The following is a 55,863-nucleotide window of genomic DNA, read 5'->3' as shown; positions in this document are numbered from 1 at the left end:
GGGCTGGAAGTACATCGGCGGCACCCCGTTCGTGCGGGGCCTGGTGCTCGGCATCTTCGGCGCGTTCGCCGGCGCCGGCATCGTCATCGGCACCGCCCGCTTCTTCACCGCCTCGCTCGGCGCCGGCGACGCCGCCTTCTTCCTGCTCTTCGCGACGCTCTTCATCGGCCTCGCGGCCGGCATCGGGCTGGGCCCGATGGTCGTCAAGGAGCTGTCCCGGCGCCGCTGGTTCGGCATGAGCATCGTGCTCGCCAGCGGCGCGGTCGGCTTCCTGTCCGTCGCGTTCCACCTGTCAATGGCGCTCTTCGGCGCGCTCTTCGTCGGCGCCGGCGCCGGCATGGCGTTCCTGGCCGGCGTCACCCTGCTCGGCGGCCAGGTCAACGACGAGGTGCGCGGCCGGGTCTTCTCCGTGGTGCAGATCGGCGCCCGGCTCGTCCTGCTGCTGGCCATCTCGCTCGCCGGCCTCCTGGTCGGCCTCGGCAGCTCCCGCACCATCTCGGCGGGCAGCGTCTCCGTCGACATCTCGTCGACGCGCATCCTGCTGCTGGTCGCCGGCGTGATCGGCGTCTGGACCGGGATCAGCGCGTTCCGGCAGATGGACGACAAGCACGGCGTGCCGGTCCTGGCCGACCTGTGGAGCTCGATCCGGGGCCGCCCGCTCTCCGCGGCCGAGGAGTTCACCCGGCAGGGCATCTTCGTGGTCTTCGAGGGCGGCGAGGGCGCCGGCAAGTCCACGCAGGTCAACCGGCTCTCGGAGGCGCTGGCAAAGGCGGGCCACGATGTCGTCGTCACCCGCGAACCGGGCGCGACCGACGTGGGCTCCCGCATCCGCAGCCTGGTGCTCTCCAACGGCGACGGCACGGACGCGCCGTCGCCGCGCGCCGAGGCGCTGCTCTACGCCGCCGACCGCGCACACCACGTGGCCACCGTCGTGCGCCCGGCGCTGGGGCGGGGCGCGGTCGTGGTCAGCGACCGGTACGTGGACTCGTCGCTGGCGTACCAGGGTGCGGGCCGGACGCTGCCGGTCCAGGAGATCTCCTGGCTGTCCTCGTGGGCGACCGGCGGTCTCAAGCCCGACCTGGTCGTGCTGCTCGACGTTGATCCGGCCGTGGGGCTTGGCCGGGTCGATACCCGTGGCCTGGGCCCGGACCGGCTGGAGAGCGAGTCCCGCTCGTTCCACGAGCGGGTGCGGTACGCGTTCCTCGACCTGGCGTCGGCGGACCCGAAACGCTATCTGGTGCTGGACGCGGCGCGGCCGGCGGACGAGATCGCCGACGTGGTGGCGACGCGGATCAACGGGCTGCTGAGCTCGGGGGACGACAGCCACCCGGCGCCGGCGTCCACGGCGGTTCCGCCGGGGCCGGACCTGAACGCGCCGGACCTGGTGGATACCGCGGTGGTCGCCCCGCACGCCGACCCCGCCGAGACGATGGTGATCGGCATCGGCACCCCGGGAAAGCCGGACGAGACGCTGGTGATGGGGTTCGGCGCCGCGGGCGCCCCGGACGAGACGATGGTGGTGACGCCCGGCGCCGGGCCGGACGAGACGATGATCGTGCGTCCCGCCTCCGCCGCTCCCGGGCCGGACGAGACGGTCGTGATGCGCCCGGCCGCCGGCTCTCCGCTGCCGGACGAGACGATGGTGATCCTGGCGGGCACCACGCCGGACGAGACGATGATCGTGCCGCTCGGCTCGCCCGCCGCGGCCGACAACGACGCCGACCCCGCTCCGGCCGCCGCCTCCCCGCGCGCCGCCGCTTCCCCGCGCGCCGGCGAAGACGCCGACCCGGCGCCGGCCGCTGCCTCCCTGGCCGTCGCCGATGAGGGCGACGAGGGCGACGCTGCCGGTGACGACGAGCCGCCGCGGGTGGGCGACCGGCCGTGAGCGAGCGAGAATCGACGCCATGAGTGTGTTCGCGGACCTGGTCGGGCAGGACGAGGCCGTCGAGACGATGCGCCGGGCCGCGGCGGCCGCCGCCCGGATCGTCGCCGGTGACACCGTCGCGCCGAACGGCGCCATGACCCACGCCTGGATCTTCACCGGCCCGCCGGGCTCGGGCCGCTCCGTCGCCGCCCGCGCGCTGGCCGCGGCGCTGGAATGCGAGCGCGAGGGCACCGGCTGCGGCGAGTGCCACGGCTGCCACACCGTGCTCGGCGGCACCCACGCCGACGTGCGCTTCGTGGTTCCGGAGGGCCTCTCGATCGGCGTGAACGAGATGCGGGCGCTCGTGCTCCGCGCCGGCACCGCCCCCTCGGGCGGTCGGTGGCAGGCGGTGGTGATCGAGGACGCCGACCGGCTCACCGAGGCGGCCGGAAACGCGCTGCTCAAGGCCATCGAGGAGCCGCCGCCGCGTACGGTGTTCCTGCTCTGCACCCCGTCGACGCACCCGGACGACATCTCGGTGACCATCCGGTCGCGCTGCCGGGTAGTGCCGCTGCGGCAGCCGCCCGCCGAGGCCGTCGCCGAGGTTCTCGTACGCCGCGACGGCATCGCGCCCGACGTCGCCGCCTGGGCCGCGGCCGCCGCGCAGGGCCACGTGGGCCGCGCCAAGCGGCTCGCGAACGACCCGGAGGCGCGCGGCCGCCGCGAGGCGGTGCTGGCCGTTCCGCGCCGGCTGACCGGCGTCGGCGCGTGTTTCGACGCCGCGTCCGCGCTGATCGAGGCGGCGGAGGCGGAGTCGGCCACGGCGTTCGCGGAGAACAACACCGCGGAACGCGCGGCGCTGGAGCAGGCACTCGGCGCCGGCGGCACGGGCCGGGGCGCGGCCGGCGCGATGCGCGGCGCGGCCGGGCAGCTCAAGGAGCTGGAGAAGCGGCAGAAGTCCCGCGCGACCCGCTCGCAGCGCGACGCCCTGGACCGCGCCCTTGTCGACCTGGCCGGCTTCTACCGCGACGTGCTGGTGACCAACCTGCGCGCCCCGGTCGCGGTCGTGCACACCGACACCGCGGCGTCGTCCTCGGCCGCGGCCGGCAAGTGGACGCCGGAGAGCACCCTGCGCCGGCTTGAGGCGGTCCTGGCCTGCCGCGACGCCATCGAGCAGAACGTGAAGCCGAGAATCGCCGTCGAGGCGATGATGCTGAACCTCTGGCGCGGGTAATCCACAGGGGACGAACAAGGGCTGCGCGGGGGTCACCCGACCGGGTACGGTTCGGTGTCGCACCGCGACCGCGGCGACACGCCGGGTAAGGAGCCTGCGGATGCCCCGCGAGATCGACGAGGCATGGATCGACGAGGCGATCGAGCGCTACCGCCGCCTCGACGTGCTGCGGGGTGAGTTCGAGAAGGCGGTCGCCGTGCACGTGGTCTCGGTGCACTCGCCGGACGGCTCGATCGAGATCCTGGTGACCGCGGCCGGCGAGATCACCGGCGTGCACATCCGTGGCAGCCTCCAGCACCGCGGCGCGGCCGAGCTGTCCCGCGAGGTTCAGGCGGTGGTGACGGCCGCGAACGAGGCGGCCCGCTGGGCGCGGCGCAAGCTGCACGACGAGGTGTTCGGTGAGTTCCGATCTCTGGGGGAGCGCTGACATGGAGCGGCTCGCCGAGCGCCTGGAGTCCCTCGCCGACGCGCTGAGCACTGTGGACCGTTTGCTGCCCGCGCACGGCTCGTCGCCGGGCGCGTTCGGCGCCGACGACGCGGGGGAGCCCGGCCGCCTGGGCCTGCTGCTGCACGAACGCTGGACGGCCGTGCTGGCCGCCCGGTCCCGCGAGGCCGCCGACGCGGCGGCCCGGCTGACCGCCCTGGCGGCCGACGTCCGTGTGGTCGCCGCGAGCTACGCGGAGACCGACGACGAGGCCGCGCGCCGCATCCGGCGGGAGGCCTGATGGACCGGCTGGATCGCGTCCTGGCCGCGGCGGCGCCGCTGCTGCGCCGGGTCGACGAGCTCCTCGCCGCCGGCGGTGCCCCCGCGGACCATCGCGTCTGGGCGGAGCTGCGCCGGGTGCGCCTGCTGCCCGGCGACGCGGCCCGCGGCGTGGCGGCGCTGAGCCCCCGGGAGCTGCTCGACGCCGCCCCGGACCTGCGCGGGAACGTCCGGGCCTACGGCGCGCTCGCGGCGTCGCTGCCCGGGCCGGGAGAGTGGACCGGTGCGGCCGCGGAGGCCTACGACGCCGCCCGCCGCCGCGCCGCCGCGCACCTGAGCGGCGGTGGGGAGAGCCTGGGCGCGCGCCTGGAGGCGTCGGCCGACCTCGCCGACGGGCTCGTCGCCTGGATGCGGGGTGCGCGCGACGCGGTGGCGGACGCGCTGGCCCGGGCGCTGAGCTCGACCGCGGCGGTGGTTCTCGCGGAAGGCGGGACCGACCTTTCCACGTCCCGCGAGCTTGACGCGGCGGCGGAGGTGGCTGCGCTGGTGCTGCGGGCGGTGGCGGACGGCTGCCTCGCCGGCGAGGCCCTGCTACGTGACTCGGCCGGACTGGCCGAGGCGCACTGACCTATGAAGACGGCGACGGCGCCGCCCTCGAAGTCCGGTTCGAGAGCGGCGCCGTGACCTCCTGCACCCCCCGCAGGCTCACGTCACACTCAACGCCTCCGACCGGCCTTTGTCGCCGGGGTGGGCCGGGATTCGGCCGCTCGGTCGAAGTAGGACGGTACCTGCGGGGTAGCCGGGTCGAGCCTTAGGTCGGCACGTTCCGGCTCGACGGCCATATCGAAGTCGGTCAGCGTCGTGAACGACCCCGCATGCCGAACAGCAGGGCGCCGGTACCGGCGATCAGCAGGGCCAGCCCGGTCAGCGCGATCACGTCGACCCGCGGGCCGGTGATCGGCAGGCCGCCGCCGATGCCGTCGACCGTGCCGTGCGGGTTCCCCGGCCCGCCCTGCCCGCCGGGTCCGTCGGGGCCGTTGGGACCGTTGGGACCGTTGCCGTGGCCGGGACCGCCCGGCTCGGGGGAGACCGCGGCCGCCTCGAGCCGGCCCATCTCGAAGTCCAGGACGACGCCGCCCTTGCCCTGCCCGTACGCCGCGCGGTCCGAGCCCTGGGTGATCACGACGCGGATCGCGGTCGCCTTCGCGGCGATGGCGTGCCCGGACGTGGCCTGGCGGACGTCGCCCAGCGAGACCCGGACCCGGGTGCCGGGCGCGCCGGCCGGCGCGGTCTCGGTGGGCGGCTCACTGATCACCGGCAGGCCGGGCAGGCTCGGCACCCCCGGCACCCCCGGCACCGGAACCCCGGACGTGAGCTTGCCGATGTCCGGCAGCCCGCTGAGCAGCCCCGGCTTCTTCTTCTTGCCCTTGGGGTTGCGCCCGGCCGGGCCCGCCGCGTCGCCGCGCTCCGCACCGCTCGCGACACCCGACCTCTGGCTCACGACGTTGCCGCCGCCCTGGTCGGTGTCGTCGCCCTCGTCCAGCACCACCTCGACGTCGTCGCCGGCCGTGTCCAGCCGCGCGGTCTCGAAGCCTTCGCCGGAAACCTCCAGCACGGCCGGCAGGTAGCGAACCTCCCCGCCGCCGGTGGTGGACATCGCGGCCAGCAGCGAGGGCGCCTTGAGCACCTTGATCCGCACGGCGCCGCCGAGCACTTCGGCACTGCCCCCGGTGATCGAGGCCGAGGCGACCGTCCGCGCGGCCGACCCGCGCCGCTCGACCGCCGTCGTGCTCCGGCTCGAGATGCTCCCGGGTACGCGAACCAGCGCGCTGTCCCCGTCCTCGAGCAACCCGGCGCGGCTCAACCGGGCCTGCGACCGGGTCGCCTGGCCGGTGGCGGCACCGCAGGCCATGCCGGCGCTCCACTTGGCGTGCGCGGTCAGTTCGCCGCGGCCGAGGCCGAGCGGGCCGACGTCGGTGGCGTTGACGGCGCGCCGGTTCGGCTCCTGATGGCTCGGCGGCGCCGTCTGCTGCAAGATCTCGGTGAGGTTCTTGCGGTCGGCCGGTCCGCCGTTGAGCATCCGGCTCAGCGCCGCCGCGTTGACGGTCGACTGGGCCACCATGGCGGACTTGGCCTCGCCGACCCCGACGCCGGTGATCGGCTTGCCGGTCCGGCCGGCGGGGCCGAGGTCGAGTTTCCCGACCCGCAGGAGCTCGGCGCCGGACTGGGCGGCGTACCGTTCGGCCTGCTCACACGGCGCCGGCGCGGCGGCCGCCGGCAGGGGCACGAGCAGCGCCCCCACCAGCCCGAGTGCGGCGGCGGTGGTGCGTTTTCTGGTCGATTGCGAAGCGGCCCGGACGGGCTCGGCCGGTGTCACAAGATCAACCCGTGCTGGCACGGCGGGCATCATGAAAGTTCCTCCCCCAAGGATTGCCGCAAAGAGCGACGTCTACGGGATGGCCCAACGAGAGTCGATTCTGTGGGTTGCGCGGATCTATGCAGTTCTGCGCCACTTCGCACCACGGGTCCGTCGCCGTAGGGTGTGTTCATGGGCATGCTGTGCGCGGTCAGCTTCAATAGGTACGGCCGCCTCTACTACCTCGACCCGGGCGAGTTCTCGCCCAAGGTCGGCGACCGGGTGCTGGTCCCGACCGACGACGGGCCCGAGGTGGCGGAGTGCGTCTGGGCTGCGCAATGGGTCAGCGAGGACACCGAGGGGTTCCCCAAGGTCGCCGGCCTTGCCGCGGACGACGACCTGCGCCGCGACGAGCTGCTGCGCAAACGCAAGGCCGAGGCCAAGGTCGCGGCCAAGAAGCTGATCAAGGCGCACGAACTCCCGATGAAGGTCGTGGCCGTCGACCACGTCCTGGAACAGGGCGGCGCGGGCGGCGCCCGAACGACGATCTACTTCACGGCGCCGCACCGGGTCGACTTCCGCTCCCTGGTCCGGGACCTTGGTGCGACGCTGCGCTGCCGGGTGGAGCTGCGCCAGCTGTCGGCTCGCGACTCGGCCCGGGTGCAGGGCGGAATCGGCTCCTGCGGCCGGGACCTCTGCTGCGCGACCTTCCTGACGGACTTCGAACCGGTGACGATCCGCATGGCGAAGGACCAGGACCTGCCCCTGAACCCGCTACGCATCTCGGGCGCGTGCGGCCGCCTCATGTGCTGCCTCAAGTACGAACACCCGCTGTACCAGAAGTTCCAGGCCGCGGCGCCGGCGGTGGGCAGCCGCGTCTCGACCCCGGACGGCGACGGCCGGGTGGTGGCGCACAGCGTCCCGAAGGATGCGGTGGTGGTCCGGATGGACGCCGACGGCTCCCGCTGCTCGTGCAGCAGGGCGTCGGTCTGCGCACCCCGCCAGGCCCACGAGGAGCGCTACACCTGACCCGCACAGCCTTCGGGGCCGGGGCCGGGTCCGTCGGGCCCGCCGCCGTATGGCCGAAACGGGCGCCAGTGCCTTGGACGGGCGCCTTCCCGGCCGGATGGTCCGGGCGGCGTCATACCGTTCAGGCGGTGTGGCCGGCCTCCCTAGAGTCGTGGTCATGACGGATCATCGAGAGCGGCTGCCCCATCTTGAGCATCGGGGGTTCGACTGGCCGCCGGGGGGCGTGAACCCGTTTGATCGAAGCTTTCCCGAGGCCGGTCGGCTCTACTGGGCGCACGAGCGGCCCTCCTTGCTGTTCCCGGCGGACCAGCAGCCGGAGCTCACGGAGCTGGACCGGGCGATTCCCAAGGGCTACACCACGTTGCTCCTGATGGAAAGGGTCGCGGTGGTTACGCTCGGCGAGCGCAGCCGGCGTGAGTGGAAGCATCAGGCTCTGAACCGCAGTGTGGGCCCGTTCCAGGAGTATCAACTCATCGTGCCGCCGGACGGGCCCAAGGAAAAATACCTGATGGTCGGCGCGATTTGGCCCTTCAAATGGACGCACCGTGACGCGGTGCGGCTAGGCCAACTGACCGGCCGGGTGGTCCTGGTGTGCCGCGTCCTCAGCTACGACAACTGGCACTGAGCTTGATTACAGCGCTTGGGGCCTGTTCTGGAAAGGTGGCCGGGCTGCGGCGGGCCCGCGCGGCCTAGGTGCACACGCACGGCGCCCACGGCGCGGTCGGGATCATGGGTGGCGATGCGGAATCGCGCGGCGCGGTCGGGATCACGGGTGGCCATGCGGAACCGCGCGGCTCGGCCGCGTACCGGATGGCTCTGCTGCCGCCTGGTCGCACGCCGCGATCATCCGGTACCTGGAACCTCGCCTCGCCTCGACCCCCTTTCCAGAACAGGCTCTAGCTGTGATGTTCGGGGACGCCGGGCCGGGTCGCCGGGTTGTCCACCACGATGGGCGGCTCGATCAGGTGGGGAGTCAGCGGCTCCTGCGGCCGCAGCCATGAGGCGTCCGGGGCGGCGTCCGGGTCCGCCACCCACTGGCGGCAGATCTTGTCGACGCCGATCGCGTGCACGGTCAGCGCGCCGTTCGCGGCGATGTGCATCCTGAGGAAGCTCTTGGCGTCCTCGATGCCCTGCCCCGCGAACAGCTCGTTGACGTTCACGTCGAAGCGGCCCGCGACCAGCAGGTAGAGCGACAGCAACGCGGTCGCGAGGTAGGCGATCAGCGGCCCGTAAAGCACCGCCGCCACCACCGGTGGACCCGGCCACGTCCAGTCGTGGAAGGGCAATCGCAGCCAGACCCAGGTGCCGGCGGCCGCGAGCGCGAGTTGCGCGAACCCGTGCAGCAGCCCGAGGATCCAGTGCCGGGAATGCGCCGCGGCGTTGGCCTTCGGCGGCTGGGCGAACAGCACCGTGCCGGCCAGGACCAGGAACATCATGATCACAAGCGGGATGCTGAACAGCCGCTGGAGCGTCCCCGCCTGGCCGGCCGCGCCGGACATCGCGAGCATCGTCAGCGTCTGGATGATGCCGAGCATCGTGGCGAAGCCCGGGTTGCGCTTCGGCACCCGGGCGAACACGCCCCAGCTCATCCGCCGGGACTCCTCGGCACCCGGGAAGCGGGAGACCAGCGAATAGCGCCGGCTCCGGCTCGCGTTGCGGGTCAGCGTCTCCCGGGGCGGCACGGTGAGGGCCTCCGGCAGGTTGTGGGTCGCCGCGAGGTATGCCCCGCCGCCACCGCACGTGATCAGCTCGCGGTCCTCACCCGTGTAGCGCGCGTAGTGGTGCAGGTCGCCGGAGAGCAGCACCCGCACGTGCGCACCGGTCGGCGCGAGGATCGTGCGGATGAAGTAGTCGATCGCGTCGTACGCCTCGGGCTTCTTCGCGGCCTTGACCCAGGTCGGCGACGGCGTCATCAGGATGACCCGGTCCTCGGGGCCGAGATCGCGGGCCGCGTCCTCGAAGTAGACCAGCTGCGGATCGTCGATGTAGGCGCCGAACTGCTCGTCGATCGCGAACAACCACCAGTTGGCGGGCAGTTCCACCGCGAAGTAGGACCGGCTCTGCTGGGTGCGCCATCCGCCGATATGCCCGTCCTTGCGACGGGCGAAGAGGCGGAGGAATGCGGTCAGACCGTCATACCAGTCGTGGTTGCCGGGCAGCGCGAAGAGCGTGGGCTGCGGTCCCTTGGCCGGCGGTTCCGGCAGGGCGGCGCGGTAGGGGCCCTTGGTGCGGTTCTCGTAGCCGTCGCCGTTGGCGAGTGGGTAGACCTGATCGCCGCCCATGAGCAGCAGCTGACCGCGCGGCAGGACCCGCCCGTCGATCTCGAGCCGCGGCTGCGCCAGCAGGTACGCGACCGAGTAGGTCGCGTGGAAGCCGTCACCCAGGTCGGCGACGTAGTCGAACCACAGCTCACCGTCGATGCCGGGGTGCGCGAAGGAGTCGGCGGAGAGGGCGTTCTGCAACTCGCGTTTGTCCAGATAGGCGCCGAAGAGTATCGCCATCAGGGTCCGGAGACCGGTGCTGAGCAGCAGCAACGGGGCCAGCCAGCCCACGGGTCGCTGCGGCGTGAAGCCGAGTTGCTGCGGATCCATGCTCACCGGGCGCCGCGCGACGGAGGGCTCCGCCTCCGCCGACCGCCGACGCCGGGGAGGGTGTTGGTCGCTCACGGAAGGCAGACTAGTCCGGTGGTATGACGCTCGGCGTCCGGTTGCGACGCGCGATCGCCGGACCCGTTCGGGCGCACGCCCGCCGATGCCGTACACTCAGTGACCGTTGCCGCCTTAGCTCAGTCGGCTAGAGCGACGCACTCGTAATGCGTAGGTCGACGGTTCGATTCCGTCAGGCGGCTCGGTGAGAAAGCCCAGGTCAACGGCCTGGGCTTCTTCTTTTGAAGAGGTCGTCGGTGGGCCGCGCCGGCGTTGGAGCGGGCGGTGCAAGCCGCGAACAGCCAAGATCGAATAATCCGTAATCGGTTCGACTCCGTCAGGCGGTTCCAGAGCGTCCGGCCCTGACCAGCGGAAACTCTGGCCAGGGCCTGACGTTTATCTATGCGGTTTGAATCGCCCCCGAAAACCCCCCGATAACGTTCAAGATTTCGAGCCGCGGCGAGCAGTTCTCACCCCCGCAGGGCGGAGGCGAAGATGCCGGGCAGGGCCGTCCATCGGGGCCGCGCGGCGAACGCGGTCAGCCGCCGCCCGGTCGTCGCGGCCGTCCGGTTCGTCACGAACCACGGTGGCTTCGGGGTGATGCTGAACTCTCCGGTGAGCACCGACCGGGGCAGCGGCCGGAACGGTCCGTAGACGACGGTCCGTTCGGGCCGGTGCAGCAGCAGCGAGTTGTGCACCACGCCTCGGCCGCTGCCGATGTCGTCCAAGGGGTGGCCGGGGAAGGCTCCCCAGGTCGCGCGGGCGGTCAGGTAGCCGACGCCGGTCCACGCGTTGACGCCGACGGTGCCGTAGCGCAGCCGGGCGATGCTCTCCCTCAGATGCGGGCCGAGCTGCCGCCGGGTGCGGGGGTCGATCACCAGGTTGGCGCCCAGCGTGCCGTGCAGGCGCTCGTTGGCGAGGTCGACCGCGGCGTCGAGGAACTCCAGAGCGGAACCGGGCAGCTCGGCGACGCCGAGGACCGGGCCGAAGTATTCGGTGTCGAACGCGGACTCGGCCTCGTCGGCCAGGTCGAGCCCCCACAGCAGGGTGCGGCCGCCGAGCGCCTCGTGCTGCGGGTGCGCCTGCCGCGCGCCGGCCACGCGCACGTCGCAGCCCGGGTACCAGGCGGGGCGCTCGGGCGCGTCGGCGAACGCGGCGCGTAGTGCGCTGAGGAACTCCTGCTTCTGCGGCCAGTCCTTGCCGACGACGACGATCTGGGCGGCGATGCAGTTGAAGCCGCTGTTGTGCAGCCGCTGCGTGGCGATGTGTTCGGCCTGGAACCGGATGTCCGCCTTCGACCAGCGGCCGGGCACCACGATCGTCGGGGAGACTCCGCCAAGCTCACTGGTCATCGGCTTCCGCAGGCGCGGCGCATTCGCGGCCTTCGCCGCGACACCGGCCGCGCCGGCGCCCCAGACGATCGCGTCGTGGGTGGCCTCGCTGCCGGTGATGTGTACGGCGGCGACGCCCGCATGGGTCACGAGGTGGTCGCCGACGGCCGCGTCACCGGTGACGATGCGCAGATAGCCGCGTTCGATGAACGGAGCGAAGACCGCTTCGAACACCGGCAGCAGCGCGTCGGTGATCGGGTTGAGCTTCAGCAGCACCACCCGGTTGTACGCGTAGAGCTGGTAGAGCACGTCCAGCGGCGCGATGGAGGTGATGTTGCCGGCGCCCATCACCACGGCGACCCCGGCGGTCTGTTCCGGCGTGCGCAGGCCCAGCCCGGCATTCTCCCTGGTCTCACGCTCGGTCACGCCCGGCTCCATCCAGACCTCGGCAGTGAAGCCACTGAGCAGCAGCCGGTCGTAGACCTGGTGCGGCAACACGTCGATGGCCACACGGTCGCCGGGGGCGGTGCCGACGCGGTATCCGTCCAGCAGGTCACGCCCCTGTTCCAGGCGGGTCAGCGTCTCCGCCAGCGCGGGCAGGTAGCCGAGGACCGCCCACGGGCCGCTGGTCCATTCCTCGCCGAGCAGCGGGGAGGCGGCGGGCAGCTGCTTGATGGTTGCGGCGACGCGTACCCATTCCTCGGCCTTGGCGGCGACGTTCGCGTGCACGTCCATCAGCAGGGCGCGGCGTGCGGCGAGCGACTCGCGGGCCCAGCCGCGCTCGCCCTCGGACAGCGCGGCGATCATCTGGTCGAGTCGGGAAGTGACGGCAGGGGTGATTGTCATCGGGGCGAGGGTCCTTGTCGGCGAGGGGTCGGCGATGTGTCAGGCGAGCAGGTGCGCGGGCGCTTCGATCGCGCGCTTGAGAATCTTGCCGGTCGGCGACTTCGGCAGCTCGTCGACGATCCACACGTGCCGTGGGTACTTGTACGCCGCCGCCTGCGCCTTCACGTGTTCGCGCAGCTCGTCGGGGGTGGCCGTGGCGCCGTCCTTGAGTGCGACCGCGGCGCAGGTCTCCTCGCCCAGTTCCGGGTGTGGGATGCCGATGACGGCCGCCTCGCGCACCGCCGGGTGCTCGTACAGCAATTCCTCGATCTCGCGCGGGTAGACGTTGTAGCCGCCACGGATGATCATGTCCTTCTTGCGGTCGACGATGAAGAAGTAGCCATCCTCGTCGATGCGCGCGAGGTCGCCGGAGCGGAACCAGCCGTCCGCGTCGATCGCCTCAGCGGTCGCGTCCGGGCGGCCCCAGTAGCCCTTCATTATGTTGTGGCCGCGGATCACGATCTCGCCGATGCCGTTCTCGACGTCGCGCAGCGCCATCTCCACCCCGGCGACCGGGGTGCCGATCGACCCGGGCTTGCGTTCCCGGTCGGCGTGGTTGAACGAGGCGACCGGAGACGTCTCCGACAGGCCGTAGCCCTCGAGGAGGACGCAGCCGAACGCCTCCTCGAACGCGCGCATGACCTCGACCGGCAGCGCAGCTCCGCCGGACGCGCACAGCCGCAGGCAGTCGACGTCGAACTTCGCCCGCTCCGGGGCGCTGAGCAGCGCGACATACATCGTCGGCACACCCTGGAAGACCGTGACGCGGTGGTGGTGGATCGTGTGGAGCACCGTCTGCGGGTCGAAGCGCGGCACGAGCGCCAAGCAGGCGCCGGCGGCGACCGCGGCGTTGAGTCCGCAGGTCTGGCCGAACGAGTGGAACAGCGGCAAGGCGCCGAGCACGACGTCGTCGCAGGCAATCGACATCAGGTCGATCGCGACCTGCGCGTTGCGGGTCAGGCTGGCGTGGCTGAGCTCCGCACCCTTGGGCATGCCTGTGGTGCCGGAGGTGTAGAGGATGACTGCGGTGTCGGCGGCGTCGCGTTCGACGACGCCGTCCTGCGGCGCGGTGTCCGCCAGCAGGGCCTCGAACTCGCCCGGCGCCACCACCAGGCACTCGGTGCCGGCGGCGGCCGCGCCGGACACTGCGTCCTCGGCGAAGCCGTGCCAGGCCAGCACCAGCTTGGCCTGCGAGTCGCTCAGGTAGAACGCGACCTCGCGGGACTTGAGCAGCACGTTCATCGGCACCACGACGGCGCCGGCGCGCAGGATGCCGTAGTAGGCGGCGGCGAACTGCGGCACGTTCGGCAGCATGATGCCGACCCGGTCACCGGGCTGCACGCCGCGCTCCCGCAGCAGCCCGGCCACGCGGGCGCTGGCCGCGTCGAGCTGTGCGAACGACACAACCGCGTCGCCGAGGCGGATGGCGGGGGCGGCGCTGTCGCGGGCTGTCGAGGCGGCCAGATTCTGAGCGAGGTTCGTCATGACCAGATCCCTCTTCGTGTGTGATGGAAGTGGCGCCGCGGCGCCGAGCCGGGATTTCGTAGAACTGCCATGTCATCGCGCCAGGCGGCGTCGGTCTCGATCCGGGTCGACGAGCGTGACCGCGGCCAGCCCGCCGAGCAGGAGCAGCACCCCGGAGACCACGATGGAGGTTCGGTAACCGGCCGGCCCTTGGGTGTCGACCAGGCGACCGATCAGAACGGGCCCGAGCAGGCCCGCGACGGTCACGACGGCGTTCATGAGGCCGAGCGCGCCGCCACGGCGTTCGGCCGGGGTGACCTCCGCCACGGTGGTGACCGCGATGCTCGCCATCACCCCGCAGATCCCGAACCCGAGGACGAGCAACATTACGGTGAGCGGCCCGCGCCGCCCGCCGGCCAGGGCGAGACAGCCCGCAGCGGCGAGGATGAGGGTGATCCCCCCGACCCGGGCCCGGGCCCAACGGCTGCTGACCCCGCGACGCAGCAGCCACCCGGTCAGCCCGGCCTGGCCCAGCAGCGCGACGGCGTTGACCGCCCACACCAGCGCCACCAGGTTCGCCGAGGTCGTGGAGGAGTAGCCCAGCCCGTTGTGCAGGTAGGAAGGCAACCAGACGAGTGCCAGGGCGATCATCCAGTAGGTGCTGGCGTATGCGGCGGTGACGCCGATCCAGCTGCGGGTGGCGAGGATCCGCCGGTATGCGACGTTGGCGGAACCCGGCTCCGCGGCGGTTCCGGTGGCGGCCGCGATCGCATGGCGGCCCTCCCTGCCGGTGAACGCCCATGCGGCCGCCCACAGCACGCCGGCGACGGCCACCACGGCGAACGCGGACCGCCAGCCGTGTTGCCGCACCACCCAGGTCAGCACGGGCGCGGCGATCACGATGCCCAGCGTGGTGCCTGCGGTGATCAGCGAGCTGGGCAGGTTGCGCCGGTGGTCCGGGAACCAGGACAGCGCGGTCTGCTGGGCGATTGGAAAGGCCGGCCCCTCGGCGGCGCCCAGCAGGATCCGCGAGGCGAACAGCATCGCGACACCCGCGCCGAGCGCCATCGGCGCCTGGGACACCGACCAGAGCAGGGCCATGCCCAGCAAAAGCCACCGCGGCGACACCCGGTCGGCCAGCAGCCCACCGGCGGCGCCGAAGATGGAGAACAGCAGGAAGAACGCGCTGTTCGCGAGCCCGAACTGGGTGGCGGACAGGCCGAGGTCCTGCCTGATCGGGTCGGCCGCCAGGCCCAGGATGGCCTTGTCGGCGAAGTTGACCATCATGAAGGCGACAAGCATGGCGGTGACGATCCATGCGCGGCGCCGGTTGTCTCGTGCCGTCTCGGGGAGATCTGCGGGCGTTGTGGGTGCGACTTCGGTATCGGTCACGAGGGGCTCCGCGGGGGTGCGGGGAATGGGGTCGGCAGGGTGTGCCGGTCACGTGCTCCAGCGTGTGACCGTCAACACACCATTTTCGTTACGGCGAGTATCGTTATCGCCCGTCGCGAAGGCAATAGCCTGCGTAGGAAAGATCCGAAAATCGAGCTCGCGGTGCTGGTCAGCTCACCGCGCGGGCGATCAGTTCGGCCAGGTCGGCGGCGAAGCGCTCGTCGGGCAGCTCCTGCTCGATCACCAGGCGGAAGATCATCGGGGCTGCCACCAGCGTGGCCGCGGCCCGTACGTCGACGCCGGTGCGCACGTCGCCGCGGGCGATCCCCCGCTCCAGGATCTTCCGCGTCTCGCTCATGATCCGGGTGGTGTATCGCTGGTACGCGCCGCGCACATCGCCGCCCTCCTCCGAGGCGGAGATCAACCCGGCCAGCAGCCGGGCCGTTCCCGGCATCCGGTACGCCCGCAGGCGCGCGTCCAGCACCGCCCGCAGCTCGGCGCGGAAGTCCCCGAGGTCGGGCACGCTGAGCGTGCCGATGCGCGTCTCGGCGGCCGCGATGAACAGGTCGTGCTTGCCCGGCCAGCGCCGGTAGATGGCGGGCTTGCTCACTCCGGCACGCGCCGCCACCGCGTCCATGGTGACGGCGCTGAGGCCGTGCTCGGCCACCAGGTCCAGCACGGCCGACAGGACCGCGCCGGTGACGCGCTCCTGCCGGGGACGCCCCGGCCCTCGTTCCACGCGCACCTCGGCCATACCGGGAGCGTACGGGTGGGGGACGTCCCGGCCCTCAGGGCGTCACGATCGCGAAACCCGGATCGGGCGCGTCGAGGTAGCCGGCCAGCCGCGTGAGGGCCGCGAGGTCGCCGTCGTGGGCGATGCCGCCGAGGCCACGGCCGGCCAGCACCCCCAGCAGGTCCCGCTTGGTCAGCGTGAGGCTCAGATCGGGCTGTCCGGCCGGTGGATTCGGCTGTTGCAGGAGTACCCCGTTGCGCAGCGTCGTCCGGTACGACTGACCCAGCTCGGTGAACGTCCAGTCGATGACGATGGTGTCGTGCCAGGCCTTCGGCGCGTCGACCCGGATCGCCAGCGTGTCGAAGATCTGCTCGATCGAGAGCACTGCGGCCATGCCACCACCGAGGTCGACCGGCGTGGCGTTCGGACCCTGCCGCAGCTCCTGCGCGCCGGTCAGGTAGAAGTTGCGCCAGACGCCGTTCTCCGCACCGTACCCGAGCCGCTCGTACACCTGAGCCAGCAGTTCCTTCGCCTCGCCGCGATCCGGGTCGGCGAAGACGGCGTGCTGTAGGAGCTGCGCGGCGAATCGCAGGTCTCCCCGGTCGACGTAGCCGCCCGCGTGGGTCAGCACGGCGTCGACGCCGCCGAGGCAGTCGACGTACCGCTTCGCGGTCTCGACCGGCGGGTGCTGCCACAGGTTCGCCGGGTTGCCGTCGAACCAGCCGAGATACCGCTGGTAGACGGCCTTGACGTTGTGCGACACGGATCCGTAGTGACCGCGCGCGTGCCGTGCCTCGTCCAACGCCGGCGGCAACTGGATCATCTCGGCGATCTCAGTACCGGTGTGGCCCTGGTTGAGCAGCCGTAGCGTCTGGTCGTGCAGGAAGGCGTACAGGTCGCGCTGCTCGGACAGGAACCGCGTCATGTCGTCCTGGCCCCAGGTGGGCCAGTGGTGCGAGGCGAACAGGACGTCTGCCCTGCCGTCGAACAGCGTGATCGCCTCGGTCAGATAACGCGACCAGATCCGGGCGTCGCGCACCAGCGCACCGCGCAGGGTCAGCACGTTGTGCATGGTGTGGGTGGCGTTCTCCGCCATGCACAGGGCACGGTGGTCGGGGAACAGGAAGTTCATCTCCGCGGGCGCCTCGGTGCCCGGCGTCAGCTGGAACACCATGCGTACGCCGTCGACGATCTCCTCCTGTCCGGTGTGTGTGATGTGGACCGTCGGGGGGAACAGCGACACGGTGCCGGTGGAGGACGCCAGGCCCAGCCCGAACCCGATCTGGCCGGCCGGTCCGGTCGGCAGGGTCGCGCCGTACATGAATCCGGCCCGGCGGGTCATCGCCGTGCCGGCGTACACGTTCTCCGCCACGGCGTGCTCCATGAAGCCCACCGGCGCGAGGATCGGGACGTTGCCGTCGGTGACGCCGGCGACACCGCCGAAGTGATCGGCGTGGGAGTGGCTGTAGATCACCGCGGTGACCGGGCGATCGCCGCGATGTGCGCGGTACAGGCGTAGCGCGGCCGCGGCCGTCTCCACGCTGAGCAGCGGGTCGACGACGATCACTCCCGTGTCGCCCTCGACGATCGTCATATTCGAGATGTCCAGGCCGCGTACCTGGTAGACGCCCGCGGTGACCTCGTAGAGGCCCTGACGGGAGCACAGCTGGCCCTGCCGCCACAGGCTCGGGTTCACGGTGTCCGGACACTCGCCCGCCAGCCGGGCCGACCATCCGTCGGCGTCCCACACGACGCGCCCGTCCGGAGCCGTGACGACACCGGGGGTCAGCGCCGCGACGAAACCCCGGTCGGCGGGGTCAGTTGCACTACTCATCGAAGATCTCCATACGTGTACGCCGGGACAGCCGCTCGGCTGCCCTGGGATGCGGTCGGGGTCCGGCCCGCGAGGGTCAGAGAGCGGAGCTGTCCGTGGATGACGGTGCGGCGCCGGGAGTCCGCAGCGCGGCCGGCGCGCCCACCGGGACGGCAGGCCGTGCCGGCGCGACCGGAGCCAGGCGCCGGTACGCGGAGCCCGGGGCGGGCCTCGGGTCGGCCTCGCCGCGATTGGGCCAGAACGACATCGCGCGCTCGGCCTGTGCCGTGATGGTCAGCGACGGGTTCACACCCAGGTTCGCCGACACCGTCGACCCGTCGGCGACGTGGACGCCCGGGTGTCCGTACAGCCGGTGGTACGGGTCGATGACGCCGGTCCGCGGAGAGTCGCCGATCGGGCAGCCGCCGATGAAGTGGGCCGTCAGCGGGATGTTGGCGATCTCGCCGACGGTGCCTCCGGCGACACCGTCGATCTTGGCGGCGACCCGGCGCGCGGCGTCGTTGGCGGCCGGGATCCAGGTCGGGTTCGGCTCGCCGTGGCCCGGACCGGAGGTGAGCTTGTACCGGCCCAGCAGGGTCTTGCGCCCCCGGACGGTGATGGAGTTGTCCAGGGCCTGCATCACGAGCAGGATGATCGTCCGCTCGGACCAGTTCCTCGGCGAGAACCAGGTCCACTGCCTTGGCTGGGTGAGCAGCGTCCTGGCCCAGGTCACCCAGCGCGGGCGGCCCTGGTCACCGTCGGTGAGCGCGGTCTGAAGCAGCGCCATCGCGTTGCTGCCCTTGCCGTAGCGCACCGGCTCGATGTGCGTGTGCTCGTCGATGTGGATCGAGGACGTGATCGCCACGCCCTCGGTGTAGGCGGGATTCTTGGCCCGTGCCTTGACGCCCAGGATGGACTCGGAGTTGGTACGGGTCAGTTGGCCGAGCCGGGCGGAGATGTTCGGCAGCGAGCCGCTGTCGCGCAGCCGGTGCAGCAGCCTCTGCGTGTTGTACGTGCCGGCCGAGAACACGACCTGCTCGGCGGTGAAGGTGCGCCGGTTCCGCCGGCGGCGCGCGGACCTGCCCGTGGTCACCGTGTGCACGGCGTACCCTCCGTCCGGCAGCGGCTCGACGTCGACGACGGTGGTCATGGGGTGGACGACGCAGCCGTTGCGCTCGGCCAGGTAAAGGTAGTTCTTGTCCAGGGTGTTCTTGGCGTTGAAGCGGCAGCCGGTCATGCATGAGCCGCATTCGAGGCAGGTGTTGCGTTTCGGCCCGGCGCCGCCGAAGAACGGGTCGTCGACCTCGGCGCCCGGCGGCTGGTCCGCCCCGCCGAACAGCACGCCGACCGGCGTAGCCGTGTAGGTGTGCCCCACGCCCATGTCGTCGGCCACCGACTTGAGGACCTTGTCGGCCTCGGTGACGGTGGTGTTCATAGTGACCCCGAGCATGCGCTGGGCCTGGTCGTAGTGGGGCTCGAGTTCGTCACGCCAGTCGGTGATGTGCGCCCACTGCGGGTCGGCGAAGAACGGCGCGAGCGGCTTGTACAGCGTGTTGGCGTAGTTCAGGGAACCGCCACCGACGCCCGCGCCGCCGAGGATCACGACGTCGCGCAGCAGGTGGATGCGCTGGATCCCGTAAAGACCCAGGGCCGGGGCCCAGACGAACTTGCGGGCGTCCCAGGAGTTTTTGGGCAGTTCCTCGCTGGTGTAGCGACGCCCGGCCTCGAGCACGCCGACCCGGTAGTTCTTCTCCGTCAGCCGCAGGGCCGACACACAACCGCCGAAGCCGGAGCCGATGACGAGCACGTCGTAGTTGAAATTGGTCATGTGACGGGGCCTTCCGCGAGGGGGTCCTCGAACGTGGCAATACGTTACGGCGAGTATCGTAATTAGCCATCAGTAAAGCAAGACCCCGGGCGCCACCAAATTCGGCTGCTCGCGGCGAGGGTCTCCGGGCCGCTCTCCAGTCGGCCGATAGGGCGGGCCGGGGGCGCGTTTTGCGAGCTTACTGCCGAAATGTGGAGTTAATGGGCGCGCTACTGCGTACGCTGCGCTCGCGACTCCGAACGGTTAGTGATCATCGGCAGAGAGACACCATCCATGCAGCATCTGTACGCGCGGCGCCTGATGGGCGCGCTGGCGGTTGCCGGGGCACTCCTCGCCACCGTGGCAGGCCCGGCCCGGGCCGAGGACATCCACCGGGGCGATCCGATCTCGGCGGGATTCCCGGACATCGAGGTGCCCGTGGGTGGCACCGCGATCGATCCGCTGGGGCCGACCCTCTGGTCCACCGGGCCGACGAAGCTGACGGAGACGAAGGTCAGCTATGACCTGAGCGGGGTCGACGGGGTTCGGCTCGTCCCGAACGAGGCCAGCGGCGGCGAATGCGTCAGGAAGTCGGCGACCCGGCTCGTCTGCTCCGATCCGCGAGAGCTCACCTTCGAGGGAGAGTCGATCGAGGGGTACCTGTCGGTGCTGGTGACGGCCGACGAGACCGCCACGCCCGGCGACACCGGGAAGGTGGCCATCACGTTCTCCGCCAAGGGGCTGGAACCGATCGCCGGCACCAGCGAGGTCCGCGTCATTCGCGGCTCCGGACTGCCGGTCACCGGCCCCGTGGCCGGATTGACCGCTGGGATCGGCCTGCTGCTGGTCGGCGCCGGTGTGGGAGGCGTGCTGGCCACGCGTCGCCGCCGCGCCCGCCTCATCGTGTAGCGCGGGTTTCGGCCCGAGGGCCCGCGTTCAACTGGGAGAAGGTGCTTGTTCGCAATCTGCAAGGTAGCACCTTGGGGGGTAGCGACAAGCCTGGTGGACATGCTGAACTGTTCTCAGGCAGAACGGGCGAGTCCCGAGGAAAGGGCAACGGCACCCGGCGGCAACCGGGTGCCGCACTGTCTCCGGGCTCTCCGTCCTGACGGGCGAGGCGGGGAATTCTCTCAGGGCCGACGCGACCCCTTTCCCCCTCGCGGGAGTTCCCGAAGGGATACCGCAGTGCGCATCTACTACCGAGGCCCGGACGCATTTCTCACCGATGAGCAATTCACCTGGAACGGTCCTGAGCGCGCCGACTTCAACATTCGCGGTCTTCGGGAGGTCGGCCGGGTCCGCCGTGACGCCACGGGACTCAGCCTTCGTACCCTGCTCCTCGTCGGCGCGGTGCTGGCGTTCGCGACGGCCGGGCTGATGGTCGCGCCCTCCGCCGCGTACTCGGTGATCCCCGTCGCGCTCGCCGCCGCAATGACCACAGTGGTCATCGGCGGACGGCGGAAGGTCTCGCTGTGGCAGGTCCAGGCCACCTACCGCGGATCGCGGGTGACGATCTACGCCTCCACTGACGAGCGGGTGTTCAACCAGGTCACCCGCGCGCTCAGTCGTGCCATCGAGGACGCGCGGTCGCCGGCGGCACCGCATCGGCTGACCGCTTCGTGACTCATGCCAGGGGAGAATCGTCCTTTTCGATTAACCCCCGGCATGAGGGGCCTTCGGTGGGGCATGCGGCAGTCAGCTTGTTCGCAATCTGCGACATGGCATGTTGAGCGGTAGCGATCAGACTGGTGGCCATGCTGTACTTCGAACGAGCACCGTGGTCGGAGTTCGAGGGGGAACCAGACGGCACCCGGCGGCAACCGGGTGCCGTTACTGCCTCCCAGGGATCCGGACGGGAGTGCGAGGCGGGAATTCTCTCGAGTCGCCGGCCGCGGCCCTTCCTTCCTCGCAGAGGAGCACGGAAGGAGCCCTCAGATGCGAACCCACTGCCGGATGCGCGACCCTCTCGATGCCGACGGGCGACTTCGCCTGGCGCACTGCCGCGACCCGGATCCGCACCGCCGGCGAAATGCGGCACGTCGGGTTCGTCCAAGAGTGGCCGCCGAGGCCGGCCCCGCCGTGGGGTCTTTTACCAGGTCAACCGGGGTTGAGGCGGCCCAATCGCGGTGCCGATCGCGGCTGTCGGAAGATCACCGGAAGTCTCGGCCGGATTACACGTTTCTTTTCGGTGAACTTCCACGCGGCGATTCTCGTTCTGATAGGACAGTGGGTAAGCTAACGCGCGATCTCGCTCTGTGCCTTGTGGCAGCCAGCGAGGTAGCGGGTTGACCACTCATCTCTACCGGCTTCGACGATGAAGGACTCATGGCTGAGGGTGACTCGCCTACCGTTGCGCGTAGACGTGTGCGGATGGTGCTTCGCGACGCCCGAGAGTCGGCGGGCCTGACTCAGCTCGAGGTCGCCGAGCAGATGGAGTGGAGCCTCAGCAAGGTCATCCGCATCGAGAACGGCGACGTCACCATCGCGCCGAACGATCTCCGGCCGCTGTTGAGTTTTCTGGGCGTCAAAGATCGCACGATTGTCGCCGACATGCTGGCCACCGCGAAGATCGCGCGTACCCGGCAGACCCAGCGTCATGTCTGGTACCAGACACCCGAGTTTCGCGAGCACCTCACCGACGGCACTCGCCGGCTGATCGAATATGAGGCCGAGGCCTCCTCGATCCACAGTTATTCGGTATTCCACATTCCAGGACCATTGCAGATTCCTTCGTATTCCGAGGCGCTGATGAACATGTGGCGCGATGAGATGTCGGAGGAGCAGCGCAGGGTTCGTCTCGATGGCCGGCAGCGTCGGCATGACGGGGTGCTGGGCCGCATCGGTTCCCTGCGAATGACGGCGTTGCTGGATGAGTCGGTGTTCATGAGGGCCGTCGGTGGACCACAGATATTCGCGGATCAACTCCAGGAAATCCTCCGCCTGGAGGAGCGAAAGCTTGTTTCGATCAGGATGTTCCCCTTCTCCGCCGATGCCGCGCTCTCGTACAACGCCGGCTTCGACATCCTCTTCATTGGCGCTGACAATGACCTGTCCAACGCGGTGATGTATCGCGAGTCAGGAGTCTCCGATGAGATCGTCGAGGATCACGCGATCACGGAGCGTCACTACCGGCGCTATCAAAAGCTCTGGGAAGCGGCACGTAGTGAGGTTGAAACCGTGCAGTTCGTGAATAAGCGAATTCGCGATCTCACTGGACAAAAGATCTAGTAACCAATTCCCGGGGGAAGGGGTTATACAATCCGATGTAGTTCATCCAATTGGAAGGCGCTAAACGACAGTGGATACCACCGAGCAGAATTCGTCTCCCTGGCGCCGCAGCAGCTACTGCGGCACCAACGCCTGCGTCGAAGTTGCGGCGGTTTCCGGACAGATCATGGTCCGGGACTCCAAGAATCCCGACGTGCCCCCTTTTGTTTTCTCCAACGAGGAATGGGCAGCGTTCGTGCTCGGCGTCCAGGCGGGCGAATTCAGCGGGAACTGACGTCGCTGACCTACATGTAGGGCGGGAGATCCCGATCCTGCATGTAGGTCAGCATCGCCCGTTCCCGGCGTATCCGGTCGCGGGCTTCTGCACGGCCAGGCGAAAGCCGATTTATGGTGATTAATCACTGCATAAGCGAGTGCCAACCGAGTTTCACTCACGTTTCCTCCTGTGGCGGGCGGTGCGTATCCCTTACCGTTGGTTCGGGAACCGTCACGGAGGAGTCGGCATGACAAAGCGGACGGACGACGCGGGTTGGCGCAGAAGCAGTCGTTGTGGCAACACCACGTGTGTCGAGGTCGCCAAGGTCGGAGATCACTATTTGATCCGCGACAGCAAGAATCCCGACGGGCATTCGTTGCAGTTCACCAAGGACGAATGGCTTGCCTTCGAGGCGGGAGTCAGGGCTGGAGAGTTTGGGTTCGAGTGAGCTGTTTCGGTCGCTGATCTTCGCGGCTGCGAGCGGTGCCGCGGGCCGAGCGGCATAATTCGCTGGTGGGCCGAGCGAAGCCACGACCGAACCGCTACACCACCCGGGTCACGGACCCAGGGCGCTATCACGTAGTGCAGGAAGCCGCCGAGACCCTGCTGGACGAGTTGACCGAGGCCTACGTGGTCGGTCGGCGGGAAGGCAAGGAGCCGATCGGCCCCGAGCCCGATGCCGAGATCGCGCCCACGATTCGGTTGATCCCTCGCACTCCCGCCGCGGGGCCGCTCTCGATCGCCCTCACGGAGTTCCCGGGCGTCGTGTTGCGGCTCGGGAGGTGGTTCTACGAACCGCTACCGGAGTGCGGCTGCGACGACTGCGACGAGGATCCCGAAGAGCTCGTGATCGAGCTGCGCCGCCTGGTGGTCGCGCACGTCGAGGGCGGCCTCTGGGAGCGAGTACGCCGAGGTCTGACCAGGTCATGGCTCGAGACAAGGCTGATCGGGCCGGGCCTGAAGATCAGCCGGCGTGCCCCGATCGACCCGGCCGAGGCCCGGGCCGCCCGGCGAGAGGGCTTCGCCGCCCCGGTCCGATGGGCACCCTGGCCCCGCCGCCCCCAAAGGACCGACCTGCCCTGACCGGGAACGTGCCGGGGGCCGGCCTGCGCTCTGAGCGGGAGCGCGCCGAGCGCTGGCCTGCCGTGAACGGGAGCGCGCCTGGGGCCGGCCAGCCCTGAGCGGGAATGGGTCGGGGTGCGGTTATCGGGTGCGGCCGCCGAGCAGGCTGATTGCGGCGCGGACCGCTGGGCGCTGGAGGACGTCGGTCATTGACAGGTCGCCGTTGCAGAAGGCTTCGAAGGCGTGCCATCCGAACGGCGTCGCCATGGCGGCGTGCATGAGTGACCGGCGTCTGGCGAAGGCCTTGACCAGTCGCCGCCCGGCGACCATCTCGGGCACCAGCTCCTGGTTGATCGACTGATCGTATTCGGCCAGGTCCGACGGTGTGCTGGCGCGGGCCGCGACCTGCCCGGCCCAGGTCCCCGAGCGCAGGGCGTAGCTGATGCCCTCCCGGGTCCACGGCTCCAGCAGCCCGGCGGCGTCGCCGACGACCAGCACCCGGCCCTTGCGCAGCGGTGCGTCCTCCCGGCGGCAGCGCGTCAGGTGTCCCGAGTCGCGGACCACGCGGCGGTCCGCGAGGCCCAGCCGGGCGACGAAGTCCGACAGGTACCGCCGGGTCTCCGCGCCCCTGCCCTTCGCCACGATCACGCCGACCGTGAGCTCATCCCCCTTGGGGAAGACCCAGCCGTACGAGCCGGGCAGCGGGCCCCAGTCGAGCAGCACCCGGCCGCGCCAGGCGGCCCGGTCGGCCTCGGTGGCGGCCAGTTCGACCTCGAGGCCGAGATCCTGCTGCTCGAAGGTGACGCCGACGTGCCGTGAGCTGATCGCGGCCGAACCGTCGGCGCCGATGACGGTCCGGGCGGTGATGGTCCCGGCGTCGGCGAGAATCACGGTGGCCGCGTCGGGTCCCTGGGCGATCGCTCGGACCTGGGCGTTCTGCCGCACGTGCGCGCCGGCGGCGACGGCCGCCTTGTACCAGGCGAAGTCGAACTCATCGCGCCGCACCAGCGTCAGCAGCGGGCGCCGCCCCGAGCGCCGGGTGAAGCTCCGGCGCCCGCCGTCGGTGAACGTGACCGCCGAGACGACGTCCCGGGCGGGCACCGTGATCAGGGGATTCGCGATCGCGAGGGACGTGCCGAGGAGGCCGCCGCCGCAGGTCTTGTAGCGCGGATGCTCCGCGCGCTCCAGCACGATCGTCCGCGCGCCCGCCGTGGCCGCCGCGTGGGCCGCCGACAGGCCTCCCGGACCGGCGCCGATGACGGCGACGTCCCACTCAGTTACCACGACGGGAGTCTATCCATCACATCCCGGCCTGTGTACAAACGTACACATCATGTGTACGTTTGTACGCATGGCTGAACCGACCATGCGCGAGCGGATGCTCGCCGGCGAGCTCTACATCGCCGATGATCCCGAGCTGGCCCGCGACGCCGACCGCGCGCAGGCGCTGAGCCACCGGTTCAACTCGACGGATCCGACCGACGGCGCCGCGGGGCGTGCCCTGCTGACCGAGCTGCTCGGCGCGTTCGGCGAGGGCAGCCACATCCGGCCCCCGCTGCGCTGCGACTACGGCTACCAGACATTCATCGGCGCGCGCACGTTCGCGAACTTCGGGTTGGTCTGCCTCGACGTCGCCACCGTGACCATCGGCGACGACGTCAATATCGGGCCGAACGTGCAGCTGCTGACGCCGACGCATCCGGTGGAGGCGGGGCCGCGCCGGGACAAGTGGGAGGCCGCCCTGCCGATCACCATCGGCGACAACGTGTGGCTGGGCGGCGGCGTCATCGTGCTGCCGGGCGTGACCATCGGCGAGAACACGGTCGTGGGCGCCGGCTCGGTCGTCACCCGCGACCTGCCCGCGAACGTCGTCGCGGTGGGCAACCCGGCCCGGGTGGTCCGCAAGGTCGAGCCGTGACCGCGCCGGCCCGCTCGCCCCGGCGGTACGACCCCGACCGCAAGGGCCGGATCGTCGACGCGGCGATCGACGTCATCGCCGAGCACGGCGTCACCGGCACCACGCACCGCAGGATCGCGGCCGCCGCGGACGTGCCGCTCGGGTCGCTGACCTATCACTTCGACGGCCTGGAGGATCTGTTCGCGCAGGCCTTCCGGCGGCACGCGGAGCGCATGTCGCGGTCCTACGAGGCCGCGTTCACCCACGTCGGTAACCGCGAGCAGCTGATCGACGCGGTCACGGACCTGATTCACGGCGACGCCGACGCCGATCCGCGCGACTGGACCGTCGCCTACGAGCTGTACCTCGCGGCCCTGCGGGATCCGGCGCTGCGCGACGTCACCGAGTCCTGGATGCGCACGAGCCGGGCGGTGCTCGAACGCTTCATGGATGCCACCACCGCGCGGGGCGTCGACGCCCTCATCGAGGGTCTCGTCATGCACAAGACCCTGTCCACCACCCCCGGCCCCACCCGGGGCGAGACCCGCGCGATCGTCGCCCGCCAACTTGGAGCCGCAGGATGAGCACCGTCACCACCGTCATCACCGAGCCCGCCGCCGGGGCGCGCGGCGCGGCGCGGGCGGTCTACATCGCGTTCATCGGCTCCGGCTTCACCATGGCGTCGTGGGCCACCCGCATCCCGCAGGTCCGCGACGAGCTGGGGCTGAACCCCTCGCGGCTCGGCCTGGTGCTGCTGGCGATCGCTGCCGGGTCGATCGTGTCGCTGGTGCTCGCCGGGCAGATCGTCGCCCGGTTCGGGTCGCGGGGCACGGTCACCGCGATGGCCGGCCTCCTGCTTGTCGCGCTGAGCGCGGTCGGCATCGGATACCCGTACGGCGTGGCGCCGGTGGTCGTGGGGTTGTTCTTCTTCGGCTTCGCGAACGGCGCGTGGGACGTCGCGATGAACGTGCAGGGTGCGGTGGTGGAGCGGCACCTCGGCAAGGCGATCATGCCGCGGTTCCACGCCGGCTACAGCGTCGGTACGGTAGCGGGCGCCCTGGCCGGCGCCGCGGCCGTGGCGTTGCACCTGCCGGTCACGGCCCATCTCGTCGGCTCGGCGATCCTGGTCGGGGTGATCGTCATGCTGGCGGTCCGGAACTTCGGGGCGGACGACACGCAGCCGCAGGCCGAGCAGGACGGTGGCGGCGGCGGTGGGCTGCGGCGCACGCTCGCGACCTGGCGGGAGCCGAGAACGCTGCTGATCGGCGCCTTCGTGCTGGCCTTCGCGTTCGCCGAGGGCGCCGGCATCGACTGGATCAGCATCGCCGTGATCGACGGGTACGGCGCGCCGGCCACGGTCGGCACCCTGGCGTTCGCCACGTTCCTCACCGCGATGACGGTCGGCCGCTGGTTCGGTCCGGCGCTGCTCGACAGGTTCGGGCGCGTCATCGTGGTCCGGGCGCTCGCGGTGCTCAGCCTGGTCGGGTTGATGATCTTCGTCTTCGGACCGAACACGGCGACGGCCTTCGCGGGAGCGCTGCTCTGGGGCCTCGGCGCGTCGCTCGGTTTCCCCGTCGGCATGAGCGCCGCCGCGGATGATCCGGCCAAGGCCCCGGCGCGGGTCAGCGTGGTCGCGTCGATCGGCTACTGCGCCTTCCTCGGCGGCCCGCCGCTGATCGGCTTCCTGGGCGACCACGTGACCGTGCTGACGGCGCTGACCGCGGTGGCCGTGCTGCTCGCGGTGGCCACCGCGGTCGCGAACAACCTGCGTCCTCTGTCGCCGGAGACGCCCGTCCTACCGGAGCCGGAGCGGGAGCGGGAGCTGATCTAAGTCCAGCCCCGGTCTATGCGGCGGCGAGGTCGTCCCAGAGCGCCGGCGGGCGGGAATTCTCTATCGCGCGGCGCAGGGCCCGGCTCACCTGGTTGAACACCCGCTCGTCTGCCGAGGTGTATAGGGTCACCTCGGTGCCCCGGTAGGTCGCCCGCAGCTCCCACCGCTGCGGGCGCAGCCGCCAGAACATGGCGGCCGCCGCCGTCGCCGGTATGCCCAGGGCGATCACCGTCAGGGCCAGCAGCGGTGACGCCAGCCACAGCGGCACGGTCGCCAGGGCGATGGTCAGCAGGCCGACGGCCGACCGGGCGGCGCTCGGGCGGAGGTGCTCCTCGTCGGTGTGCGTGATGCAGACGTTCCTCAGGTCGCGGACGGCGAACTTCGTCCTCGGCGCGCCGTTACCCACGAAAATGTCGGTGGTCACTACGGCGTCGGGTCCACGGTAGTAGGTGCGCATGGCGAACTCCCCTCGCGTACTCCTTGCGAGGGGAGGAAAGGCGAGCCACCATTGGCGCAGAGAGAATTCCCCGCCTCGCTCGTGCTTACGGAGCTGTTGGTAGTTCCCGGAGCTTTCGGCACCACAGGCGCGTTCCTGGAGGCGACAACGGCACCCGGTTGCCGCCGGGTGTCGTTGCATGTCCTGCGACTCCGCCTCCTCTTGGCGTCCTCCAATTAGAACATGGCTATGAGGCTGGCCGCTATACATCAAGTAGCTATATCGCAGATTGCATGCAAGCCATGTGTGATGACCTCCGCAAACGTGGGGGAGCGGCTGGGACGACACCCGGTTTGTCCGTCGCCTGGGAGCCTCCGGGACGAGAATGCGGGGTGAGCGATGGCCGCCGATTCCCTCCGCGTACCGCGCAGAACGGATCTTGAAAGGCGTGCGGCACCCGTTAGTGAATCGATGAGTGTAACTGTCGACATATTGCGTTTCGTCGGCACGGCGGCCGGGTAGGCCCAATCGTTGACCCGAACAGAAGTGCAGTCAGGGGAGGCCGCAGCCCGGTATGGACAGTCGACTCAGAATCGCGAACCAGGCCGTCCAGCCGGTGCTGGTGATGTTTCCCCTCGGCCTGTTCGCCATGGCCGTACTCTTCGATATCGGTGATCTTCTCGGCGGCCCAGAGATCCTCGGCGCGCTCGCCTACTGGAACATCGTCGCCGGCCTGGTCGGCGGGGTGCTCGCCGCGCTGGCCTCCGCCGTCGACCTGATCTTCGTGCCCAACGGCACGCCGGCGAAGCGCATCGGGGTGCTACAGGGCCTGGCCAACATGGGTGTGCTGATCCTCTTCGCGGTCATCCTGATGCTGCGGATGCGCACGCCCGACCGCGTGATCGGCGTCGGCCTGCTCCTGGTGGAGCTGCTCGCCCTGGCCGGTGCGGTGCTCGGTGCCTGGTACGGCGGGAAGATGGCCGACCGGCGCACCGGTGGCGTGTATCAGGGCGCTACTTCAGCACCATCTGCCCGGTCGCCTCGAATGTCGCCAGGTCGGCCAGCGTCTCGTCGATGATCCTCGACTTCGGCCCGGGCAGCGCGTCCAGCGGGAAGAAGCCGGCGTCCACCGACTCGTCGGTCACCTTGCACAGCTCGCCCTCCCAGGTGTGAATCCGGAAGGACATCAGGATCTGCTGGTAGGAGTGGCCCCACTCGTTCGTGAACGTGTAGGAGCTGTAGAAGGCGAACGGGGTCAGCGAGGTCGCCCGCAGCCCGGTCTCCTCCCAGACCTCGCGGATCGCGCACTCCTGCATGCTCTCGCCCAGCTCCATCGCGCCCGCCGGGATCGCCCAGCGGCGATTGTCCGAACGCTGGATCAGCAGGAGGCGGTTCTGCTCGTCGAGGATCACGCCGCGGGCACCCACGAACAGGATCGTGTCGGCATCGCCGACGCTCGAACGAACCCGACCCAGATAAGACTCAGCCCACGTCAACGCCACGCGACAAGACTAGGGCCTGTCCTGCCGATCATGACGGCCTGCGCCGGGCCCAGCTTCCGCCTCGCGGCGCGGTCCGAACGGCCGAATACAACACCGGTATTCGACCGTCCGGCCCACTTGCGACGCGAAACCTGGACCTCGGCTCGGCGTCGCCATGATCGGCAGGACAGGCCCTAGTCACGCGGACTTCCTCGCCGCCCGCTTGGCCGGGGGCTTCTCGGCGGCGGACTTCGTGGCCTTGGCCGGTGCCGCCTTCTTGGCGGCCGCCTTCTTCGCCGGGGCCGCCTTCTTCGCCGCGGCGGTCTTGCGGGGGGTGCTCGCGGTGGTGGCCTCGGCCGTCTCGCCCCGGGCCTTCTTGGCGCGCTCGACGCTCGCCTTGAGCGCGGCCATGAGGTCGACCGCGGCGGCGGGCGCCTCCTCGGCCTCCTCGGGCGCGACGATCTCGCGGCCCTCGACCTTCGCGTCGATGACCTCCTGGAGCGCGGCCCGGTAGTTGTCGGTGAACTCGTCGGCCTTGAAGCTGCCGGCCATCGAGTCGATGAGCGAGGCGGCCATGGCCAGCTCGGCCGGGCGGGTCTCGATCTCCTCGTCGAGGAAGCCGAAGTCCGGGGTGCGGACCTCGTCAGGCCAGAGCATCGTGTTGAGCACCAGGACGTCGTCGTGCACCCGCAGCGTCGCGAGCTGCTCCCGCTGGCGCAGGGCGATCTTGACGATGGCGACCCGGTCGGACTCGGCCAGCGCGTCCCGCAGCAGCACGTAGGGCTTGGCCGCCTGGCCCTCCGGCTCGAGGTAGTACGCCTTGGCGAAGAGCAGCGGATCGATCTGCTCGGCCGGCACGAACTGGAGCACGTCGATCGCCCGCGAGGTGGTCAGCGGCAGCTCGGCGAAGTCCTCGTCGGTCAGGATGACCATCTCGCCGCCGCCGAGGTCGTAGCCCTTGGCGATGTCGTCGTAGGTCACCTCCTCGCCGTCGATCGAGCAGGTCCGCTTGTACTTGATCCGGCCGCCGTCGGTGCGGTGCACCTGGTGGAAGCGGATGTCCTTCTCCTCGGTCGCGGAGAAGAGCTTGACGGCGATCGACACCAGGCCGAACGAGACCGCGCCCTTCCAGATCGCTCGCATTTCGTCTCCAACCCACCCGTGAGCAGTGCCTCGATCCAGGATTGCATTAGTGAGAGGCCCGCGTAAGGTGTTCGATCCTGCCTATGGTGATCGTGTGCCGGGTGCGCCGCTCTCGCCGATGCTCGCCACCCCGGGCCCGCTGCCGCGCGGACCGGGGTGGAGTTACGAGTTCAAATGGGACGGTGTCCGTGTCCTTTCGTCCTTTTCCGGCGGCCCGCCGCGGCTCTGGGCGCGCTCCGGCGCGGCCGTGACGGCCGCCTATCCCGAGGTCGCCGCGCTGTCCCTGCCACCCGGTTCGCTGCTCGACGGCGAGATGGTGGTGCTGGACGCGGGTGGCCGTCCGTCGTTCACCGCCCTCGCCGAGCGGATGCACGTCCGGGACCCGGCCCGGGCGGCCAAGCTGGCGGTGACCCTCCCGGTCACCTACATGATCTTCGACCTGCTCCGGCTCGGCGGGGAGTCGCTGCTCTCTCTCCCGTACGCAGGACGGCGCGCCCGCCTCGAGGAGCTCGATCTGGGGACGGGGCACTGGATGGTGCCGCCGGCGTTCACCGATGGGCCGGCGACCGAGGCCGCCGCCCGCGAGAACCGCCTCGAGGGCGTCATGGCGAAGCGGCTGGACACGCCGTACGTGCCGGGTGCCCGGTCGGCGGACTGGATCAAGGTCAAGTTCGACCGCACCGGCGACTACGTCATCGGCGGGTGGCGGCCCGGCGTACGCAAGCTCGGCGGCCTGCTTGTCGGCCTGCCCGGCCCGGGCGGGCGGCTGCGGTTCCGGGGCCGGGTCGGCGGTGGGATCGGGGCGGCCGCCGAGCGGGACCTGCTGGCCGCGCTGGAGCCGCTGGTGGTCCGGGAGTCGCCGTTCGCGCCCGGCGCGGTGCCCCGGGAGGACGCCCGCGGCGCGCACTGGGTCAGCCCCGATCTCGTGGTCGAGGTCCGCTACGGCAACCGGACACCCGACCGCCGGCTGCGGTTCCCGCGTTTCCTGCGGCTGCGCCCGGACAAGTCTCCGGACGAGTGCGTGGAGGAGGACGACGATGGCGAGTGAACCGGGCCGGGGCGCCAAGGCGGGCACGCGGCTGCCCGTGCAGATCGAGGGGCGCGACCTTGAGCTGTCCAATCTCGACAAGCTGATGTACCCGGCGGCGGGCTTCACCAAGGGTGAGGTCGTCGACTACTACACCCGGGTGTCGCCGGTGCTGCTGCCGCACCTCAGAGGCCGGGCGCTGACCCGGATCCGCTACCCGAACGGCGTCGACGGCGCGCACTTCTTCGAGAAGAACGCGCCCGGCGGTACGCCGTCGTGGGTGCGGCTGGAGACGCTGCCGGTGCCGGGCTCCACCAAGTCCCGGGAGACCATCGACTTCGTGGTCGTCGACGAGCTGGCGACGCTCGTCTGGGTGGCGAATCTCGCGTCGCTCGAGCTGCACACACCACAGTGGCGGATCGGGGCTGACCCCGATCTCATGGTGGTCGACCTGGATCCGGGCGCGCCGAGCGGGCTCAAGGAGTGCTGCGGGGTCGCGATGCTCGTGCGCGACCGGCTGGCCGAGGACGGCGTCACCGCGTACCCGAAAACGTCCGGAAAGAAGGGGATGCAGCTGTGCTGTCCGATCTCCGGCGAGCAGGACGCCGAGGTCGTCTCCGGTTATGCCAAGAGGGTCGCCGAGGAGCTGGAGGCCATGGTTCCCGGCTCGATCACCGCCAAGATGGCGCGGGCGATCCGGCCGGGCAAGGTCTTCATCGACTGGAGTCAGAACGCCGCGGCGAAGACGACGGTGACGCCCTACTCGCTGCGGGCGCTGTCGTCGCCGTCCGCGTCGACGCCGCTCACCTGGGACGAGGTGGAGGCGTTCGCGACGGGCGAGGAGCCGGCCCGGCAGTTCGGTGCGGCCGAGGTGCTGGAGCGCGTCGCCGAGCACGGTGACCTGCTGGAGGGCCTGCTCACCCGGGGTGTGCGCCTGCCCTGACGCCGCCGCGGTTGAGCTACCTTGCGTCGCCAGGTACTGTGTGGCGCATGGCAGATGTCGCGCAGCTCTCGACCAGCCTGCGGCGCGGGACACTCGAGTTCTGTGTGCTGGCAATGGTCGAGCATGAGGATCGCTACGGCACGGAGATCGTCCGGCGCTTCGGCGAGGAGCGGAACCTCACCGCCTCCGAGGGCACGATCTATCCGCTGCTCTCCCGGTTGCGCCGGGTTGGTTGGCTGGACAGCAAGTGGAGCGAGTCGCCCGCCGGGCCGCCGCGCCGCTACTACGCGCTCACCGACACAGGCCGGTCCGCGCTCGAGCACTTCCGCACGGAGTGGGTTTCCTTTCGACAGACCGTCGACCGTCTCGTAGGGACCGGTGTGGCATGAGTATCAACAAGACCGACGACGCCGTCGCCGAGTACCTGCAAGAGCTGGAGTCGCGGCTCAGTGGCCTGCCGGTGTTGCAGCGCCGGGAGTTGCTCGCCGACCTCGAGGCGCACATCACCAGCGAGCGCATCGAGCGCGCGGTCGTCTCCGAGGGCGAGGTGCTGGAGATCCTCGAGCGCCTGGGCAGCCCGGAGGTCGTCGCGGCGGCCGCCTACGAGGAGGCCGGGCTGCTCCAGCCCGCCGGGGCCGCCGCCGGCCGGCGCCTGCCGCCGGTACCGCCGCCGCCGGACGAGCCGGTGTTCCGCGGCCCGGCCGCGCCGCCGCCGTACGCGGCGCCGCCGCCGTTCTCCGCGCCGCCGCCCTTCGTCGGGCCGCCGGTCTCCCCGCCGCCGTTCATCGGCCACTCGCCGACGAAGGGGCAGACCGGGACCGGGGCGCGGGTCGCCATCGCGGTGGCGATCGTCGCCGCGGTTTTCATCGCCCTGGGCTGCCTGGTCGGATCGCTCGCGCTGAGCCGGGGTGCGGAGGCGCCGGAACCCATGACGGGCATCGCGCCGGAGCCGGCAGTCACGGCGCCGCTCCACGACGAGGTGGACCTACCCGACTGACGACCCGTTCAGTCGATCTTGGGCAGGGGTGGGCCGAGCACGTCGTCCGCGTCGACGATCGTGTAGGCGTACCCCTGCTCGGCCAGGAAGCGCTGGCGGTGCGCCGCGTACTCGGTGTCGATGGTGTCGCGCGAGACCACCGTGTAGAAGTGCGCCTGCCGGCCGTCTGCCTTCGGGCGCAGCACCCGGCCCAGCCGCTGTGCCTCCTCCTGGCGTGAGCCGAACGTGCCCGACACCTGGATCGCCACGGCCGCCTCGGGCAGGTCGATGCTGAAGTTGCCGACCTTGGAGATCACCAGCGTGCGCAGCTCGCCCGAGCGGAACGCGTCGAAGAGCCGCTCGCGCTCCTTGTTCGTCGTCGAGCCCTGCAGGACCGGGGCGTCCAGAAACTCGCCCAGTTGGTGCAGCTGGTCGATGTAGGCGCCGATCACCAGCACCTGCTCGTCCGGGTGCTTCTCCACCAGGGCCCGGATCACCGGCAGCTTGGTGCGGGCGGTGGCCGCCACCCGATAGCGCTCCTCGGCCTCGGTCACGGCGTACGTCATGCGCTCGGCGTCCGTGAGGGTCACCCGGACCTCGATGCACTCGGCCGGGGCGATCCAGCCCTGCGCCTCGATGTCCTTCCACGGCGCGTCGTAGCGCTTCGGACCGATCAGCGAGAACACGTCGCCCTCGCGGCCGTCCTCGCGTACCAGGGTCGCGGTCAGGCCGAGCCGACGGCGGGCCTGCAGGTCCGCGGTGAACCGGAAGATCGGGGCCGGCAGCAAGTGCACCTCGTCGTAGATGACCAGGCCCCAGTCGCGCGCGCCGAACAGGTCGAGGTGGGTGAAGGCGCCGCCGCGCCGCGAGGTGAGCACCTGGTACGTCGCGATGGTGACCGGGCGGATCTCCTTGCGCTCGCCCGAGTACTCGCCGATCTCGTCCTCGGTCAGCGAGGTGCGGGCCACCAGCTCGCGCTTCCACTGCCGGCCGGCGACCGTGTTCGTCACCAGGATCAGGGTGGTGGCCGAGGCGACCGCCATCGCCGCCGCGCCGACGAGCGTCTTGCCGGCGCCGCAGGGCAGCACGACGACGCCGGAGCCGCCGGCCCAGAAGCCGTCGACGGCCTCCTGCTGGTAGGAGCGCAGCTTCCAGCCGTCCTCGGCCAGTGAGATCGCGTGCGCCTCGCCGTCCACGTAACCGGCCAGGTCCTCGGCCGGCCAGCCGAGCTTGAGCAGCGCCTGCTTGAGCCGGCCGCGCTCCGAGGCGTGCACCGTGATCGTCTCGTCGTCGATGCGGGCGCCGAGCATGCCGGCCAGCTTCTTGCTCTTGGCGACCTCGATCAACACGATCTTGTCGAGCCCGCGCAGGACCAGCCCGTGCGACGGGTCGTTGATCAACTGGAGCCGGCCGTAGCGGTCCATGGTCTCGGCGACGTCGACGAGCAGCGCGTGCGGCACCGGGTAGCGCGAGTATTTGATCAGGGAGTCGACCACGCTCTCGGCGTCGTGCCCCGCGGCACGCGCGTTCCAGAGGCCCAGCGGGGTCAGTCGGTAGGTGTGCACGTGCTCGGGGGAGCGCTCCAACTCCGCGAACGGTGCGATCGCCATCCGACAGGCCTTCGCGTCCGGATGTTCGACTTCCAGCAGCAGAGTCTTGTCGGATTGCACGATCAGAGGTCCGCCGGTCACCAGGTGCCCTTCGACGAGCGAGAGAAGACCCTCCAGTGTGACACGGCGCCCGACGTACTGAAGAAGGTTGATCCCGTATGCAACCCTTCGCTCAGGCTCAGCGTTGAAAGAGCGGTACCACGCGGACGGGAATGGATCGCGCGCGGCGGGTAACGGGGGCGCGCGGTCCCATCCTTCGCCGAAGCCGCTACTCCTCGACGACCGCGGCCGTGATCCGGTGCAGGGCGAAGGTATGCAGCGTTTCGGTCCGTTCGTCCTCGGCGCGAAGGTAGCCCGCGCTCAGCGACACCGGCCGGACCAGCCGGGACAGCGTCGCCCCGTGCGTGTCCACGTAGCCGACCCAGACCCGGACCTTGTCGCGTACGGCCTGCTGGAGCACCGCCATCGCCTGGGTGTGTGCCTGCACCGAGGTCAGCCCGGGAACGCTCTGACCGTTCGCCGCGCGGACCGTGACCGGGGTGCGGCGGGCCGCGCGGGTCGCGATGTCGCCGCGCCGGATCTGCTCGACCACCCCGGCCAGGCGGGGCCCCGCCAGCAGGGGCACGGCCTGGTCGGCCAGCCGGGCCGAGGCGGAGGTACGGGTCGGCGCGCGCCGGACCTTGGGCCGGGCCAGCACTGCCGAACCGGCGGCGTCCTCGGCCACCGGGGCGAAGCCGGCGTCCCGCAGCGCGCCGAGCAGCCGGACCAGTTGCAGCGGGCTGCACAGCACCGTCGGGGCGAGCCTGCGCAGCGCCAGGCTGCCCAGCCGCTTGTCGGCCAGCACCTCGGCGATCAGCGCCTCGTCGTCGCTGCGCACGTACGACCCGGCCGAACCGGCGCGCAGGCCGCCGTGCCGGCGTGCCGAGTCGTCGATCAGGTAGGTCATCGCCTGCGGCACCGGGGTGCGTGACCGGCGCTGGAAGAGCGCGTGCAGGTCGCCGGCGCTGTAGCCGACGTCGAGGGCCCGCCGCACGCTGGCCGCGGTCACCCGGTGCACGCTGGCCCCGCCCGCGGACTCGGGCTCGGCGACGACGTCCAGCTCCGCCGCCAGCTCCGGCTCGGGCGGGCCGGGCACGACCACGGAGAGGTCCGCCTGGACCAGCACGTGGTCGACCGGGGCGGGCAGCAGCGCGTCGAGGGCGCGTACCGCCTCGGAGACGCCGGGCACCCGCTCGCCGCCCGCTCCGGCGCCCAGCGGGTCCCGGTCGTCGGGCCGGGCCTCGGCCAGCAGCAGCCGACCGTACGAGGTGATCGCGCCCAGCCCGGTGACGCCCAGCGTCGCGGCGCCGGCCAGGGCGTCGCGGTGCACGGCCTCCCGGCCGCGGGCCCGGCGCGGCGCCTGCCAGGCGAGCATCTCGAGGACCTCGCCGGCCTTCGGCGCGGTGCCGTGTGCGAGGTCGGCGAGCACGGCGAGGACCTCGCGGCGTGCCTGCGGGGACCCGGCCCGCTCGGCGTCCGGCGCGAGCGTGTTGATCGGCCGGTCGCGGTCGTCGCGCTGGCCGATCAGGCCGGTCTGGCGGGTCATCGCGAGCCACGAGTTCGCCAGCGCCTCCCAGCGCCGGGCGATGCTCATGGCCCGCCACAGGTCGTAGGCCCCGGTGGGCAGGAAGATCTCGTCGACCGCGGCGGCGGCCCGGGCGCGGCCGGCGCCGGTCACGTCGGACTCGCCGAGCAGGCCGGCCGCGTAGGCCACCTCGATCAGCAGGGCGGCCGCGGGCTCGTCGAGATTCGCGGCGCGGGCCAGGCGCTTGAGGTCGCGCACGCCGAGGCCGCCGGTCTTGAGCACCGCGGCCGGCTCGCCCGACAGCGCCTCCAGCAGGGCCTCGACGTGCCGGACGGCCTCCATCGCCTGTCCCGTCCCGGCCGAGTCGACGGACTTGGGGTCGCGCGCCGGGCCCTCGGGTACCGGCGGCGCCGGCCGCAGCGGGCCCAGCGGACCCGAGTCGCGGCGCAGCAGCATCCCGATCTCGCGCGGAAGCTCCACCAGCTCACCGTCGGACCGCGGCGCCCGGCCGGCCTCCGAGACCGGTACCAGGATGTGGTTGTCGATCAGCCATTGCACCGGCTCGGCGATCGTGCCGCCCGAGCTCAGCGTCCCGACCGGCGGGCCGGCGGCGAGCCGGTCGAGCACCGCCCGGGCGCCCGGCGGCGCGGCCAGCACGGTCCGGCGCAGCTTCGCCCGGTCCGCGCACAGGGCGGCCGTCTGCGCATCGAGGTAGTCGGCCGGGCGGCCGAGGCCGGCGGGGTACGGCGAGCTCACCTCGTCGACGGCGCCGACGACCTGGAGCGCGTCCTCGGGGCCGTGCAGCAGGAACCGGGCGCGGAGGCGGCCGATCGCGGTACGGACGTCCTCCGGGTCCGCGGCGCCGGCGGTCAGCTCGAGCACCGCGGTGATCGAGGTCAGCGCGGTCTCGGCCGAGCGGCTCAGCCGGCCGGCATCGAGGACGGCGAGCGTGAACTCGTCAAGGGCATCGAGGCAGCGGGCGACCGAGCCGCGGGCCTGCGCACGCACGGCCAGCGCGGAAACGTCGGACGGCACGGGCACGACGAGGTCGGGGCGCAGCTGGATCAGCGCCCCCAGGGCGTCATCGGTGAGCGACCGGAGCTGGTCGGCGAATGCGGTGGCCATCGTTACCAACGCTAGCCGTCATGGGACCATGGTGCGGGGTCCGGGGCGTGGCCGGATCCATCAAAGATCTTGAGGGGAGATACCTGTGGCGCGTTCACACGAGAAGGCCCGGGGTGCGACGGCTCACAAGGGTGCGGTCACGGTGAAGGACGGCCACCTGGCCGTCTCCGAGATCATCTCCGACCGTGCGGCCGCCCCGTCGCCGTTCGGCGACGACCAGACCTTTCCGCTGCCGGTGGAGCGCCTGACGTACCAGCCGACCATCTCGCTGTGACCCCGGCGGTCGGTTTCGACCTGGACATGACCCTGATCGACTCCCGCCCGGGCATTCGCCAGGCCTACCGGGCGCTGACGGAGAAGACCGGGGTGTGGGTCGACGCGGACCTGGCGGTCACCCGACTTGGCCCGCCATTGCGTACGGAGCTGAGCGAGTGGTTCCCGCCCGACGAGGTCGAGGAGGCGGTCACCACCTACCGGGCGCTGTACCCGGACCACGCGATCGCGCCGGCCGCCCCGACACCCGGGGCGGTCGAGGCGCTGGCGGCGGTCCGCGAGTTGGGCATGCGGGTGGTGGTGGTGACCTCCAAGCTGGGCCGGCTGGCAACACTGCACCTCGAGCACCTCGGCATGGTCGCCGACGAGGTCGTTGGTGACCTTTTCGCGGAGGGCAAGGCAGCGGCGCTGACCGAGCACGGCGTCCGGTGGTACGTGGGCGACCACGTCGCCGACATGGTCGCGGCGTGCACGGCCGGCGTCCCGGGCATCGGGGTCACCACCGGACCGTGTGACGAGGACGAGCTGCGTAGGGCCGGCGCCTCGCACTTGATGTCCGACTTGACGGCATTTCCGGCGCTGTTGCGAAAGATTGCGGTTGGGTGTGGCACGGCCGCTGGATAACCTTGCCGTGAGCAATTGAGTCCAATGAGTGAAGTTGAGGTCAGCGGTGCCCACGGGTCGAGTGAAGTGGTACGACGCGGCGAAGGGTTTCGGGTTCGTCACCAGTGACGAGGGTGGGGACGTGTTCCTGCCCAAGGGCGCTCTGCCCACCGGGACCGCCGACCTGAAGGCCGGTCAGCGGCTGGAGTTCGGTGTGGTCGACAGCCGCAAGGGCGCGCAGGCGATGGGCGTGAAGGTCCTCGACGCCCCGCCGTCCATGGTCGAGCTGCGCCGGCGCCCAGCCGATGAGCTGCACGGCATGGTGGAAGACATGATCAAGGTGATCGAGGCGAAGATCCAGCCGGACCTGCGCCGCGGTCGCTACCCCGATAAGCGCACGGCACAGAAGATCGCGCAGCTGGTGCACGCGGTCGCCCGCGAGCTCGAGGTCTAGGCCGAGAGCGGCTTGATCGCAGGTGTGATTCCCGCCGCCGCCGCGCGTCCGAGCAGGGCGTCGGCGGCGGCGTATCCTTCCGCGCCGAGCTCGAGGGTGAACTCGTTGACGTAGAGCCCGATGTGCCGATCGACCACGTCGGGCTCCATCTCCTGGGCGTTGGCCAGCACGAAGTCGCGGCTCGCGGCGGGATTGGCCCACGCCATGCTCACCGACTTGCGGATCCACTCGGCCGCCTCGGCCGGGTCGACCGCGCCCTTGCGGGCCAGGATCGCGCCCAGCGGGATCGGCAGGCCGGTGTCGCCCTCCCACCACTCGCCGAGGTCGACGAGCGCGGCCAGGCCGTAACGCGGGTAGGTGAAGCGGGCCTCGTGGATGACCAGGCCGGCGTCGTAACGGCCGTCGGCGACCCCCGGCATGATCTGGTGGAACGGCACGACCTCGATGCGGGCCGGCGGATTCTTTGCCGACCAGAGGCGGAACAGCAGGTAGGCCGTGGTGCGGTCGCCGGGAACGGCGACGGTCGCGCCGGTCAGGTCGCCGCCCGCCACCCGGCCGTCGCCGCGGGCCAGCACCAGCGGGCCGCAGCCGCGGCCCAGCGCGCCGCCGCAGGGCAGCAGGTCGTAGTCGTCGAGGAGCCAGGGCAGGGCGGCATAGCTGACCTTGACCAGGTCGAACTCGCCGCCAACGGCCGCGGTGTTCGTCACGTCGACGTCCGCGAACGTCAGCCGCACCGGCTCGGCGCCGGGGACGAGACCGTGCACGAGGGCGTGGAAGACGAAGGTGTCGTTGGGGCAGGGCGAAACCGCCAGAGAAAGCGCCACGCCCTCACGGTAACGACGCTAGCGCCGCGACACCCGCAACGAACCGTGTCTGCATCGCCACACCTGGCCCGGCCCACAGTGGTCGTCCACAGAGTTATCCACAGGCAGCCCGGGCCGCCGCGGTGAGCGCGGCGAACGCCTCGCCCAGGCGCCAGGCGGCCCGGTCGCGCGGTCCGATCGGGTTGGAGATGGTGCGCAGCTCGGCGAAGGGGACCGCGGCGGTCTGCGCGGCGCTGGCCACGCCGTAGCCCTCCATCGCCTCGGCGACGGCCGCCGGGTGCCGGGCCTGGAGGGCCGCCGCGGTGCCGGCCGTTCCGGTGACCGTGGCGAGCGTGAGGATGTCGCCGGCGATCGCGTCGGGGAGTGCCCGCGACAGGGCCTCGAACAGGTCCGGGTCGGCGTGCAGGACGCTGGTGCCGAAGCCGAGCTCGGCCACACCGATGAAGCCGTCCGGGGACTCCGCGCCCAGGTCGGCGGCGATCGTGCGGGCGGCCAGGACGGTCGCGCCGACCGGCGCGCGGCCCGGGAAACCGCCGGCTATGCCGGCGCTGACGACGCCCCGGTACGGACGCCCGGCGGCCTCGGCGAGCGCCAGGAGCCGTGCCGTGCCGGCGGCGGCCGCGGCCGGGCCGACGCCGACGGCCGCCACCTCGACGGCGGCCGGGTCGACGCCGGCGCGCACGGCATCGGCCTCGGCGGCGACGGCGGTGACGATCAGCAGGCGGGAGTGCGCCGGCGTCACGGGTTGGCCTCGTCGCGGCCGGAGCCGTTGGCCGCCGACGAAGGCCGGTAGATGTGGAATCCCGGCGGGGCCGGGTCGTCCGCAGGGGACGCGGGTTCCGCGGCGGGTGCCGGTTCGGGCGCCGCCGGCGGTGCCGCCGTCCGCCTGCCCGCGCCGGACCGGGAGAAGAGACGGCGCTTCGGCGTCGTGGCCTCGGCCTCGGCGGCGGGCTCGGGCGGTGCTGTCGACCTCGGCCGCGGCGCCCGGGGAGCTTGGGTCGCGCCGGCCGGCGCCGGAGACGTCGGGACCGCCTCGGCGCCGGACTCCGGTCCGTCGTCGGGTGCGGGTTCGTCGATTGTCGCGTCCGGACGGCCGTGCAGGCGTTCGGCGTGCAGGCGGCCCGCCACGAGCGTGCCGCGCACCGCCGCGGCCACCGCGAAGGCGGCGGCGATCGAGACGCCCAGGCGGCCGTCGAGCGGGATGATGCCGACCGCGCCGCCGACCACCCAGGCGAGCATCAGGACGGTCTCGGAGTGCGCGAACGCGCTGGCCCGTAGGCGTTCCGGCACCCGCTCCTGGATGCTGGCGTCGATCGCGAGCTTCGAGATGCCGCTGAAGATCGCGGTCACCAGCGACAGCAGCGCCACCATCGGCAGGGTGAAGAAGATCGCGGCAAGGACGGCGACGCCGGCGGTGATGGTCAGCCCGCTGGACTGCAGCGCCAGCGGGCGGTGGATGCGCAGCCGGGTGCCGACCGCGGTCGCCAGGAACGTGCCGACCGCCAGCGCGCCGCCGATCAGCGCCACCGCGCCCTGGCCGCCGACGTCGCGGCCGAAGAACGTGGTGTCGAGCGAGCCCGCCTTGACCGCGAACGCGAAGTAGAGCAGCAGGAAGCCGTACAGGCAGCGGAAGCTGGCGCTGCCGACCAGCGTGGCGATCACCAGCCGGCCGGAGAGCGGGCGGTCGTTGCCGCGGCGCAGGCGCAGCATCGTGCGGAACGGCCGGGGCACCGCCTCCGGCGGGTCGGAGTCGGCCCGGGGCGGCAGCCGTAGCGAGATCACCATGCCGACCAGGAAGATCAACGACGCGACCCGCAACGGCCACTGCGAACCGAACCAGAACGCGGCCAGCCCGATCGGCGCGACGACTGCGCCCGCGAACGTGCCGTAGACGCTGGCGCGGGCGCCGACCTGGGACAGTCCGACGCCCTCGGGCAGCAGCCGGGGCACCGCCGCCGAGCGGGCAACGCCGTACGCCCGGGAGAGCGCAAGGACGCCGAACGCCGCCGGGTAGAGGCCCCAGCCCAGCAGGTTGTCCGCGATCACGTACGCGAGGAAGGCCCGGCCAAGCATTGTCGCCGCGAGCGCGTACCGCCGGCCGTGGCGGAAGTGGTCGAGCAGCGGCCCTGCCACGGGTGCGAGCAGGGCGAACGGCACCATGGTGATCAACAGGTAGAGCGCGACTTTGCTCCGCGCCTCGCCGAGCGGCACGTCGAAGAAGATCGTGCCGGCCAGGCCGATCGCGAGGAGCGTGTCGCCGGCGCAGGAGAGCGCATGCAGGTCGAAGAGCCGGACCATGCCGATCTCGTTGGCCGCGCCGCGGGCCCGGGCGTCGCCGACCCGGCGGGTCGCCCAGGCGCTGCCGCGCAGGGAACCTCGCACGAGCACCCGGAGCGCCTTGACGCCGGTGCCAACGGCACGTCCGACGGTAGGAAGCAGCGGCATCGCCCCATCCTGTCTCATCGAGGCGACTTCCGTCCCCTCCCGGGGCGGAGATCTGGGGGAGTCGCTGCGCCGCCCGTACACGCGTGAGGGACAATGGCGGCGTGACGACCAGGACCGCAGCGCGTGCCGCCCGACTCGACCAGGTCTGTGCCGATGCCGTCGGGATCGCGCGAGGCGCCATCACCGAAGTGGAGCCCGCCGACATCGGCGAGCACCTCGAGGCCGTGGCCGAGGGCGACCGGGTCGTGACCCACTTCTTCGAGAGCCACCTCGCCGGCTACAAGGGCTGGCGCTGGGCGGTCACGGTGACCCGGGTGCCGCGCTCCCGGCACGTCACCATCTGCGAGACGGTGCTGCTGCCCGGGCCGGACGCGCTGCTCGCGCCCGGCTGGCTGCCGTGGAACGAGCGGGTCCAGCCCGGCGACCTCGGCGTTGGCGACCTCATGGCGACCGCCCCGGACGACGAACGGCTGGCGCCCGGCTACGTGCTCAGCGACGACTCCGCCGTTGAGGACGTCTCCTGGGAGCTCGGCCTCGGCCGGCCCCGGGTGCTGTCCCGCGAGGGCCGGTCCGAGACCGCACAGCGCTGGTACGACGGCGATGCGGGCCCCGAGGCGCCGATCTCGACGGCCGCGCCGCGCAACGCCCGCTGCGGCACCTGCGGCTTCTACCTGCCGCTGGCCGGCTCGATGCGCACCATGTTCGGCGTCTGCGGCAACCTCTACGCCCCCGACGACGCCAAGGCCGTCAGCGCCGACCACGGCTGTGGCGCGCACTCCGAGGCGCTCGTCGGCGCGACGGAGCAGCCGGTCGAGGAGCTTCCGACGATCTACGACGACAGCGAGGTCGAGGCGGTGGCGGTCAGCCGCGCGCACGGCTCGGTCGAGGCCGGCGAGCCCGCGGAGCCCTACGGTCACTCCTAGCGCCGGCTAGGCGTTCTGGTTCACCTTGAACTCGGGGTGGGTCAGCGCGCGGCGGCGGCGCCGGTTGGCGTCGTGCCGCAGCATCGTGAGCAGGCCCGGTATCCCGCACAGCAGGCCGGCCAGGCAGGTCCAGAGCCAGCTCTCCGGCGCGTCAAGCAGCAGCAGGATCACCCCGGCGACGGCGAAGCCGGCGAGGCCGGCGAGGGCGAACGGCACCATCGGCGGATCGAGCGGCTCGGGCCGCGGCTTCGTGCCCGCCACCGCGTCGAGACCATGCTGGTGCCACTCGTGCTGGGCGGGGGACTTCTCGGCCACGAGCATCAGACTACGTCTGTGGAGATCGTCAGTGTGAGCTCGTGACGGTTGTAACAGTTCTGATCTTTTGCCGAGGTCAGTGTTCTGCTTTGATGCGCCCATCGACCCCCGTTGGTCCTGTGGAAGGGCGCGAATGTCCACTGCTGCTGCCGCCGATGCGAGCGCTGACTCGTCCGGGCGTACCCCCAAGAACGCTTTTGATCGATTCTTTGAGATCTCGGCCCGCGGCTCGACCGTCGGCCGAGAGGTACGGGGTGGCCTCGCCACCTTCTTCACGATGGCCTACATCGTGGTGCTCAACCCGCTGATCCTGGGTGCCGGGGTCGACGCGGTCGGCGGCAAGCTGCCCATCGCGGCGCTGGCGGCCGGCACGGCGCTGGTGGCCGGCGTGATGACGATCCTGATGGGCGTCGTCGCCCGGTTCCCGCTGGCGCTGGCGGCCGGGCTGGGCGTGAACGCGCTGGTGGCGTACGAGATCGCGCCCGAGATGACCTGGGCCGATGCGATGGGCCTCGTGGTCATCGAGGGCGTCATCATCGGCGTCCTGGTGCTGACCGGGCTGCGCGCCGCGGTCTTCCGGTCCGTGCCGACGCAGCTGAAGACGGCGATCGGTGTCGGCATCGGCCTGTTCCTGATGATCATCGGTCTGGTCGACGCGGGCTTCGTGCGGCGTATCCCGGACGCCGCCGGCACCACCGTGCCGGTCGAGCTGGGCATCGGCGGCAAGCTGACCGGCTGGCCCGCGCTGGTCTTCGTGGTCGGCCTGCTGCTGACGCTGGTGCTGTTCGTGCGCAAGGTCAAGGGCGCGATCCTGATCGGCATCCTGGCCACCACCGTGCTGGCGATCATCGTGGAGGCGATCGCGAAGGTCGGCCCGTCGTTCGTCGACGGCAAGCCGAACCCGAGCGGCTGGTCGCTGAACGTGCCGGCGCTGCCGGACAAGATCGTGGACAAGCCGGACCTGTCGCTGCTGGGCCACTTCAACGTGTTCGACTCGTGGGGCCGGGCCGGCGTGCTCGTCGTCATCATGTTCATCTTCACGCTGCTGATCACCGACTTCTTCGACACGATGGGCACGATGGTCGCCGTCGGTCAGGAGGGTGGCCTGCTGGACGAGGAGGGCATGCCGCCGCGCACCCGGGAGATCCTGCTTGTCGACTCGATCGCCGCGGCCGCCGGCGGCGCGGCCAGCGTGTCGAGCAACACGTCGTACATCGAGAGCGCCTCCGGTGTCGCCGAGGGCGCGCGTACCGGCGCGGCCAACCTGGTCACCGGCGTGCTCTTCCTGCTCGCGATGTTCCTGGCGCCGCTGGTCGTGATCGTGCCGTTCGAGGCGGCGTCGGTGGCGCTGGTGGTGGTCGGCTTCCTGATGATGACGGCGGTCCGGCAGATCGACTGGACCGACTACGAGATCGCGATCCCGGCGTTCCTGGCGATCACGTTCATGCCGTTCACCTACTCGATCTCCAACGGCATCGGCGCGGGCGTCATCTCGTACGTGGTGATCAAGCTCGCCCTCGGCAAGGCGCGCGAGGTGCACCCGCTGCTGTACGGCGTCGCCGTGCTCTTCGTCCTGTACTTCCTCCGTGGTCCCCTGGAGTCCCTTATCTGACGTTGTGCAAGCGTGGTCGCCGGGTGCGTTACCGTGCCCGGTGACTACGGTCATAGGCGTAGACGATGTCGTTAGCCAAGCTCATTAGCTAGGCTAAGTAACGTGATGGAGCGGTCGGTGGCGGAGCGGGTAACAGCCGAGCAACTGGCCATTTCGCTGCGCGAATCGATCACCCGGCTCAATCGGCGGCTTCGGCAGGCCCGTGCGGTCGGCGATCTCACGTTCAGCCAGCTCTCCGCGCTGACCAGCCTCCAACTGGCCGGCGCGATGACACCCCGGGAGTTGGCCGACGTCGAACGGGTCCAGCCGCCGACGATGACCAAGATCGTTGGAAAGCTGGAGGATCTCGGACTGGTCGCGCGTACGCCCCACCCGACCGATCGTCGCCAGGTCATCCTGGCCGCGACCGAGCAGGGCCGGGTCGTCTACGCCCAGTTCGAGAAGGCGCGCAACGAGTGGCTCGCGCTGCAACTGGCCGAGCTCACCCCGGACGAACGCGACACCCTAGAGCGGGCCGCGCAGATCCTGCGGCAGGTCGCCCGCAACTGAGCGTCCCCGCCCCAGGTCGTTCCGTCACATGCTGATGACGCGTATGACCAGGAGGAGGCGCAACCCGAGTGCGGGCAGTGCTGAGTACGACATTCCGGTCCTTGCAGGTCCGTAACTACCGGCTGTTCGCCACCGGTCAGCTGGTGAAGCTCGTCGGTGTATGGATGATGTTCACCGCGCAGGACTGGCTCGTGCTCGACCTCTCCGGCAACTCGCCGGGGGCGCTGGGCCTCGTCACCGCGCTGCAGTTCCTCCCGGTCCTGCTGCTGACGCTGTGGAGCGGCAAGCTGGCCGACCGCTTCGACAAGCGCAAGCTGCTGGTGATGGCGAACACCACCTTCGCGGTCACCGCGATCCTCTTCGCCATCCTGGTGGCCAGCGGCGTCGTGGAGCTCTGGCACGTGTTCCTCTTCGCCTCGCTGCTCGGCGTGGCGAACGCCGTCGAGACACCGGTCCGGCAGTCGTTCGTCTCGGAACTGGTCGAGCTGCCGCTGCTGCCGAACGCGCTCGCCCTCTCCGCGGCGACGTTCAACACGGCGCGGATCGGCGGCCCGGCGCTGGCCGGTGTGGCGCTGGCGCTGTTCCAGACCGGTCCGGTGTTCCTGATCGCCACCGTGCTCTCGATCGCGCCGATCTTCAGCTACCTCAGCATGCGGCCGCTCGACCTGCACCGCTCCATGGCCCGGCCGTCCGCTGGCGACACCCGGATCGTCGACGGCCTGAAGTACGTCTGGAAGCGGCACGACCTGCTGCTGCCCCTCACACTGATGGCCGCGATCGGCATGATCGGCTTCAACTTCCCGGTCACCCTCGCCGCGCTGGCGAAGATCAACTTCCATGCCGGCCCGTCGTCCTTCGGGCTGCTCACCACGGCCCTGGCGGCGGGCGCGCTGTGCGGCGCGCTGGCGGGCAGCGGCCGCAGGAGCCGGCCCAGCGTGTACGTGGTCCTTGGCGCGACGCTGGCGTTCGGCGTCTTCGAGGTGGCGGTCGGCTTCGCGCCGAACTTCATCGTGGCGATGATCCTGCTGGTGCCGACGGGCTTCTTCTCGATCTACCTCGCGCAGGCGGCGAACCACCGGGTCCAGATGGGCGTGCACTCCGGGTACCGGGGCCGGGTGATGGCCCTGTACGTCCTGGTCTTCCTCGGCACGACGCCGATCGGGGCGTCGCTGGCGGGCTGGTGGGGCGAGCACTTCGGTGTGCCGTCGAGCATCTGGGCGGCCGGGATGTTCTGCCTGGTGGCCGGCGTGGCGGCGGTGGTGTGGCAGCTGCGCAGCAGCGGCGACCGGCTGTCGCTGCGAGGCGGCTCCCGGCCACGCCTGACCCTGGTCCGGACCGCGCAGGACGAGCCGGTCGTCGAGCCGGCGCTGCCGGCCCCGGTGGAGCCGGCGCGCACCATCGCCGCCTGAACCTCCGGCCGCGGCTCGCGGGCCACCGGGTCGTCATCACCTGCCACACCTGGGCCGGCGTCCACCGCGAAATGGGGATGCTGTATCGATCATCGCCGAGGTAATCTGCCGCCGTGCAAAACCAAGATCCGCAAGGGACAGAGCCGCCCGCCGACGCCCGGCAACTGGCGGCGCCGGCTCCGCAGCTCCTCCCTGTCGGGCAGCCGCCTGTTGGGCAGCCGCCTGTTGGGCAGCCGCCGTATGGCCAGGCGCCGTATGGCCAGGCGCCGTATGGGCAGGCGCCGTATGGGCAGCCGTCCTATGGGCAGCCGCCGTATGGGCAGTCGGATTGGGCCGCGGCGCAGAGCCTCGCCGCTCCGGTGTCGGTGAGGACCAACGGTTTTGCCATAGCGTCGCTGGTCCTCGGCAGCCTGGGTGGCGTCCTGCTGAGCGTGATCTTCGGCCTGATCGCGCTGCGTCAGATCGACCAGCGCGACGAGAAGGGGCGCGGGCTGGCCATCGCCGGGCTCGCCCTTTCGGGATTCTGGGTGCTGGTCGTCGTCGCCGTTTTCCTCTTCGTCCCGTCGGGCTTCGAACCGGAGCAGGACCCTCGGCCGGAACGGGCGCACAGCAAGGTTCTGGCCCCGGGCGATTGCCTCAACGCCGCCCTCGACGATGTGCTGCCGTGCACCGAGCCGCACGCCGGCGAGGTGTTCACCGTTTTCACCCTCCCGGCCGGCCCGTACCCCGGTGATGCCGAGGTTGAGGCCGAGGCCGAGAAGCGCTGCGTCCGGTCGTTCGAGCCTTACGTGGAGGCGGCGTCCGAAGACATGGAATTGCGCTATCTGGGGCCGTCGTCGCAGTCCTGGTGGCTCAGCCGGACGGTCACCTGCATCGCCGCCGACCCGTCAGGCACCCTGACCGGCTCCCTGGTCAAGTAGCCGGTCGCCGGGCCGTAGAGCCCTCGCGAACCCGTCTGGCCTCGCACCGGTCAGCGGGTGACTTCGCAGCTCGCGGTGTGTGTCATCGCCTCGGCGGTCGCCGCGGCCGGGTCGCCGGCGCGGATGGCCTCCAGGAGCCGGGCGTGGTCCATGCGGTTCTCGGGGCGCAGCTCGGCGCCGACGTGCTCGCGCAGCGAGTCGCGGATGACCTGGCCCAGGTCCGCGTAGAGCTCGACCAGGACCCCGTTGTGCGAGGCCGCGACGACCGCGAGGTGGAAGGCCGAGTCGGCGTCGACGAACGCGTCGCGGTCGCCGGACGTCCAGGCCCGCTCCCGCCGGGCCAGCAGCCGGTCGAGCAACTGGAGGTCCTCGTCGGTGCGGCGGCGGGCCGCGAAGCCGGACGCGGCGGCCTCCAGCGTGCCGCGCAGCTCGGTGACGTGCCCCGGGTCCGCCGTGGCGAAGCGGCGCTGCATGACCCCGGCCAGCTCGCTTGTCGCGACCACCCAGGTGCCCGAGCCCTGGCGGATGTCCAGCAGGCCGTTGTGCGCGAGCGCCCGGACCGCCTCCCGGACCGTGTTGCGGGCGACCCCCAGCTGGGTGACCAGCTCGGGCTCCGTGGGGATCCGGGAGCCGACCGGCCACGCCCCCGAGGTGATCTGTTGGCGCAAGCGGGCGATCACCTGGTCGGAGAGAGATGCGCCACGCGGGACTCGGGCCAAATTCATCCCATGATTCTATGATGGGGCCATGACGATGACCAGTAGCGACTCGCGCACCGGCGGACGGATCCGGATCCTCGCCGTTGTCGGCCTGGTGCTGGCCGCGTTCAACCTGCGGCCGGCCGTCACCAGCCTCGGGCCGGTGCTGGAGGAGGTTCGCGAGGGCCTCGGCATGAGCGCCGCCGTGGCCGGGCTGCTCACGTCCGTTCCGGCGGTGTGCTTCGCGCTCGTCGGCTTCGCGGCGCCGCGGCTCGCCCGGCGCTGGGGCACCGGCGGCGCGATCGCCCTCGGGACGGTGGCGCTGGTGGTGGGCCTCGCCGTGCGGCCGTTCGCCGGGGGCACGGCCTCGTTCATCGCGCTGACCGCGCTGGCGCTCGCCGGCATCGCCTTGGCGAACGTCCTGCTCCCGGTCGTGGTGAAGCAGCGCTTCCCGGACCGGGTCGGCATGATGACCGGGCTGTACTCGGTGGCGCTCAACCTCGGCGCCTCAACGGCGGCGGCGGTGACGGTGCCGTTGACCGGTGCCTTCGGCGGCGACTGGCGGCTCGGGATCGGGGTGTGGGCGCTGGTCGCGGCCGTCGCCCTGCCCGCCTGGGCGCTGCTGGCCCGCGAGCGCGGCCCGTCGGAGGCCGCCGCCGGCCGGGCCTCGACCACGGGCGCCGGGGAACCCGGAACGCGGCTGACCCGGAGTCCGATCGCCTGGGCGCTGGCCGTCTACTTCGGGCTGCAGTCGACCGCCGCGTACGTGATCATGGGCTGGCTGCCGCAGGTCTTCCGCGACGCCGGGCTCCCGGCGGACACCGCTGGCCTGCTCTTCTCCGTGACCGCCCTGCTCGGCGTGCCGCTCTCCTTCGTGCTCTCCGCGACCGCCGGGCGCCTGCGCAGCCAGAGCTGGGTCGCCGTCGTGATCGGACTCTTCGGATTCGCCGGCTACGCCGGGCTCTGGGCCGATCCCGCCGCCGCGCCCTGGCTGTTCGCGGTGCTGCTCGGCGTCGCCAACTGCTCGTTCCCCCTGGTGCTGACCATGATCGCGCTGCGCGGCCGCAACGCTGCCACGGTGGTCCGCCTCTCGGCCTTCGCGCAGAGCACCGGATACCTGATCGCCATACCCGGGCCGATCCTGGTCGGCGCCCTCTACGAGCACGACGGCGGCTGGGAGACTCCGCTCGCCCTCATGGCGCTGCTGATGGTGCCGCAGATGATCGCCGGATTCCTCGCCGGACGGGACCGCCAGATCGGCTGACCACAGATGGCGAAATCTCGGGCAGCCCGTCTCCTCCGAACGGCCCTCTCCGTTCGCCGGGAAGAGGCCTTAGCGTCAAGTGGTGGCAATTACGCACATAGTCGGGCTGGTTGCGGCATTGCTGGCTTTGCTGTGTCTTCCGTGTGCCGTGGCGATCGTCGTCTGTGCGGACGAACTGGTCGCCCGTCGCACGTGGACCCGGCACGGCCGGCAGGAGGTCCGTGCCCTGCGCAGCCTCGAGCGTGAGCTGGCCGCCGTCGACCCGGAGACCCGGCCGCCGGACCGCGAGCAGGGCATCGACGAGCTGGTCGCCGAGCTGCGGCGGCTCGACCGGCAGCGGTGCAGCGCACCCACCACCGACTCGTCGGCCTGGCTGGCCGCCGTCATGCGCGCCTACGACGACCGGCTAGCGCAGGCCAGCCGGTGCCTGGGCCTGGAGGAGTACCTCGACCAGCTCGAGGGGATGGATCGCGACATCGAGCGCGTCCGCGTCGAGGGCCTGCTGCACGCGGCCGGCCTGCGGCTACGGGCCGGCTGACCGCCACCGGGCCGGCGAACGGCCCTCCACGGTGGATGCGAAATCCCGCGCCCACCTCTAAAGTTCCCGCGTGCGACTCTTTGTGGCGGTCTTCCCGCCGGACGATGTGCGCAAGGATCTACATCGGCGACTGACCGAGCCGGCGGACGACGGCGGCCGTCAGTCCGATGTGACGAATGGTTACGGCGGGCCGTTCGGGGCGCCGAACGACGACCCGTCGCTGTCGCCCGGCCTGCCGCGCCGGCACAAGGGCGGGGTGCGGCTGACCGCCGTCGACAAGTGGCACGTGACCCTTGCCTTCCTCGGCGAGGTCCCCGCCGAACGGCTTCCCGACGTCGAGCGCGCCCTCGACGCGGTCACCGTGCCGAGGGGCGTCGAGCTTCGGCTGCGCGGCGGCGGTCAGTTCGGCCGGGACAGGTCGACGGTGCTGTGGGCCGCCGTCGACGGGGACCTGGGCCCGCTGCACGCCGAGGTGCACGAGAAGCTGGAGGCCGCCGGCCTGCCGCACGATGATCGCGACTTCACGCCGCACCTCACGGTCGCCTACACGCAGGACGCCGCGGTCCGCCGGGCGCTCGGCGGCTACCGCGGCCCGTCCTGGACGCTGCACGAGATAGCCCTCGTCCGCAGCGATCCGAACGAGGGCTACACGCAGCTGAGGACCTGGTAGCTACGAGCTTTCGCGGGCCGCGGGGCCGCCGCCGAACAGGACGTCGTCCCAGCTCGGGAGGCGCTTGCGCGGCTTCGCCGTCTCCTCGGACTCCGACTGGTCGCCGCCGGTCGCCTGGCCGACCGTGCGCCGCGGCCGCAGCACCGCCAGGCTCGGCACCGCCGGAACCTCTTTCGGCAGATCGGCGTCGTCGTCGAAGGCGGAACCCGGGCCGCCGCTGAGCAGCGCGGCCGCGCCACCGGCCACCGGCCGCCGTGGCTCGTGTGCCGCCGGCTCCAGGCCCCGGCCCGAACCCTGGCCGAGCGGGCGGTCCAGCGATGCCAGCAGCGCGTCCCGGCCGGCCCGGATCGGGTCGCGGGTCGGCCGCGGCGAGTCCGCCGACGGCAGGGCCCGGCCGCCCCGGCCGGACTCGATGCGCGACGGGCCCGGCAGGCCGTGGCCGCCGCGCTCGTGCGGGGTGCGCTCGGGGACCGGCTCCTGGCCGAGGATCTGCGTCGGGCGCTCGGCGCACAGGTACTGCGCCATGTCGTCGTGTGGCGACACGACCTGGCGGCCCTTGTCGAGGTCCCACATCGCCTGGGCGGTCGCCTTGCCGGACGGCCAGGTGGCGACGATGCGCCAGGTGCCGTCCTCGCGGCGGAACGCGTCCCAGGAGATCTTCTCTGTGTCTATGCCGTGCTGGGCGAGCCGGCTGTCGACGACCTCGGACAGCGGTGCGCCCGAGTCGGAGGTCTTGAGGCGGGTGCGGCGCGCGTGCTGGGCCAGCATGGCCCGCTCTTGCAGCACCGGGCCCGCATAGCGCAGCACGCGGTCGACCGGGACGCCGGCGACGCGGGCGACGTCCTCGGCGGACTCGCCGGAGCGGATCCTCGCCTGGATGTCGCGCGGGGACAGCGACGCCATCACCTCGGCATTGGCCACCGCGACGGCCGTGCCGATCACGTGGGGCGTGCCGTCGGTGTGCAGCGCGCCACTGATCCGGTCGTCGATCGGGAGCGCCAGGAGCCGGCCGACCTCGTCGGCGAGCACCAGGGCCTGACCGTCCTCGGAGAGGGCCACGAAGCGTACCGGCCGCATGCGTTGCCTCCGTCCCGTCGCTGGCCTGTGCTCCCGAGAGTCAGCCACCCGGGCGCGTTTCGGAACACGGTACGCGCCTCGGTCACCCGATGGTGGTAAGCCACGCCGTCAAAGTCATTGACCTGCGAAGATGATCTTCGCCCTATGTTTATGGCGTTGCACGCCGGGCACCGCCGCCTTAGAAAGGCGGCATGACCGTCGAGCTGCGCCCGATCACCGGCGAGAACTTCCAGGCCGTCATCAAGCTGGAGGTGCTGCCCGAGCAGAGCGGCTTCGTCGCGCCCAACGTGCGGGGCATCGCCGAGACCTACATCTATCCGGACGCCGAGCCGCGCGCCGTCTACGACGACGACGAGCCGGTCGGCTTCGTGCTCTTCCACCCGGTCGACAAGGACCGGCCCGCCGAGGGTCACTGCATCGTGCGCCTGATGATCGGCCACCAGTTCCAGGGCCGGGGGCTCGGCCGCCGGGCGCTCGAGGCCGCCGTCGAGTGGATCGTGCGGGAACGCCGGGTCGGCCGGGTCCGGCTCAGCGTGGTGCCGTCCAACTCGACGGCCCGCGGCCTGTACCGGTCCGCGGGCTTCGTCGAGACGGGCGAACTGGACCACGACGAGATAGTCATGGTCCGGGAGATCTAGCCATTCACCGCCCGGCGCGCGGCGTACTCGGTGGTGCGGTGGGACGGGTACTGGATCAGGTTGTCCGGCTCCTCGTCCACCGTGCTGGCCCAGCGCCGGCCGACCTCCACCGGCTCGTCGTCGTAGGCCGAGCGCGAGCGGAACTGGCGGCCGTAGTCCATCATGCCGTCGATGAGCCGGTCCACGTCGCGCGCGGGCCGCACGACCAGGCGCATGAACTGGCTGGTCATGCCGAGCTTGTTGCCGCACTCGCGGGTGTAGACGCCGTGGTTGGCGACCAGGTAGTCGCGCAGGGCTACGCCGGACCACTCGGTCGGCAGCTTGACCAGGATGAAGTTGCCCTGCGACGGGAAGATGGTCAGGCCGGGGATGCGGCCCAGCTCGCCGGCCATGGTGCGGCGGTCCCGGCTGAGCAGGCGCAGGCTGTCCTCGTACTCCTCGTCGTGCTCCTGGATCATGTAGACGACCTTCTCGGCGAGCGAGTTGAGGTTCCACTTCGGCAGCGCCTTGGCGATCCTGCCGGCGATCGCCGGGTTGGCCATCAGGTAGCCGAAGCGGATCCCGTGCAGGCCGAAGTTCTTGCCCAGGCTCTTGAGGACGACCGCGTTCGGCCGGATCACCGCGTCGGGGCCGACGGACGGGTACTGCTCCGCGTCGGAGAAGTCGATGAACGACTCGTCGATGACCACCAGGTCGAGGTCGCCCAGCGCGTCCATGAAGCGGATGACGTCCCGGCGGGCCAGGTAGCCGCCGTCCGGGTTGTTGACGTTGCAGACGACGGCGACCCGGGAGCCGCGGTCGCGGATGAACCGGACGTAGTCGTCCAGGTTGAGCCGGAAGCCGTCGCGCTCCTGGAGCGGGAACATGTCGACCCGCTTGCCGGTCTCCAGCGGCTGGTCGGTCCACCGGCCGAACGTCGGGATCGGGATCGCCAGGCTTTCCTTGATCATGAGGTGGTCGATCCAGGTGATCAGCTCGGTCGACCCGTTCGCCATCGCCACGGTCTGTGGGTGCAGGCCCAGCACGCTGGCCAGCTTGTTGGTGATGCTGGCGGAGTCGCTCGGGTAGTACTTCAGGATGTTCTTGAGGTCGCGCGAGAGCTCGTCGAACATCTCCGGGGTCGGGAAGTACGGGTTGCACGGGATGCAGAAGTCGACGATCTCCGCGCCGTCGGCCGAGGCTCGAGAGAGATCGAAGTAAGAGGCACTGTGTGCCCCCTTGTGCAGGATCGAGGTGTCGATACCCGTCCGCGCCATCGTGCCTCCCGAGACCTACGACAATGCCGCCCGCTTGTACGGGCGGCATCGCAGGATCGTTCAGAACTTATGGATGACGTAATCAATGCACTGGGTCAGCGCCTCGACGTCGGCCGGGTCCACGGTGGGGTAGAGCGCGACCCGCAGTTGGTTGCGGCCCAGCTTGCGGTAGGGCTCGGTGTCCACGATGCCGTTGGCACGGAGCACCTTGGCGAGCGCCGCCGCGTCGACGCTGTCGGCGAAGTCGATCGTCGCCACCGCGTTCGAGCGCAGTGCCGGGTCGGTCACGAACGGTGAGGCCACCGCCGAGCGGTCCGCCCAGCCGTAGATCGCCTCGGCGCTCTCCCGGCTGCGCTTGGCCGCCCAGCCCAGGCCGCCCTGCGCGTTCATCCAGTCGACCTGCTCGGCCGCCAGGAAGACCGTCGCCAGGGCCGGGGTGTTGTAGGTCTGCTCCAGGCGGGACTGCTCGATCGCCGTGACGAGGTCCAGGAACTGCGGGATGTAGCGGCCGGTGGCCTTGATCTCGTGGGCACGCTCGATGGCGGACGGCGACATCAGCGCGATCCACAGGCCGCCGTCGGAGCCGAACGCCTTCTGCGGCGCGAGGTAGTAGACGTCGGTCTCGGCCAGATCGACCTCGAGGCTGCCGCCGCCCGAGGTCGCGTCGGTCAGCAGCAGCGCGCCCGGGTCCGCGCCCGCGACCCGCCGCACCGGCACCGCGACGCCGGTCGAGGTCTCGTTGTGCACGCTCGCGTACGCGTCCACGCCCGGCTCGGCGGTCAGGTAGGCCGCGCTGCCGCCGGGCGCCTGGTGGACGGTCGGCTCGGCCAGGAACGGCGCGTCCCGGACCGCCTTGACGAACTTGGCGCCGAACTCGCCGAACTCGGCGAACTGGGCCTTGTCGCGGATCAGCCCGAAGGCCGCCGTCTCCCAGAACGCGCTGGTGCCGCCGTTCGAGATGATCACCTCGTAGCCGTCCGGCGCCGAGAAGAACTCGGCGATGCCGGACCGCAGCCGGGCCACCTGGTCCTTGACCGTCTTCTGCCGGTGCGAGGTGCCCATCAGGGTCCGCGACACCCGGGACAGCGCGTCGACGCCCTCCGGGCGGACCTTGCTCGGACCGGAGCCGAACCTCCCGTCGACGGGCTTGAGTTCGTCGGGAATCCGGATCGGGTCAGCCACGGGGGGTCCTTCCAACGGGTGGATCAGCCGTTACAGATTATGCGGGACCGCGTCCCAGCCCTCCACTTCTTGCGGCTTGCGGGGCTCCGGTCCCACGTAGAGGGCGCTCGGGCGCACGATGCGGCCGAGCCGTTTCTGTTCCAGGATGTGCGCGCTCCAGCCCGCCACCCTGGCGCAGGTGAACATCGAGGTGAACATGTGCGCGGGCACCTCGGCGAAGTCGAGCACGACGGCGGACCAGAACTCGACGTTGGTCATCAGCACCCGGTCGGGCTTGCGCGCCTGCAGCTCGGCGAGCGCGGCCCGCTCCAGCGCCTCGGCCACCTCGAAGCGCGGCGCGCCGAGCTCCTTGGCGGTGCGCCGCAGCACGCGGGCGCG

General features: G+C 71.2%; 55 protein-coding genes, 1 tRNA gene and 1 pseudogene (2 of these 57 cut by a window edge). 34 read left to right on the top strand and 23 right to left on the bottom strand.

The annotated features are described in order from the left end of the window. The 5 genes and pseudogenes from tmk to BJ971_RS37370 all read left to right on the top strand — a co-directional run. A pseudogene (gene tmk / locus BJ971_RS37390) lies at positions 1-1,402 on the top strand (dTMP kinase) (its annotated part extends 653 nt beyond the left edge of the window); the annotation flags it as partial. A 502-nt stretch (positions 1,403-1,904) separates the two neighbouring features. Beyond that, positions 1,905-3,098 carry a DNA polymerase III subunit delta' gene (locus BJ971_RS37385; RefSeq protein WP_184998017.1) on the top strand — a complete coding sequence of 398 codons (1,194 nt, stop codon included), beginning with the start codon at positions 1,905-1,907 and terminating at the stop codon, positions 3,096-3,098. 100 nt (positions 3,099-3,198) lie between these two features. Next, positions 3,199-3,525, top strand: coding sequence for a YbaB/EbfC family nucleoid-associated protein (locus BJ971_RS37380; protein ID WP_184998016.1), 327 nt, complete (start codon positions 3,199-3,201; stop codon positions 3,523-3,525). Between the two features lies 1 nt (position 3,526). Further along, entirely contained in the window at positions 3,527-3,823 is a 297-nt protein-coding gene (locus BJ971_RS37375; RefSeq protein ID WP_184998015.1) for a type VII secretion target, read from the top strand. Then, positions 3,823-4,428: a hypothetical protein gene (locus BJ971_RS37370; RefSeq protein ID WP_184998014.1), complete on the top strand. Its 606-nt coding sequence runs from the start codon at positions 3,823-3,825 to the stop codon at positions 4,426-4,428. The genes BJ971_RS37375 and BJ971_RS37370 overlap by 1 nt, the downstream gene beginning before the upstream one ends. A 226-nt stretch (positions 4,429-4,654) precedes the next feature. Here BJ971_RS37370 and BJ971_RS37365 read toward each other — a convergent pair whose 3' ends face one another. Then, entirely contained in the window at positions 4,655-6,103 is a 1,449-nt protein-coding gene (locus BJ971_RS37365) for a hypothetical protein (RefSeq protein ID WP_184998013.1), read from the bottom strand. A 246-nt stretch (positions 6,104-6,349) separates the two neighbouring features. Here BJ971_RS37365 and BJ971_RS37360 point away from each other — a divergent pair, with 246 nt between their 5' ends. Then, on the top strand, positions 6,350-7,186 hold the full coding sequence (locus BJ971_RS37360; RefSeq protein ID WP_184998012.1) for a PSP1 domain-containing protein: 837 nt from the start codon (positions 6,350-6,352) through the stop codon (positions 7,184-7,186). Between the two features lie 157 nt (positions 7,187-7,343). Continuing rightward, positions 7,344-7,811, top strand: coding sequence for a hypothetical protein (locus BJ971_RS37355; RefSeq protein WP_184998011.1), 468 nt, complete (start codon positions 7,344-7,346; stop codon positions 7,809-7,811). A gap of 271 nt (positions 7,812-8,082) precedes the next feature. On the opposite strand, the gene BJ971_RS37350 is transcribed toward BJ971_RS37355, so the two are convergent. Further along, positions 8,083-9,852 (bottom strand): metallophosphoesterase, encoded by a 1,770-nt coding sequence (locus tag BJ971_RS37350; protein ID WP_377885242.1) that lies wholly within the window; start codon positions 9,850-9,852, stop codon positions 8,083-8,085. A 108-nt stretch (positions 9,853-9,960) separates the two neighbouring features. Between BJ971_RS37350 and BJ971_RS37345 the strand changes: the two genes are divergently transcribed. Continuing rightward, positions 9,961-10,034 (top strand) — tRNA-Thr (locus BJ971_RS37345). Between the two features lie 267 nt (positions 10,035-10,301). On the opposite strand, the gene BJ971_RS37340 is transcribed toward BJ971_RS37345, so the two are convergent. The 6 genes from BJ971_RS37340 to BJ971_RS37315 form a co-directional block, all read right to left on the bottom strand. Then, on the bottom strand, positions 10,302-12,008 hold the full coding sequence (locus BJ971_RS37340) for an aldehyde dehydrogenase family protein (protein ID WP_184998010.1): 1,707 nt from the start codon (positions 12,006-12,008) through the stop codon (positions 10,302-10,304). 39 nt (positions 12,009-12,047) lie between these two features. Beyond that, positions 12,048-13,532 carry a long-chain-fatty-acid--CoA ligase gene (locus BJ971_RS37335; protein WP_184998009.1) on the bottom strand — a complete coding sequence of 495 codons (1,485 nt, stop codon included), beginning with the start codon at positions 13,530-13,532 and terminating at the stop codon, positions 12,048-12,050. Between the two features lie 72 nt (positions 13,533-13,604). Continuing rightward, positions 13,605-14,903, bottom strand: coding sequence for an MFS transporter (locus BJ971_RS37330; protein ID WP_221478925.1), 1,299 nt, complete (start codon positions 14,901-14,903; stop codon positions 13,605-13,607). 169 nt (positions 14,904-15,072) lie between these two features. Continuing rightward, the gene (locus tag BJ971_RS37325; protein ID WP_184998008.1) at positions 15,073-15,657 is read right to left on the bottom strand and encodes a TetR/AcrR family transcriptional regulator; all 585 of its coding nucleotides are present in this window, start codon (positions 15,655-15,657) and stop codon (positions 15,073-15,075) included. 34 nt (positions 15,658-15,691) lie between these two features. Then, on the bottom strand, positions 15,692-17,470 hold the full coding sequence (locus tag BJ971_RS37320) for an alkyl/aryl-sulfatase (RefSeq protein ID WP_184998007.1): 1,779 nt from the start codon (positions 17,468-17,470) through the stop codon (positions 15,692-15,694). A 76-nt stretch (positions 17,471-17,546) separates the two neighbouring features. Continuing rightward, entirely contained in the window at positions 17,547-19,277 is a 1,731-nt protein-coding gene (locus tag BJ971_RS37315; RefSeq protein WP_184998006.1) for a GMC family oxidoreductase, read from the bottom strand. A gap of 273 nt (positions 19,278-19,550) precedes the next feature. On the opposite strand from BJ971_RS37315, the gene BJ971_RS37310 reads away from it, so the two are divergent. The 6 genes from BJ971_RS37310 (at position 19,551) to BJ971_RS37285 (ending at position 23,823) form a co-directional block, all read left to right on the top strand. Further along, positions 19,551-20,165, top strand: coding sequence for a hypothetical protein (locus BJ971_RS37310; RefSeq protein ID WP_184998005.1), 615 nt, complete (start codon positions 19,551-19,553; stop codon positions 20,163-20,165). Positions 20,166-20,441: 276 nt separating this feature from the next. Beyond that, positions 20,442-20,879 (top strand): DUF6232 family protein, encoded by a 438-nt coding sequence (locus tag BJ971_RS37305; RefSeq protein WP_184998004.1) that lies wholly within the window; start codon positions 20,442-20,444, stop codon positions 20,877-20,879. Positions 20,880-21,626: 747 nt separating this feature from the next. Continuing rightward, the gene (locus BJ971_RS37300; protein ID WP_239087559.1) at positions 21,627-22,484 is read left to right on the top strand and encodes a helix-turn-helix domain-containing protein; all 858 of its coding nucleotides are present in this window, start codon (positions 21,627-21,629) and stop codon (positions 22,482-22,484) included. A gap of 70 nt (positions 22,485-22,554) precedes the next feature. Then, the gene (locus tag BJ971_RS37295; protein WP_184998002.1) at positions 22,555-22,758 is read left to right on the top strand and encodes a DUF397 domain-containing protein; all 204 of its coding nucleotides are present in this window, start codon (positions 22,555-22,557) and stop codon (positions 22,756-22,758) included. 229 nt (positions 22,759-22,987) lie between these two features. Further along, complete coding sequence (locus BJ971_RS37290; protein ID WP_184998001.1) at positions 22,988-23,188, top strand: DUF397 domain-containing protein; 201 nt, start codon at positions 22,988-22,990, stop codon at positions 23,186-23,188. A gap of 65 nt (positions 23,189-23,253) precedes the next feature. After that, entirely contained in the window at positions 23,254-23,823 is a 570-nt protein-coding gene (locus BJ971_RS37285; protein ID WP_184998000.1) for a DUF6226 family protein, read from the top strand. Between the two features lie 120 nt (positions 23,824-23,943). Here BJ971_RS37285 and BJ971_RS37280 read toward each other — a convergent pair whose 3' ends face one another. Then, entirely contained in the window at positions 23,944-25,086 is a 1,143-nt protein-coding gene (locus tag BJ971_RS37280; RefSeq protein ID WP_184997999.1) for a geranylgeranyl reductase family protein, read from the bottom strand. Between the two features lie 67 nt (positions 25,087-25,153). Here BJ971_RS37280 and BJ971_RS37275 point away from each other — a divergent pair, with 67 nt between their 5' ends. From BJ971_RS37275 to BJ971_RS37265, 3 genes are read left to right on the top strand one after another with little or no spacing between them, the layout of a single operon-like run. Next, the gene (locus BJ971_RS37275) at positions 25,154-25,720 is read left to right on the top strand and encodes a sugar O-acetyltransferase (protein ID WP_184997998.1); all 567 of its coding nucleotides are present in this window, start codon (positions 25,154-25,156) and stop codon (positions 25,718-25,720) included. Beyond that, on the top strand, positions 25,717-26,283 hold the full coding sequence (locus BJ971_RS42415) for a TetR/AcrR family transcriptional regulator (RefSeq protein WP_184997997.1): 567 nt from the start codon (positions 25,717-25,719) through the stop codon (positions 26,281-26,283). The genes BJ971_RS37275 and BJ971_RS42415 overlap by 4 nt, the downstream gene beginning before the upstream one ends. Continuing rightward, entirely contained in the window at positions 26,280-27,530 is a 1,251-nt protein-coding gene (locus BJ971_RS37265) for an MFS transporter (protein ID WP_184997996.1), read from the top strand. The genes BJ971_RS42415 and BJ971_RS37265 overlap by 4 nt, the downstream gene beginning before the upstream one ends. Before the next feature lie 13 nt (positions 27,531-27,543). Here the strand turns inward: BJ971_RS37265 and BJ971_RS37260 are convergent, their stop codons facing one another. Next, entirely contained in the window at positions 27,544-27,987 is a 444-nt protein-coding gene (locus tag BJ971_RS37260) for a DUF6232 family protein (RefSeq protein WP_184997995.1), read from the bottom strand. A gap of 553 nt (positions 27,988-28,540) precedes the next feature. On the opposite strand from BJ971_RS37260, the gene BJ971_RS37255 reads away from it, so the two are divergent. Continuing rightward, positions 28,541-29,044 (top strand): DUF2231 domain-containing protein, encoded by a 504-nt coding sequence (locus tag BJ971_RS37255; protein WP_184997994.1) that lies wholly within the window; start codon positions 28,541-28,543, stop codon positions 29,042-29,044. On the opposite strand, the gene BJ971_RS37250 is transcribed toward BJ971_RS37255, so the two are convergent. Next, a complete protein-coding gene (locus tag BJ971_RS37250) occupies positions 28,980-29,468 on the bottom strand; it encodes an NUDIX domain-containing protein (protein ID WP_184997993.1) in 489 nt (162 codons plus the stop codon). The genes BJ971_RS37255 and BJ971_RS37250 overlap by 65 nt on opposite strands. Before the next feature lie 177 nt (positions 29,469-29,645). Next, positions 29,646-30,590, bottom strand: coding sequence for a non-homologous end joining protein Ku (ku, locus tag BJ971_RS37245; protein ID WP_184997992.1), 945 nt, complete (start codon positions 30,588-30,590; stop codon positions 29,646-29,648). Between the two features lie 94 nt (positions 30,591-30,684). Here ku and ligD (BJ971_RS37240) point away from each other — a divergent pair, with 94 nt between their 5' ends. Genes ligD (BJ971_RS37240) through BJ971_RS37225 form a run of 4 tightly spaced genes read left to right on the top strand, consistent with a single transcriptional unit; the run spans position 30,685 to position 33,557 of the window. Further along, a complete protein-coding gene (ligD, locus tag BJ971_RS37240; RefSeq protein WP_184997991.1) occupies positions 30,685-31,638 on the top strand; it encodes a non-homologous end-joining DNA ligase in 954 nt (317 codons plus the stop codon). Beyond that, positions 31,628-32,560, top strand: coding sequence for a non-homologous end-joining DNA ligase (gene ligD / locus BJ971_RS37235; RefSeq protein WP_184997990.1), 933 nt, complete (start codon positions 31,628-31,630; stop codon positions 32,558-32,560). Before ligD (BJ971_RS37240) ends, ligD (BJ971_RS37235) begins: the two co-directional genes overlap by 11 nt. 47 nt (positions 32,561-32,607) lie before the next feature. Continuing rightward, positions 32,608-32,949 carry a PadR family transcriptional regulator gene (locus tag BJ971_RS37230; RefSeq protein ID WP_184997989.1) on the top strand — a complete coding sequence of 114 codons (342 nt, stop codon included), beginning with the start codon at positions 32,608-32,610 and terminating at the stop codon, positions 32,947-32,949. Further along, positions 32,946-33,557 (top strand): HAAS signaling domain-containing protein, encoded by a 612-nt coding sequence (locus BJ971_RS37225; protein ID WP_184997988.1) that lies wholly within the window; start codon positions 32,946-32,948, stop codon positions 33,555-33,557. Before BJ971_RS37230 ends, BJ971_RS37225 begins: the two co-directional genes overlap by 4 nt. Before the next feature lie 8 nt (positions 33,558-33,565). On the opposite strand, the gene BJ971_RS37220 is transcribed toward BJ971_RS37225, so the two are convergent. Continuing rightward, positions 33,566-35,227 (bottom strand): DNA repair helicase XPB, encoded by a 1,662-nt coding sequence (locus BJ971_RS37220; RefSeq protein ID WP_184997987.1) that lies wholly within the window; start codon positions 35,225-35,227, stop codon positions 33,566-33,568. Positions 35,228-35,414: 187 nt separating this feature from the next. Then, positions 35,415-37,835: a helicase-associated domain-containing protein gene (locus tag BJ971_RS37215; RefSeq protein ID WP_184997986.1), complete on the bottom strand. Its 2,421-nt coding sequence runs from the start codon at positions 37,833-37,835 to the stop codon at positions 35,415-35,417. A gap of 85 nt (positions 37,836-37,920) precedes the next feature. Between BJ971_RS37215 and BJ971_RS37210 the strand changes: the two genes are divergently transcribed. From BJ971_RS37210 to BJ971_RS37200, 3 genes are read left to right on the top strand one after another with little or no spacing between them, the layout of a single operon-like run. Next, the gene (locus BJ971_RS37210; RefSeq protein WP_184997985.1) at positions 37,921-38,109 is read left to right on the top strand and encodes a hypothetical protein; all 189 of its coding nucleotides are present in this window, start codon (positions 37,921-37,923) and stop codon (positions 38,107-38,109) included. Next, on the top strand, positions 38,106-38,732 hold the full coding sequence (locus BJ971_RS37205) for an HAD family hydrolase (protein ID WP_203709663.1): 627 nt from the start codon (positions 38,106-38,108) through the stop codon (positions 38,730-38,732). The genes BJ971_RS37210 and BJ971_RS37205 overlap by 4 nt, the downstream gene beginning before the upstream one ends. Before the next feature lie 46 nt (positions 38,733-38,778). Beyond that, complete coding sequence (locus tag BJ971_RS37200) at positions 38,779-39,165, top strand: cold-shock protein (protein WP_184997984.1); 387 nt, start codon at positions 38,779-38,781, stop codon at positions 39,163-39,165. On the opposite strand, the gene BJ971_RS37195 is transcribed toward BJ971_RS37200, so the two are convergent. The 3 genes from BJ971_RS37195 to BJ971_RS37185 form a co-directional block, all read right to left on the bottom strand. Continuing rightward, on the bottom strand, positions 39,162-39,989 hold the full coding sequence (locus BJ971_RS37195) for a 1,4-dihydroxy-6-naphtoate synthase (RefSeq protein WP_184997983.1): 828 nt from the start codon (positions 39,987-39,989) through the stop codon (positions 39,162-39,164). The two genes, BJ971_RS37200 and BJ971_RS37195, sit on opposite strands and share 4 nt — an antisense overlap. 94 nt (positions 39,990-40,083) lie before the next feature. Continuing rightward, entirely contained in the window at positions 40,084-40,731 is a 648-nt protein-coding gene (locus BJ971_RS37190; RefSeq protein ID WP_184997982.1) for a futalosine hydrolase, read from the bottom strand. Further along, the gene (locus BJ971_RS37185; protein ID WP_184997981.1) at positions 40,728-42,434 is read right to left on the bottom strand and encodes an MFS transporter; all 1,707 of its coding nucleotides are present in this window, start codon (positions 42,432-42,434) and stop codon (positions 40,728-40,730) included. Before BJ971_RS37185 ends, BJ971_RS37190 begins: the two co-directional genes overlap by 4 nt. A gap of 83 nt (positions 42,435-42,517) precedes the next feature. Between BJ971_RS37185 and BJ971_RS37180 the strand changes: the two genes are divergently transcribed. Then, the gene (locus BJ971_RS37180) at positions 42,518-43,357 is read left to right on the top strand and encodes a DUF3027 domain-containing protein (RefSeq protein WP_377885240.1); all 840 of its coding nucleotides are present in this window, start codon (positions 42,518-42,520) and stop codon (positions 43,355-43,357) included. A 6-nt stretch (positions 43,358-43,363) separates the two neighbouring features. Here BJ971_RS37180 and BJ971_RS37175 read toward each other — a convergent pair whose 3' ends face one another. Beyond that, the gene (locus BJ971_RS37175; protein WP_239087809.1) at positions 43,364-43,576 is read right to left on the bottom strand and encodes a DUF2530 domain-containing protein; all 213 of its coding nucleotides are present in this window, start codon (positions 43,574-43,576) and stop codon (positions 43,364-43,366) included. Between the two features lie 229 nt (positions 43,577-43,805). Here BJ971_RS37175 and BJ971_RS37170 point away from each other — a divergent pair, with 229 nt between their 5' ends. The 4 genes from BJ971_RS37170 to BJ971_RS37155 all read left to right on the top strand — a co-directional run bounded on the left by BJ971_RS37170 (position 43,806) and on the right by BJ971_RS37155 (position 48,162). Next, a complete protein-coding gene (locus BJ971_RS37170; protein ID WP_184997978.1) occupies positions 43,806-45,284 on the top strand; it encodes an NCS2 family permease in 1,479 nt (492 codons plus the stop codon). A gap of 105 nt (positions 45,285-45,389) precedes the next feature. Continuing rightward, entirely contained in the window at positions 45,390-45,833 is a 444-nt protein-coding gene (locus tag BJ971_RS37165) for a MarR family winged helix-turn-helix transcriptional regulator (protein WP_221479920.1), read from the top strand. 68 nt (positions 45,834-45,901) lie between these two features. Then, positions 45,902-47,242, top strand: coding sequence for an MFS transporter (locus BJ971_RS37160; RefSeq protein WP_184997976.1), 1,341 nt, complete (start codon positions 45,902-45,904; stop codon positions 47,240-47,242). 113 nt (positions 47,243-47,355) lie between these two features. Further along, on the top strand, positions 47,356-48,162 hold the full coding sequence (locus BJ971_RS37155) for a DUF4190 domain-containing protein (protein ID WP_184997975.1): 807 nt from the start codon (positions 47,356-47,358) through the stop codon (positions 48,160-48,162). 50 nt (positions 48,163-48,212) lie between these two features. Here the strand turns inward: BJ971_RS37155 and BJ971_RS37150 are convergent, their stop codons facing one another. After that, positions 48,213-48,887, bottom strand: coding sequence for a FadR/GntR family transcriptional regulator (locus BJ971_RS37150; protein ID WP_184997974.1), 675 nt, complete (start codon positions 48,885-48,887; stop codon positions 48,213-48,215). A 22-nt stretch (positions 48,888-48,909) separates the two neighbouring features. Here BJ971_RS37150 and BJ971_RS37145 point away from each other — a divergent pair, with 22 nt between their 5' ends. From BJ971_RS37145 to thpR, 3 genes are all read left to right on the top strand, one after another. Next, on the top strand, positions 48,910-50,124 hold the full coding sequence (locus BJ971_RS37145; protein ID WP_184997973.1) for a CynX/NimT family MFS transporter: 1,215 nt from the start codon (positions 48,910-48,912) through the stop codon (positions 50,122-50,124). Positions 50,125-50,272: 148 nt separating this feature from the next. Further along, positions 50,273-50,662 carry a hypothetical protein gene (locus BJ971_RS37140; RefSeq protein WP_239087806.1) on the top strand — a complete coding sequence of 130 codons (390 nt, stop codon included), beginning with the start codon at positions 50,273-50,275 and terminating at the stop codon, positions 50,660-50,662. A 70-nt stretch (positions 50,663-50,732) separates the two neighbouring features. Continuing rightward, on the top strand, positions 50,733-51,332 hold the full coding sequence (thpR, locus tag BJ971_RS37135; protein WP_184997971.1) for an RNA 2',3'-cyclic phosphodiesterase: 600 nt from the start codon (positions 50,733-50,735) through the stop codon (positions 51,330-51,332). Here thpR and sepH read toward each other — a convergent pair whose 3' ends face one another. Further along, on the bottom strand, positions 51,333-52,409 hold the full coding sequence (gene sepH, locus BJ971_RS37130) for a septation protein SepH (protein ID WP_184997970.1): 1,077 nt from the start codon (positions 52,407-52,409) through the stop codon (positions 51,333-51,335). It lies immediately after the preceding gene. A gap of 191 nt (positions 52,410-52,600) precedes the next feature. Between sepH and BJ971_RS37125 the strand changes: the two genes are divergently transcribed. Continuing rightward, positions 52,601-53,047, top strand: coding sequence for a GNAT family N-acetyltransferase (locus BJ971_RS37125; RefSeq protein WP_184997969.1), 447 nt, complete (start codon positions 52,601-52,603; stop codon positions 53,045-53,047). On the opposite strand, the gene BJ971_RS37120 is transcribed toward BJ971_RS37125, so the two are convergent. The 3 genes in view from BJ971_RS37120 to BJ971_RS37110 are tightly spaced (at most 60 nt apart) and all read right to left on the bottom strand, a layout consistent with a single transcriptional unit that may run on beyond the window. Next, positions 53,044-54,303: a pyridoxal phosphate-dependent aminotransferase gene (locus BJ971_RS37120; protein WP_184997968.1), complete on the bottom strand. Its 1,260-nt coding sequence runs from the start codon at positions 54,301-54,303 to the stop codon at positions 53,044-53,046. The two genes, BJ971_RS37125 and BJ971_RS37120, sit on opposite strands and share 4 nt — an antisense overlap. A gap of 60 nt (positions 54,304-54,363) precedes the next feature. Next, positions 54,364-55,485, bottom strand: a complete 1,122-nt coding sequence (serC, locus tag BJ971_RS37115) for a phosphoserine transaminase (protein WP_184997967.1) — start codon at positions 55,483-55,485, stop codon at positions 54,364-54,366. 30 nt (positions 55,486-55,515) lie between these two features. Further along, positions 55,516-55,863, bottom strand: the 3' end of a protein-coding gene (locus tag BJ971_RS37110; RefSeq protein WP_184997966.1) for a citrate synthase 2. The gene runs 759 nt beyond the window's last position; only the last 348 of its 1,107 coding nucleotides appear in the window; its start codon lies beyond the right edge, outside the window; it ends in the stop codon at positions 55,516-55,518.

It is taken from the genome of Amorphoplanes digitatis, assembly GCF_014205335.1.
Lineage (GTDB): Bacteria > Actinomycetota > Actinomycetes > Mycobacteriales > Micromonosporaceae > Actinoplanes > Actinoplanes digitatus.
Note: the sequence above shows the minus strand (reverse complement) of the source record. Positions and strands in the feature narration are given on the sequence as shown.

Bases quoted from the DNA above. Each gene is read 5' to 3' on its own strand.
- BJ971_RS37385 (WP_184998017.1), top strand. From the start codon at position 1,905: ATGAGTGTGTTCGCGGACCTGGTCGGGCAGGACGAGGCCGTCGAGACG.
- BJ971_RS37380 (WP_184998016.1), top strand. From the start codon at position 3,199: ATGCCCCGCGAGATCGACGAGGCATGGATCGACGAGGCGATCGAGCGC.
- BJ971_RS37375 (WP_184998015.1), top strand. From the start codon at position 3,527: ATGGAGCGGCTCGCCGAGCGCCTGGAGTCCCTCGCCGACGCGCTGAGC.
- BJ971_RS37370 (WP_184998014.1), top strand. From the start codon at position 3,823: ATGGACCGGCTGGATCGCGTCCTGGCCGCGGCGGCGCCGCTGCTGCGC.
- BJ971_RS37360 (WP_184998012.1), top strand. From the start codon at position 6,350: ATGGGCATGCTGTGCGCGGTCAGCTTCAATAGGTACGGCCGCCTCTAC.
- BJ971_RS37355 (WP_184998011.1), top strand. From the start codon at position 7,344: ATGACGGATCATCGAGAGCGGCTGCCCCATCTTGAGCATCGGGGGTTC.
- BJ971_RS37340 (WP_184998010.1), bottom strand. From the start codon at position 12,008: ATGACAATCACCCCTGCCGTCACTTCCCGACTCGACCAGATGATCGCC.
- BJ971_RS37335 (WP_184998009.1), bottom strand. From the start codon at position 13,532: ATGACGAACCTCGCTCAGAATCTGGCCGCCTCGACAGCCCGCGACAGC.
- BJ971_RS37325 (WP_184998008.1), bottom strand. From the start codon at position 15,657: ATGGCCGAGGTGCGCGTGGAACGAGGGCCGGGGCGTCCCCGGCAGGAG.
- BJ971_RS37320 (WP_184998007.1), bottom strand. From the start codon at position 17,470: ATGAGTAGTGCAACTGACCCCGCCGACCGGGGTTTCGTCGCGGCGCTG.
- BJ971_RS37315 (WP_184998006.1), bottom strand. From the start codon at position 19,277: ATGACCAATTTCAACTACGACGTGCTCGTCATCGGCTCCGGCTTCGGC.
- BJ971_RS37310 (WP_184998005.1), top strand. From the start codon at position 19,551: ATGCAGCATCTGTACGCGCGGCGCCTGATGGGCGCGCTGGCGGTTGCC.
- BJ971_RS37300 (WP_239087559.1), top strand. From the start codon at position 21,627: ATGGTGCTTCGCGACGCCCGAGAGTCGGCGGGCCTGACTCAGCTCGAG.
- BJ971_RS37290 (WP_184998001.1), top strand. From the start codon at position 22,988: ATGACAAAGCGGACGGACGACGCGGGTTGGCGCAGAAGCAGTCGTTGT.
- BJ971_RS37275 (WP_184997998.1), top strand. From the start codon at position 25,154: ATGGCTGAACCGACCATGCGCGAGCGGATGCTCGCCGGCGAGCTCTAC.
- BJ971_RS37265 (WP_184997996.1), top strand. From the start codon at position 26,280: ATGAGCACCGTCACCACCGTCATCACCGAGCCCGCCGCCGGGGCGCGC.
- BJ971_RS37260 (WP_184997995.1), bottom strand. From the start codon at position 27,987: ATGCGCACCTACTACCGTGGACCCGACGCCGTAGTGACCACCGACATT.
- BJ971_RS37255 (WP_184997994.1), top strand. From the start codon at position 28,541: ATGGACAGTCGACTCAGAATCGCGAACCAGGCCGTCCAGCCGGTGCTG.
- ku (WP_184997992.1), bottom strand. From the start codon at position 30,590: ATGCGAGCGATCTGGAAGGGCGCGGTCTCGTTCGGCCTGGTGTCGATC.
- ligD (WP_184997990.1), top strand. From the start codon at position 31,628: ATGGCGAGTGAACCGGGCCGGGGCGCCAAGGCGGGCACGCGGCTGCCC.
- BJ971_RS37230 (WP_184997989.1), top strand. From the start codon at position 32,608: ATGGCAGATGTCGCGCAGCTCTCGACCAGCCTGCGGCGCGGGACACTC.
- BJ971_RS37225 (WP_184997988.1), top strand. From the start codon at position 32,946: ATGAGTATCAACAAGACCGACGACGCCGTCGCCGAGTACCTGCAAGAG.
- BJ971_RS37215 (WP_184997986.1), bottom strand. From the start codon at position 37,835: ATGGCCACCGCATTCGCCGACCAGCTCCGGTCGCTCACCGATGACGCC.
- BJ971_RS37185 (WP_184997981.1), bottom strand. From the start codon at position 42,434: ATGCCGCTGCTTCCTACCGTCGGACGTGCCGTTGGCACCGGCGTCAAG.
- BJ971_RS37175 (WP_239087809.1), bottom strand. From the start codon at position 43,576: ATGGTGCCGTTCGCCCTCGCCGGCCTCGCCGGCTTCGCCGTCGCCGGG.
- BJ971_RS37170 (WP_184997978.1), top strand. From the start codon at position 43,806: ATGTCCACTGCTGCTGCCGCCGATGCGAGCGCTGACTCGTCCGGGCGT.
- BJ971_RS37165 (WP_221479920.1), top strand. From the start codon at position 45,390: ATGGAGCGGTCGGTGGCGGAGCGGGTAACAGCCGAGCAACTGGCCATT.
- BJ971_RS37150 (WP_184997974.1), bottom strand. From the start codon at position 48,887: ATGAATTTGGCCCGAGTCCCGCGTGGCGCATCTCTCTCCGACCAGGTG.
- BJ971_RS37145 (WP_184997973.1), top strand. From the start codon at position 48,910: ATGACGATGACCAGTAGCGACTCGCGCACCGGCGGACGGATCCGGATC.
- sepH (WP_184997970.1), bottom strand. From the start codon at position 52,409: ATGCGGCCGGTACGCTTCGTGGCCCTCTCCGAGGACGGTCAGGCCCTG.
- BJ971_RS37125 (WP_184997969.1), top strand. From the start codon at position 52,601: ATGACCGTCGAGCTGCGCCCGATCACCGGCGAGAACTTCCAGGCCGTC.
- BJ971_RS37120 (WP_184997968.1), bottom strand. From the start codon at position 54,303: ATGGCGCGGACGGGTATCGACACCTCGATCCTGCACAAGGGGGCACAC.